The sequence below is a fragment of the Streptomyces sp. NPDC002935 genome, from assembly GCF_040611295.1.
In the GTDB taxonomy this organism is placed as follows: domain Bacteria; phylum Actinomycetota; class Actinomycetes; order Streptomycetales; family Streptomycetaceae; genus Streptomyces.
On record NZ_JBEXNW010000019.1, the window covers coordinates 56,435 to 114,105 of the forward strand.

Below are 57,671 nucleotides of genomic sequence, written 5' to 3' on the forward strand. Positions count from 1 at the left end.
CGAGAACGTCGAGGTGTGCAGATACGGGTCACGGTCGAAGACCGCGAACGCAGCCGGGGTGGCGACCACGGCCGACACCGGGACGATCCCGCCGCTCAGTCCCTTGCCGACGAGCAGCGCGTCCGGGGTGATCCCCTCCATGTCTGCACCCCACCAGGCACCGAGCCGGCCGAGACCGGTCTGCACCTCGTCCAGCACGAAGAAGGCGTCGTGGCGGCGGCACAGCTCCTGCACCCCGGTGAGGTAGCCGTCCGGTGGGATGACCACACCGGCCTCGCCCTGTACGGGCTCGACCACGACACAGCACTCGCCCGGATGCCGCAGAAGTGCCTCCTCCAGGGCCGTGGAGTCGCCGTACGCGACGTGCTCCACGTCCGGCAGCAGCGGGGCGAAGGGGTCGCGGAAGAGGTCACGGCCGGTCAGGCTGAGGGCGCCCATGGTCTTGCCGTGATAGCCGTTCACGGTGGCGACGAGATGCCGTTTGCCCTGGGTGCGGGCCATCTTGATCGCGCACTCGACGGCCTCGGCGCCCGAGCCCGCGAAGTGCACCCGCTCCAGGCCGGGCGGGGCGACCGCCACCAGCGCGTCGGCGGCCAGCGCGGCCTGGGGCTCCAGGAACACCCGGGTCGCGACCGGGTGCCGGTGCAGTTGCTCGGACACGTACCGCACCACCGTGGGGTGCCGGGCGCCCATCAACAGGACTCCGTAGCCACCGCAGTTGAGGAACCCGCGGCCTTCGGAGGTGAACACCCAGGAGCCGCGCGACTCGGTCTCGATGTGCCCGCCGAACATCTCCCCCAGGACGGCCCGGCCCTTGTTGAGGCGGCGCCGGTAGAGCCGGCCCAGTTCCTCCCGGGACAGGGGTGAGCGGGTGCCGGTGCCGACGGCGCCGGTCGGGGAGGCCGCCGGGGGCGTGAGCGGTGCGGAGGCTCCGGGAGCCGCGGGCTCGGTCGGGGCCGGTGACGGTGACGGTGCGGACGTGAAGGAGGCCGAGGAGGTGGTCATCGCCGGCCTCACGCGATCCGCAGCGGCCGGCCGGACATGTGCTCCAGCAGCGGCCCGGCGACGCTCGACCTGGACGGCGGGTGGAACGACAGCCCGTGCGAGGCCGCCGCCAGATAGGCGATGTCCGGCGAGCCGATGAACGCCATCCCGCCGAGCAGTTCGACGGCCTGGTGCACGGACTCCGCCAGGGCGTCCTGCGCCGCGTACCGCGCGATCAGCGACTTGGTGAGCGCCTCGTCGCCGGTCTCCTCCTGTTCGATCATCCGCGCCATGCCCTCCAGCAGCAGCGCCGCGCTCTCCAGCCGGCAAAGGAGCCGCGCCCGCTCAGAGTCGGTGCCCCGGCCGCGCTCCACGACGCGTTCCACCAGGGCGCTCGCCATCCCCAGGTACGAACCGGAGATGAGGAGCTCGAACCAGATGAACCCGACCGTCTGGAGGCTGTCCATGGCCCCCGCCTCGGCCTGCTCGGTCCGCATGAGCTGCTGCTCGCTGATGAACACGTCCTCCAGACGGAGCTCGTCGCTCTCCGCGCCCGCGAGGACGGTGTTCGCCCAGAACGGATGCACCGTCAGGCCCTCGACGCCCTTGGGTACGAGCAGGACGGCCGAGGTGTCCTCGCCGGGCACCGCCACACTCGCGGTGAGCAGGTCCATCGACCGGGACAGACTGCACGGCTTCTTCGCACCGTTGATCCGGTAGCCGCCCTCGACGACGGTGGCCCGCATCGTGGGCGTCAGGATGCCCTGCGCGGTGCGGCCCTCCGCGAAGCCGGAGGCGACCAGCAGATTCTGTTCCGCTATGCCTTCCAGCAGGGCCCACTCCGCACCGCCGGCCTGCAGGCTGTCGGCCAGGGTGAACAGGGTGGCCACGGAGAAGTGGTGCATGGTCGTGGCCACGGCCAGCGACGGGGCCGCCGCGCCCAGGGCCCGGGTGACCTGCAGCGCCTCCCGGGGGCCGGCGCCGGAGCCGGCGTAGGTCTTGGGAATGACCAGTGAGGGTCCCCCGTGACCGCGGAACAGGGCGATGGCGGGAGACTCCGGGGACTCCAGTTCGGTCAGCGGCGACTCGCCGAGTTCGGCGAGCAGCCCGGGCATGAATTTCTCGCACGTCTCGCGCGCGGCATCCAATGGGCGCATGGCAGCTCTCTCGTAGTGCGCGGACGGGGTGTTCAGCACTCTCGCCGGTCCATGGCGCGCCAGGCACCGAAGACCGCGTCCCGGGGACGCGACCCGGTGCTCACGCTGAGCCCCTGGACGTGCGAGGTGCGCAGGATCGGGTAGTTGGCCTCGCCGAAGACACCACCGGTCAGTCCCGTACCGCCGTGCGTCGGCAGATAGGGGAGGAATCCGATGTGTGAGTCGTTCACCTTCAGAATTCCGCCGGTGGTGATCCGGGTGACGAATTCGTCCACGACCGCGCGGTCCGTGGCCCATACGGAATTCCGCAGGCCGTAGGCGTTCGAACGGACGAATTCGATGAAACTGTCGATGAGTTCGGCGTCCGGTGCGGGGTCCGCGACCACGATCGGGATCAGCGGGAAGAAGGTTTCGTCGCGTACCGCGTCGATCTCCCGGGCGTCCGTCAGTCCGCGGACCACCACCACCGTGGGCTCCAGGAAGATGCCCGCCGCGTCGCGGGTCTCGTCGATCTGCATGGCGTGCCCGCCGCAGGCGATTTCGGCGCCGTTCTCCACGGCGTCCCGCAGGCAGGCGAAGAATTTCTCGTTCCTGAGGACCGGCGTCAGGAGGACGTCCTCCTCCCAGGCGTATCCGGGACGGATGTGGCCGACCTGGCGGACGATGTTCGCTATGAGCTCGTCGGCGACATCCGGGTGCACCAGCACCTGATTCGGAATCATGCAGAGCTGTCCGGAGCCGAAGAAGCTCTCCGTGACCGCCTCCGCGGCCAGTTCGAGATCGGCGTCCTTCCACACCACGACGGCGTCGTTTCCGGCCAGTTCCAGAATGGGCTTCTTCCCGGCGGCGATGCATCGTTCCTCGAAGGTGATGCCGTTCTCGCTGCTCCCGAAATACATGATGTCGTTCACCTTCGGGCTCCGCAGCCAGGCGGCGAGCATGGGCGCCGGGTCGCCGCAGACCACGTTCAGGGTGCCGGGCGGGGCACCGAGCTCATCCAGGGCCGGGACGACGATCTCGTGCAGGACGTACATCGCCCCCAGCGGGGCGCTGCGCGGCGCGCGGACCACGAGGGAGTTGCCCGCCATGATCGAGGTGACGCCCAGCAGCGTGCTGGACAGCGGCGCGTTCTGCGGCGGGTTGAGGCACACCACACCGTCCGGGAGCCTGCGCACAGCCAGTTGGCGGTCGCCCTGCCGGAACTCCTGGAGCATCTGCGACCGGTAGAAACTCAGCGACTGCGGCCCGAAGCAGTCGAGCATGCCCGACACCTGCCAGCGGGCCAGCGGCAGCGGATGCCCCTCGTCGACCAGGACGTCCACGATCTCCTGGGCGCGTTCCACGATGCGCCGGTGGATCTGACGGCCCAGCTCGGTGAGCCGCACGTCGAGCGGGAAGGCGGCCCAGCGCGGCGCGGCCTCGGCCGCGGCCTCCACGGCCCGCTGGACGGTGTCGCGGTCGGCCTTGGCCACTTTGCCGACGATGCTGCTGGGCAGTTCCGCGGGCTCCGACAGCCCGCGCTCCAGCTTGCGTTTGAGGCTGAGGCTCGCGAACGCGTCGTCCAGCAACGCGTCGGCGCCGACGACATAGACCCACTCACCGCCGTCCAGGCATTCTCCGTTCACATAAGACCGGTACGTACGCAACCGTCGCGCGGAAATCCCGCCGCGCTGCCGGCCGGCCGGAGCGGACAACTGAACGCTGGTCACCCCAGGTCCCCCGCCTTCTGTAGACCAACTTCGACTTTTCGACGGCAACCTTCGCCAAGACCTCTGAGAAAGCGCTGAGACGGTCCTGAGACGGTTGTTTCAGTCGGCTTCACGGCCCCGCTGAAAGAGTTCCGTGCGTTCCTGCAGATCGTTGAAGGGCGGTGCGGTGAATCGATCACGGATGCGGCGGACGGTGACGCCCATGGCGGAGACGAGCGGCGATGATCTCTCCCAGCTGGTGTCCATCGTGGAGAAGCACGCGGACAACCCGAGCGCGTTTCTCGCGCTCAACGAGGGGAATCAGCACTTCCGCGACGGGGGCGGCGACGGTTTCATCGTCTACCGGCGTTCCGGCCGCTATCTCGTGCAGTTCGGCGGAGTTTTCGCCGCCCCTGGACAACAGGCGTCCCTGCTGCGCGCCTTCCGTTCCTTCGCGCGTGACGAGCGCCGCACGATCGTGGGGATCCAGCTGCAACGCGAGGATCTCGGCCTGTTCCACGAAGAAGGCTTCACCATCAATCAGGTGGGCTCGTCGTATTCCCTGGAACTCGCCGAATTCAGCCTGCGCGGTTCGAAGTTCATGAAACTGCGCAACAAGATCTCCCGCGCCAGGCGCAGCGGTCTGACGGTGACCGAGACGGACTGGGAGGCGTGCGCGCGGGACATCGAACGGATCGACAAGGCGTGGCTGCGTTCCAAGGGCCGGCACGTCAAGGAGATCGAGTTCCTGGTGGGCCAGCTCGGCGGCCCCGCGCAGAAGTACCGCCGGCTCTTCGTCGGCACGTTGGACTCCGCGCCGGTCTCGTACATCTCCTACAGTCCCGCCCACGGCGGCCGACCCGGCTGGCTGCACGACCTCAGCAGGCGGCTTCCGGACTCCCCGCCGGGGGTGATGGAGGCCGTGAATCTGCACGCGGCGGAGACTTTCGTCAAGGAGGGCGCCGACTGGCTGCACTTCGGCTTCACCCCGTTCACCGGTCTCGACCCGGAGCACGAACCGGCCGGGGCGAGCAAGCTGACGGGACGGTTCATGCGGCTGCTCGCCGAACACGGCCAGGCGGTCTACCCGGCCTCGACCCAGCTCGCGTACAAGGAGAAGTGGGGTCCGCAGGTGGTACTGCCGGAGTATCTGGCCTTCGAACGCGGCGCCAGTTTCGGGGCGATCTGGCAGATCCTCCGGGTCACCAAGTCGGTGTGAGGAGGCGGCGTCACGGGCGACCGCCCGACGCGAAATCGTCGTACGGACGCTCGAATTCACGGGGTACGGTGCACCCGCCGGACCAAAGGGTGCGACAAACGGGGGAAGAATGCGTGTGAAGACCGCGCTGCGGCGCGAAGAAAGCGATCCGCACTGTCTGAGTACCACGCAGGCGGAGGTCAGTCTGACGGGGGCGCCCTGGCGGCGCTTCCTGGTGATCGGCGACGAGATCGCCGACGGACGCGGGGAGCCCGCCGAGGGCTACGGCCACGACGGCTGGGCGGACCGGGTGGCCGCGGCGCTGCGCCGGGTCCAGCCCGGCCTCGCCTATCTCAACCTGGGCAGGAAGGGCCGGCTCGCGGCCGAGATCCGGTCCCGACAGCTCGGCCGCGTACTGGAGTTCAAGCCGGATCTGACGGCGCTGATGTGCTGCGGCAGGGAGCTGGCGCGCGAACCGTTCGACGCGGACGCCGTGGAGGCGGAGTTCGACCGGGTCGTGGCACCGCTGCGCGACAGCGGGGGCGATGTGCTGATGGTGAACTGGTTCGACATCACCCGCGGCAATCCCCACAAGGACGAGGCGACCGAGCGCTTCAGGCTCCGGCTGCGCGAACTGGCCGAGCGCAAGCAGGCGGTGGCCCTCAGGCACGGCGCGATCTTCGTGGACCTCACCGCACATCCGGCGGCCTCCGACCGGGACGTGTTCGGCGCCGACGGCTGCGCCCCCACCATGCGGGGCCATGCCGTCGCGGCCGCCTCGGTGATCCGCGGGCTGGGCGCCCATCTCGCGGCCGCCGCCGACGCCTACCGGTGAGCGTCCGGCGACGGGCGGGACACCACTCAGGCGTTGGCGAAGGACGAGAAGAGCTGACGGAACTGGCGCAGGGTGGCCTCGAGCAGTTCGTCGGCGTCGCCGTCGGCGTGGGCCAGGGCGACCGCGCTCTCACAGGCGGCGCCGTGCACCATCGAGGCGACGGCCGCGACGTCCGCGCGGGAACGCTCCTTGCCGAGTACCTGACCGAGGCCGTAGGCGATCATGCGCCGGCAGTCGGAGCGGATCGCCCGCATCTCCGCCCAGCCCAGCGCCCCCGGCGCGTCGATGAGGGTGATCCGCTGGGTGCTCGGCTCCATCGACATGACCAGGAACTCGCGCATGCCTTCGTACAGACCGTCCCAGGGGTCCTCGTGGAGGGTGAACGTCTGCGCGATCGCGCTCGACAGCCGGTTCTCCTCCGCCTCGTAGACGGCGCGGAAGAGATCCCGCTTGTTCTTGAAGTGGTGATAGAGCGCGCCCTTGCTCGCCCCGATCTCCTCGCAGATCGCGTCCAGCGAGGTCGCGGTGTACCCGTCTCTGGCGAAGAGCCCGCGCGCAGCGGCGAGCAGCTCGTTCGTCGTCGTCCGAGAACGTTCTTCCTGCGATCGGCGCACCCGCTGCTGACTGCCCACTTGCCCTCCTGACCCCCCGAAACGCCCCACCGTTCGATCTTAGCGTCTCCCCCTCGTACCGAGAGTTCACCGATCCTGGGTTTCATAGACATACCATCGGTTGGAATGTAACATCACGGCCGCAGGGCGCCAAGCCTGGGACCAGGCCTGCGGCACGCCCCCGTCCCTCTGGCCGTATCCGGCAAGGAGGTCATCAGCCATGCACAGCCCCGCACCTCCCGGCGTACAGGTCCCCGCGGACCGGTGGGAGCTGCTGCTCCCGCACCGGGAGCGCATCCACCGACTCGCGAGGTCCCGTCTCTCGGGGAACCAGGAGGCCGAGGACTGCGCGCAGGAGGCCCTGATACGCGCGGCGACCTTCCGCGACCTCGACGAGAGCAGGGTCGGCCCCTTCCTCACCACGGTGACCCTGCGGCTCTGCACCGACATCCACCGCCGCGACGAACGCGCCCGACGGCTGTTGCGCGGCCCCTGGGCCGAGGTCATGGCGAGCCCGGAGGAACTGATCTGCGCGGCCCAGGAGGAGGCCTGGGCGCTGGAGCAGGTCGACCGGCTCGCCGGCCGGGAACACCAGGTGATCGTCGCCCGCCTCAACGGCATCAGCACCCGCGAGTTCGCCAGTCGGCGCGGGATCTCCCTCAAGGCGGCCGAGAGCGCCTTCACCAAGGCCCGGGCCCGACTGCGCCGCTGGTACGAGGAGGCGTTGACGGGCTGAGACGACGGCTGGAGGCGGATGTGCCGCCGGGCGTCGACCGGAGCGCCGGCATCTCGCGGGCGTGCGGCCGGCCGGACCGCGGCACGTTGGATCACGACACGTGGGGCGGCGGGAGATGGGGAACAGCCCGGGTGACGGACCGGCGGACACCGCACGCTCACGTGGTGGTCAGCTCCAGCGCCGCGTTCAGCAGCTTCGTGACCTCATGGGCGGAGGCCGACTCCAGCCCGGCCATCGCGTCCGCCGTGTCCGCGGTTCCCCCGCTGCCGAGGAACTTCTCGCGCACCAGGGAGGCGGCCGGTGGCCCGCCCACCGCTCCCACCGGAATGTCCACCTTTCGACGGGCCGACCGGCCGTCGCGGAAATCGAGGGTCACCCGCGCTCCCGTGACCTTCCGCGCGGAACGGAAGTCCTCGCTCGGCGCCTCCAGTTCGCCCACCAGATCGACCAGCCACTGCCCGTCGTCCTTCCACCGCGCGCCGAAGGGCCGCAGCCACTCGGCGGCCCGCGGGCCGGCCTGCCGAAGCGCCTCCCCGAAGGGAACCTCGCTGTGGAACAGGTCGTGGGTCATCCGCTCGTCGAGGCGCGTACGCACCAGCTCCGCGAGCCGCCACCGCTCCTCGTCCGCGACCCCCGGCGCGGAGAAGTCCTCGGTGGTCAGCTCACCGGTGAGCAGGACGGTCGCGAGCAGGTACGGCAACGCGAACACCAGCGCGCTGACCGGCGAGTCGGGCCCGCGCAGGTACACGCCCGCCTGGGCGTTCACCAGCGCCGTGTACAGCGAGGTGTCCACGGTGATCGCGGTGACGTCCCCCGCCCGTACCGGCCCCAGCTCCCGGTGGAGTTCGAGTCCGCAGTCGACCGCCGCGTCCATGCCCGGCCCGCCGGGGTGCACCTTGAACGACGTCGTGTGGGTGTGCCAGCGCTGCCCGAGCCCGGCGGTCACCGCCCCGGGCAGCGGCACGGTGGAGAACCGGGACAGGAAGCCCTCCGGATGCTCCAGGATCTCCGCGCTGCCCGCGAAGCCCGCCGCGGCGGCGTCGCACGCGTCCAGCCCGACGGAGACGGGTGTCGAGGCGCTGAAGACCTTGGCGTCACCGCCGAGGAACCCGATCGGCACGGTGCGCGGCGGCAGCCCGAGGCCGAGGCCGATCGCGTCGACCCAGCGCCGCGCGGGCGCGGTCTCCCCCCGCAGCCGCCCGGCGACGGCGCCGATGACATGAGTGAACGTGGCGCTCTGCCCGCGGAAGGGCCCCAGCGTGGCCGACGCGGTGACGCGCGCGGCGCACTCGTTGGCCACGATCACCGAGGTCAGCAGCGCACGCCCGTCCAGCTCCTGACTCTGCGCGTAGGCCATGGGTACGGCCACGGTCGAGTTGGACAGATGCCCGGCGAACGCGGTGTCGTCGAAGTGCAGCCACGAACCGAGCCCGGCGAGCACGAAGGCCGCCCGGCGCGGATCCGGCTGCAACGGCGGCCCGAAGGCCCCGGTCAGCTTCCGGCCCAGCGGATGCGTCGCGCCGATACGCATGGCCGCGCACTGGGACAGGATCTGCAGTTTGGCGATCTCCACGACATCCGGCGGTATCTCCTCGAACCGCAGAGCGTGGGCCCATTCCGCGAGTTCTTCGGTGAGGGTCATCGGTCTCCTTCACGACTGCCGTATCACGAAGCGGCACCTACGACGGTCTCCATACGCCGCCCTGCTTCTTCCTGGTTACGCCGCGAGAGCCGCGAACCCTCGCAACCAACGGAAATTCCCGGGCTCGGGAAACGGAACGCGCACTTACTCAGGGGCGTACCGCAGTGGGCGCGTAAGACAGTCGACAAGCACACGGCCGTCACCCATCGGCCTCTTACCGCGACCGCCACGGGCCGAATTCCCGGAAAGGAACCACCATGCTGACTCCGCAACAGCCCACCCGAATGCAATCGGGGCTGCCCAGCGACACCGCGTATCTCACCGCGCGCGCCCGCGCCGCCGACGCGGTCGTCGAACCCGGGCGCCGCCTGCTCGACGACCGCTTCGCCTCGCTGTTCGTCAGCGAGCCCCCGCCGCCCCGGACCTCCCAGGAGGCGATCGCGCGGCTGACCGCGCTGGACTCCGCGCACGGCGGTTTCATCGCCGAGATCCTGCTGCGCCAGCGGTTCTTCGAGGACCAGCTGATACGCGCGGTCGCCACCGGCATCCGCCAGGTGGTGCTGCTCGGCGCGGGCTACGACACCACGGCGCTGCGGATGCCCGGGTACGACCGGCTCCGCTACTTCGAGGTCGACCACCCCGCCACCCAGCGCGCCAAGCTCGAAACGCTGGTGGAGGCGGCGATCGACGCCCCGTCGGTGACCTACGTACCCGTGGACTTCGAGGCGGGGGACTCCCTCGCCAAGGCCCTCGTCGACGCCGGCTTCCAGACCGGCCGGCCGTGCGTGGTGGGCTGGCTGGGCGTCACCTACTTCCTGCGCCGCGACGCCTTCGAGCGCACCCTGCACCAGCTCACGGACCTGTGCGCACCCGGCAGCGGCCTCGTCTTCGACTACATGGACGAGAGCGTCATCGACGGCACCACCCCCTACGAGGGCGCCCTCGCGATGGCCCGCAAGGTGGGCGCCCAGGGCGAGCCGTACGTCACCGGCATGACCCCGGACACCGCGTCGGAGGCCGTACGCGAGGCGGGCTTCTGGCCCACCGAGGAGGTACGGGTCCCCGAGCTCGTACGGCGCTACGCCGGCGCCGATCCCTACTGCAAGGACGACGACTTCATGGGCCTGATCGCGGCCGAGCGTGCCGCGCGGGAGAACGGAGAAGCAGTATGACCACGACCGAAGGACCCACCACCGAGGACGCCGACCCGCACGTCCTCTCCCCCGGGGACGCCGACCGGTTGCTGAACAAGGCCCCCTGGACACGCTTCGCGGTCATCGGGGACAGCCTCGCCGAAGGGCTCGGGGAGTCCTCCCCCGGCTACACGGACCTGCCCTGGGCGGAGCGGGTCCTGGAGGCGCTGCGCCGGGGCAATCCCGGCTTGGAGTACCTGAATCTGGGCGTACGCCATCTCAAGGCGGCCGAGGTGCGGACGGGACAGCTTCAGCAGGCGCTGGACTTCCGTCCCGACCTCGCCTCGGTGGTGTGCGGCGGCAACGACATGCTCGCCCGCGACTTCTCGGCGGGCTCCGTGGAGGCCGAACTCGACGCGATGGTCCGGCCGTTGCGCGAGAGCGGCGCCGATGTCTTCGTCTTCACCATCCAGGACATCACCAAGGTCTTCCCCGAGCAGCTCGGCGGCGGAGGCCTGAGCGGCCGCATCCAGATCTTCAACGACCAGGTGCGCAAGGTGGCCGAGCGGCACGGCGCCCTCGTCATCGACATGTGGTCCCACCCCACCAGCAACTCCCGCACCGTCTTCAGCGCGGACATGCTGCACGCCTCGATGCGCGGTCACGCCGTGCTGGCATCAGCGGTGTTCGCCGAGCTCGGCGCGCATCTGGCGGCGCTCCACAGCCGCTGAGAGGGCCGTGTCAGGGAGATCTCAGAACGCCCTGGCACCTTGGAGATGTGCACCGAACCGCAAGCCTTCGAGGCAAGCGCTTCGGTGTACGAGGAGAGATTCCCGTAGCGGCCCAACGGGGACCGGGAAACATCCCGGGTCGGGGCTTCAACGCCCTCGCAGGTTCGAATCCTGCTCTCTCCGCCGCTCCGTCGTCATGTCCGGTCCTCTGCCCGTCGAGATCCGAGGAGAGCAGGCATGCAGTCAGACCGGTGGGCGGACTCCGGTGTCCTGATCACCAACCCGCTCGCCGGGGCGGGACGCGCCGACCTCGTCGACGCCGGCACCCTGACCCGGTGGTGCGCGGAACTGGTCGGGGACCTCACGGTGGTCGAGACCCGGTACCGCGGTCACGCCGAGGAGATCGCCACCAAGGCCGCCGGCTCCGGCGCCGACCTGGTGATCGTGGCCGGCGGCGACGGCACCACCCGCGAGGTGGCCTCCGGACTCGTCCGCGCCGCCGATGAGCGGCCCGAGGCGGCCCTGCCCGCGGTGTTCTGCGTGCCGGTCGGGACCGCGAACTCCTTCTACCGCGAGATCTGGTCCGACCGTCCCTGGCAGCGGACGCTGACCGAGGCCCTGTCCGGGCCCGCCCGCCAGGTGCGCCACGTCGATGTGGCACACCTGCGGGAGAGCGGCACACACGCCCTGCTCGGCACGGGAACCGGCGTCGTCGCCGATGTCCTCGCCGCCGCGAACCGCCTCACCGGCCTGGCCGGCCGTGACCGCTACCGGCAGGCGGTGGCCGACGTCGTGGCGGCGCACAGGCCGTATCCCGCGCGGATCACCGTGGACGGCGAGGTGGTGCACGAAGGCGCCGTCCACCTGACCAACATCGGCGGCGGCCGGTACCGCGCCGGGCAGTTCAGGCTGATGCCGCACTCCGTCCTCGACGACGGGCTGCTGGACCTGTGCGCCTTCGACGGCACCTGCGACCTGCTCGAACTACTGAACCTGACCCGTGAGGGACGGCACGTCGAGCGCCCCGGGGTGATCTACACCCGGGGCCGGCACTTCGTCGTGGAGCGCACCGACGGCGCGCCCCTGTCCCTGGAGTACGACGGCGAGATGGCGGACGGGGAGCGGTCCCGCTGCACAGTGGGTCTCCTCGCCGGTGTCCTGCCGTTTCTCGCACCGCCGCACCAGGCGTGAGCCGGGGAAGAGCGGCGGGACCCGGATACGGAGGAGAACATCATGCACGGTGCCGAGCGCACCTCCGACGAGCGGTGGGTGCTGCCCACGGCAGGCGACACCTACTTCACCTGGAAGTACGACGAGGGCCGTGACCGGCTGCTGAACCTGTACCAGAAGGGCAAGGACAAGCAGTGGGACAGTTCGGCGCGCATCGCGTGGGAGACCGAGGTCGACCCGTACGACGCGCTCGGCACCCCGGAGAACACGCTCGCCCTGTACGGCTCCCGGCAGTACGCGAAACTGAACGAACGCGAGCGGCAGGAAATGCGCCGCCACATGGCGTCCTGGGAATTCAGCCAGTTTCTGCACGGTGAACAGGGGGCGATGATCTGCTCGGCGCGGATCGTCGAATCGGTGCCCGATCTCGATTCGAAGTTCTATGCCTCGACCCAGGTGATGGACGAGGCACGGCACGCCGAGATCTTCTCCCGTTTCCTCAAGGAGAAGATCGGTATGGAATACCCGATCAACTCCCACTTGAAGAGCCTGCTCGGAGACTCCCTCTCGGATTCGCGCTGGGACATGCCGTATCTCGGAATGCAGGTGCTGATCGAGGGCCTGGCGCTGGCGGCCTTCGGCATTCTCCGGGACAAGACGAACAAGCCGCTGCCGAAACAGATCCTCGCCTACGTCATGCAGGACGAGGCCCGGCACGTCGCCTTCGGACGGCTCGCGCTTCGGGACTACTACGCGCAGCTGACCTCCAAGGAGAGGGCCGAGCGCGAGGAGTTCGTCGTGGAGGGCTGCTATCTCATGCGGGACCGCTTCCGGATGCAGGAGGTCTGGGAGAACCTCGGCTTCGACATGGCGGAGTGCATGGAGTACATGGACAAGGGCCCTCGCATGCAGGCGTTCCGTTCACGTCTCTTCACCCGGATCGTCCCGTGCGTGAAGGACATCGGGCTGTGGGGACCCGCCGTCAAAGCGGCGTACGAGGACATGGGTGTCCTCGACATGGCCAACAGCGACCTGCTCGCCCTGATGGCCTCGGACGAGGCGCAGGCCGAACGGCTGGACCGGGAGCGTCGCGAGGAGCGCGAGCGCGAGGACCGCGAACTGGCGGTCCGTGTCGCCGAGGTGGACGCGGCGATCGCGGCGGGGGCCGGCGATACGGCGGAAACGGGCGGTGCGGCGCAGACCGGCAGTACGACGTGAGGTGAAGCGCGTTCCCTGAGTCGAGACCCTCCAACCACCCCTCGGGCCCGCGCTCCAGGGGGCCGAGGCCGTCCCGTCCGCCCCTCGGGTTCGTCCCAGCTCGCCGCCCGTCCGGCCTCCGCGAGGACCCCCGCTCCCGGCTCGTCGGCCCGGGAGCGCAGACGACCCGGTCGGCTCCGCTGCGTGACAACCCGATTGACGCCCGAGCACTCACACAGATACATTCCAACCATCGGTATGTTGGAGGTGTTAAGCGATGAGCGCTGGGCCCGCTGAAGCGGCGGCCAAGCGGGGGTACATGCCCCTGCTGCTCCTCGCGTCGAGTGCGACCTTCTTGGCTGTACTGGACGTGACGATCGTCAATCTGGCCATCCCCGATCTGCACCAGGACTTCGAGGACTCCGCCGTGGCGGACCTGTCCTGGGTGATCACCGTCTACGCCACTGTGTTCGCCGCCCTGCTGGCGCCCGCGGGCCGGCTCGCGGACGTGATCGGCCGGCGTTCCCTGTTCACCGCGGGCATCGCCACCTTCACGGCGATGTCCCTCGCGTGCGCGCTGGCTCCGAACATCCCCGTCCTGCTGACCGCCCGGGCGCTGCAGGGTGCCGGAGCGGCGGCGATGATCCCGGCGTCCCTCGCCATCGTCCTCATGGACACCCCGCCCGAGCAGCGTCGCGCCGCGATCGGCAAGTGGAGCGCGGCGTCCGCGTTCGCCGCCGCGGTGGGCCCGTCGATCGGCGGCGTCCTGGTCGACGCCTTCGGGTGGCGCTCGCTGTTCCTGATCAATGTGCCGTTCGGTGTGCTGCTCCTGTTCCGCGCGCACATCATTCCCCGGACGGCCCGCCCCGAGGGCAGCAAACTGCCGGACCTGATCGGCACGATCCTGCTCGGGCTCGGCATCGGCCTGCTCAGTCTGGGCATCTCCAAGGGCCAGGACTGGGGCTGGGGCGACGCCGTGACGGTGGGCTGCCTGGCCATGGGTGCCGTCGCCATGGCGGTCACCCTGCTGCGCTCCCGGACCCACTCGGCGCCCGCCGTGGAGACCAGCCTGTGGCGCAGCCGGACCTTCGCCCTGGCGAACCTGTCCGTGTTCTTCTACGGGGCCTGCCTCTTCGCCTGGCTCCTGGTCGGCGTCCTCTACGTCACCTCGGTGTGGCACTGGTCGGAGCTGAAGGCGGGCCTGGCGGTGACCCCGGGCGCCTTCGCGGCGACGCTGGTGGCGCTGTACTCGGGCAAGATCCAGACGAAGTACGGTCCACGGACCGTCGTGGTGGCGGGGGCGATCGTCCTCGCGGGCACCGGCTTCTTCCTCGCCTTCACCCTGCCCGATGAGCCCCACTTCCTCGACTACTGGCTGCCCACCGGCATCCTGGCCGGCGCGGGCATGGGCGCGATCACGACGGGAACGTCGACCGCCGCCGCCCTCTCGGTCTCCCCGCTGCGCTTCGCGGCGGCGACCGGGCTCAACCAGACGGCCCGCCAGGTCGGCGGCGCCTTCGGTATCGCGACGCTGGCCACCCTGCTCAGCAGCGCGAGCACCGACGCCGCCGACTACGGGCATGTGCTGCTGTTCTGCTCCATCGCCACTGTCCTGTCCGGCCTGGCGGGCCTCGGGCTCGTCATCAAGGCGGCGCCCGCCGCGGCACAGGGGCAGTCCGCCCAGGGTGCCGCGTCCGGGACCGCGCAAACGGCCGAGGCGAAACCGACCACCCGCTGACCCTCGGGGGGCGGCGCGCACCGGAATGCCGCCCGCACGGGTTGCCGTCCATCCGATCCAGGCACATTCAAAACCGACGGAAGGTACGCACGAGATGCCCATCAAGCCCAGCGAAGCCCTCTACACCGGAGTCGCCACCGCCGAGGGCGGCCGAGAGGGCCGCGTCTCCACCGAGGACGGCAAGCTCGACATCGTCGTCAGCCAGCCCAAGGAACTGGGCGGCACGGGTGCCGGCACCAACCCCGAGCAGCTCTTCGCCGCCTGCTACAGCGCGTGTTTCCACGCCTCGATCGGGATCATCGCGGGGATGCAGAAGATCGACATCACCGGTTCCAGCGTGACGGCCCGTGTCGGCATCGGCCGCAACGACGCCGGCTTCGGCATCGTCGCCGAACTCACCGCCCACATCCCGGGTGTCGACGAGGCCACGGCCAAGGAGCTCGTGGAGAAGGCGGACCAGATCTGCCCCTACTCCAAGGTGACCCGAGGAGACATCGAGGTCACGATCAAGACGGCCTGACCCACCGCGACGAAGACCCCGTCGCCCGGCAGAACCGCGAGCGACGGGGTCTTCGTGCACGGTTTACCAACCACATCAGAGTCAGGCCCTCTTGAGCGAAAAGACCTGAGACGGGTAGGCATTGCGGAGCCCCCTCACCGGTCGAGAGGGGGCTCCATCAGCGCTCGGTCAGCGGGACGCAGGCGGGATGCTCTGGTCGTACTGGAAGACGTTGTGCGGGTCGTACTTCGCCTTGATCTCGCGCAGGCGGTCGAAGTTGTCCCTCCAGTAGGCGGTTTCCCAGTCCTGCATGCCGACGTTCGGCACGTTGACGTAGGCGCCGTCCACGTAGGGGCGCAAGGCCTGGCTGAACTCGGCGATCCAGGCTTGAGCCTGCGGGGTCAGGGGGTCGCAGATGCCCGGCTGGTCGGAACGGGTCCCCCAGCCGGCACCGGGCTCGGAGTAGAAGAGGGCGTCGCGATGTGGAAACGCCGTGCCGCCGCGGGGACTCCTTCTGACCGCCCCACCGAACGCCTGAGTGAAGAAGTTGCTGTCGTCCGTGGGCGCGTCCCGCATGAACGAGGAGATCACGTCAATCGCTCTGCCCGGGAACGGCTTTCTAGTGAACTGGGAGTAGAACTTCCAGTTCGCGGGTTCGTTCTCGGTAGGAATCTGGAATCCCGAATACACCTCGCCCCAGTTGCCAACTTGCACCGACACCTGGGGTCTACCGACCGACAGGATCGGGGCCAGCAGCTTCTTGGCCTCCGCAGGCGTTCCCTCCGCGAGGACCGCGAACAACAAGGTCTGATTGCGGTGAATTTCGACCTGCGTGCCAAGGCGGTCATCGGCGTGCAGCGCGGTGCGCTGCCAGGCATCGAAGACCCTACGCAGGTCACCGATGCCATCCCACGTGGCCTGCACATAGGTAACGCTCTTCAGCGGAGCCACTTTGTAGGTGAGTGAGGTGACGATCCCGAAGTTGCCGTTGCCCGCACCGCGCAGCGCCCACAACAAGTCCGAGTGATGAGTCAGGTCGGCCTTGATCACCTTTGCGCAGTCGCCACCTTCGGCCACGACGACCTCGGCGCCGATCAGGCTGTCGCACGCCATCCCCAGCCAGCGCGTCAGGAAGCCGAAGCCACCACCGAGCGTCGCGCCGGCCAGGCCCACCGTGCCTTCGGTGCCTGTCGTCACCGCGAAGTTCCGCTTCGCGAGCGTGGTCACCGCTTCCAGTTGGTTGAGTCCGGCGCCGACCGTCGCGACACGAGCAGCACTGTCGAGATGAACCGACTTCAGTTCGCTGATATCGATCACGAGGCCGCTGTCGACGTTCGACCAGCCCTCCAGGCTGTGGCGGCCGCTCCGGATCCGCAGCGCGACATCATTCTGTCGCGCCCAGGTCAGGGCGTTGACCACGTCCTGGGTGTTCTGAGCAAAGACGATGACCAGCGGATAGTGAGAGAAGAGCTGGTCCCAGCCGAGGCGCGCGTCCGTGTACCCAGGGTCGTGGGGACGGACGATGCGGCCGGTCAGCTTCGCCGTCGAGCACTGCGCCCCGTACCCCTCATTTACGGAAGTCTCCGTCACGACACTCGCACCAGGGGTCGCGGCTGCCGCGACGCCCGGCACGACGACTGCGCCGGCGCCGGCGACCGCCGAAGTCTTCAGCAGTCGGCGACGGGAAAAGTCGTTCATGGTCCGTTTCCTCTCGACCACCCGTGGGCGCGAATCGGTCATCTATGGATTATTTTGGCGAAGTGGACGGTAGCAAGGGTGATCACAGAGGTCCCCTGCGACACGCTCAGCACCACCGCCAAGGCGCCTGACACCGCAGCTCCCAGCGTCGTGCATCGACTTCGCCGACCCCTCTGCGTCCAGGTCTTGCAGGGCTTCGCGTGCGATCTCTCGGTTCGTCTTGATGTCCTTCGCGATCGTTGCGGCGAGCCAGGATTCGCCGGGGTGTGGCCGCGCCCGGCGTAGGTCCAGTGGGCGAGCACCAGCGCGGAGCCCTCCGAGTCGTCGAGATCCTCGGACAGGCCTCGTTCACGGCGTTCCTGGCGGGCGCGGTAGTCGGCGCGGACCTGGCGCAGCGCGCCGAGGGTGGTGGAATAGCGGCGGGACTTGGTGGAGAAGTGCCCGCGGAAGCCGAGCATGTGGGACCAGTGCGCGAGCATCCGTTCCGGGTAGGCGTCATCGAGGTCCCAGCAGGCTTCGATGAGGCGCCGGGTGTGGTCGGGCAGCGGCAGCTTGTCGAGTTCCGAGAGCTCCCCGACCCGGCGGTCGACATTGCCGGTTGTCTCGGCCGCTTTGGTGGCGTACTTGGCCACGTAGGAGGCGACCGCCTGTTCTGTCAGCTCCTCGTGGCCGAGGGCGCCGATGGGCTGCACGTCGACCTGCGAGCCCCACCGCAGCACCCAGGCGGGGAAGTTCCCGGCAGCGGCCAGTGGCACGGAGACGCGGTCGGCGGCGGCGCGGATCGCGTCGTCCAGGAGGGCGACGGTGGCCCAGGCCGGCGGGGAGGTGTCGGGCCCGTCCGGACCGTCCATGCGCACGACCGCGTGGAAGTGCACGGCGCCTCGCTTTTGGAACTCGGCGACCTTGCCGAAGGAGACCTGGCACACCTCCTTCAGGGCGGCTTGCGCCAGACCCGCACGGGCGGCGATGTCACGGCGCAGGTAGATGGTGAACCGGCGCCACAGGTCCCCGGCGTGGTTGTTCCACAGCACCCCGCCCGCGTAGTCGTAGCGCTCCGGGTCGAGCGCCGTACCGAGCACGGGATCGTCCTCCGCGTGCTGGACACCGCAGCGGCAGCGGCCGGACGCGAGCCGGTTGTGCACGGGCCCGAACGAGGGCGCGGTGAGCGTGGCGGTTGGGTCGCTCACCGGCAGTGGCCATGCCGGTCATCATCCCGGCCGTTCGGGGGATAACGGGCGGCCTCGGAGACGTATCCCACCCCGCGGGGGCATCCCTTGCTGGGACGAAAGGGAGACATGGTGCCGCTCTATCTATCGAGGTTCAGCTACACGCCGGAGACCTGGGCGAGACTGATCGGCCACCCCGAGGACCGCGCAAAGGCCGCTCAGACGTACATCGAGTCCGTCGGCGGCAAGCTCCACGGCTTCTGGTACGCGTTCGGCACCCGCGACGGCTACAACCTGTGGGAGGCCCCCGACAACGTCTCCATGGCCGCGGTCGCCCTGGCGATCAGCGGAGGCGGTGCACTCAGCTCGTTCGAGACGACCGTTCTCCTGACCGTCGACGAAACCATGGATGCCCTGCGCAAAGCCGGGCAAGTCCAGTACCGGGCTCCCGGCGCGTAGCGGTCCAGACGGCTGGCAGCTGCTGGGTTCAGGCATAGCGCGGCTGGCTGTTCCGGGATGTGGGTACTTACTGCTGTTTGCAGCCTTGCGGCCCGGACAGAACTCGCAGGGACAGTTCGAGTGCGTACTCATGGACAGCAGGACGCGCCGCGGCCAGCTGGCAGTAGGCGGTCACGGCTTCCTCGATGGCCGTCAGCGCGTCCTCACGCCGTCCCAGACCTCCCAGCAGGACGGAGTGGTTGCTCAGACTGCAGGCGAGGTGGACAGGAAGGCGTCGGGACGCGCTGCCACGAGCCGGCGAGGAGTTGTGGGTCCGCGTCGGGATTCGTGTGTCCAGGTCAGCGGCGTACAGCGCGATCCCTGTGAAGGAGCGGCCGAATCAGCTCCCGCTCTCGGCGTCGAGCTCCGCCTCGATCTCCGCCTCGGCCACGGCGATCGCGATGCCGAGTGCCGAGGCGATGTTGCCGGCCGCCGTCATGACCCGGGCCGTACCCACGATGGGGGCGATGGCCACCAGGACGTCCTGCACCTCGGCGATGGTCAGATCGGCCTTGAGGGCGGGGTCGATGTGCGCGAGGTAGGAGATGGGAGGCGCGTCCGAGGCCGCGAGCGCGGCGATGCGGGTGAGGATGAGCATGTCCGGGGGCAGTCCGCACCGCTCCAGGGAGTCGACGGTCATGGCGGCGAGAGTGTCCAGGACAGGGGTTGGGGATGCTGTGGTCATGGCGGCCGGCCTCCTGATGCGCTGACGGGGGCGCTGGAGGCGGAATAGGTCGCTGTCCGCGGGCGCCACTCTGTGCGTCAACCGTAGGTGCATTTCGGGCAGGGCGCGCGCGGAGCCCGTGGGGTCCGGCGGCGCCCGTCCTGACCGTGGGCGGCACACCTGTCGGGTCGCCACCTGTGGTCAGGACGGGCGCTGTTCGGCGTCCGCTGTCTCTCCCCGCCCAGTCGGACGGGTCGTCCGTCCGTGGCCGACGGTCGGGTGGGACGAGTTCCGGCCGGGCCGAGAACTCGTCCCCCTGTCCGCGAGGGTCTCGATCAAGCGCCGACGTACGCCGAGAGGTGTTCGCCGGTGAGGGTGGAACGGGCGGCGACGAGGTCGGCCGGGGTGCCCTCGAAGACGAGCCGGCCGCCGTCGTGACCGGCTCCGGGGCCGAGGTCGATGATCCAGTCGGCGTGTGCCATGACCGCCTGGTGGTGCTCGACGACGATGACCGACTTGCCCGAGTCGACGATCCGGTCGAGCAGACCGAGCAACTGCTCGACGTCGGCGAGGTGCAGGCCGGTGGTCGGCTCGTCGAGGACGTAGACGCCGCCCTTGTCGGCCATGTGCGTGGCCAGCTTGAGCCGCTGCCGCTCGCCGCCGGACAGCGTGGTGAGGGGTTGTCCGAGGGTGAGGTAGCCGAGCCCGACGTCGGCGAGCCGCCCGAGGACGCGCTGCGCGGCCGGTGTGTGGGCCTCGCCCGCGCCGAAGAACTCCTCGGCCTCGTCCACCGACATCGCCAGCACCTCGCTGATGTCACGACCGCCGAGGTGGTACTCCAGCACCGACGCGTCGAACCGCTTGCCTTCGCAGTCCTCGCAGGTGGTGGAGACGCCGGCCATCATCGCCAGGTCCATGTAGATGACGCCCGCGCCGTTGCAGGTGGGGCAGGCGCCCTCGGAGTTGGCGCTGAACAAGGCCGGCTTCACGTCGTTGGCCTTGGCGAACGCCTTGCGGATCGGGTCCAGCAGACCGGTGTACGTCGCCGGGTTGCTCCGCCGCGAACCGCGGATCGGAGTCTGGTCGATCGACACCACCCCCTCGCCGGCCGGGATGGACCCGTGCACGAGCGAGCTCTTGCCGGAGCCCGCGACGCCGGTGACGACGACCAGCACCCCGAGCGGGACGTCGACGTCGACATCGCGCAGGTTGTTCGCCGACGCGCCGCGGATCTCCAGCGTGCCGGTGGGCTTCCGCAGCGTCTCCTTGACGGAGGCCCGGTCGTCGAAATGGCGGCCGGTGACGGTGTCACCGACCCGCAGTTCCTCGACCGTGCCCTCGAAGCAGACGGAGCCGCCCCCCGTACCGGCGCCGGGGCCGAGGTCGACGACGTGGTCGGCGATCGCGATCGTCTCCGGCTTGTGCTCCACGACGAGCACCGTGTTGCCCTTGTCCCGCAGCCGAAGCAACAGGTCGTTCATGCGCTGGATGTCGTGGGGGTGCAGGCCCGCCGTGGGCTCGTCGAAGACATAGGTGACGTCGGTGAGCGAGGAGCCGAGGTGGCGGATCATCTTGACGCGCTGTGCCTCGCCGCCGGACAGCGTGCCCGACGTCCGGTCGAGGGCGAGGTAGCCGAGACCGATCTCGACGAACGAGTCGAGGGTCTGCTGGAGCGCGGAGAGCAGCGGGGCCACCGACGGCTCGTCGAGACCGCGGATCCATTCGGCCAGGTCACTGATCTGCATGGCGCAGGCGTCGGCGATGCTGATCCGCTTGATCTTCGACGACCTGGCGCCCTCGCTGAGCCGGCTGCCCTCGCACTCGGGGCAGGTGGTGAAGGTGACCGCACGGTCCACGAACGCCCGGATGTGCGGCTGCATCGCCTCCTTGTCCTTCGAGAGCATCGACTTCTGGACCCGCGGGATCAGCCCCTCGTAGGTCATGTTGATGCCCGCGATCTTCATCCGGGTCGGCTCGTGGTGGAGGAAGTCCTGCAGCTCCTTCTTGGTGTACTTGCGGATCGGCTTGTCCGGGTCGACGAAGCCCGACTCTTTGTAGAGCCGCATGTTCCAGCCGTCCGAGCCGTAGCCGGGGATGGTGATCGCGCCGTCGTTGAGCGACTTGGAGTCGTCGTAGAGCTGCGTGAGGTCGATGTCGGAGACCGTGCCCCGGCCCTCGCAGCGACCGCACATGCCGCCGGTACGGTTGAAGGTCGCCTTCACCGTCTTCTTGGCACCGCGCTCCACGGTGATGGCGCCGCTCGCCTTGACCGAGGGGACGTTGAAGGCGTACGCGCTGGGCGGGCCGATGTGCGGCTTCCCGAGCCGGCTGAAGAGGATCCGCAGCATCGCGTTGGCGTCGGTGGCGGTGCCGACCGTGGAGCGGGGGTCGGAGCCCATCCGCTGCTGGTCGACGATGATCGCGGTGGTCAGCCCCTCCAGGACGTCGACCTCGGGCCGCGCGAGAGTGGGCATGAATCCCTGCACGAAGGAGCTGTAGGTCTCGTTGATCAGCCGCTGCGACTCTGCGGCGATGGTGTTGAACACCAGCGAGCTCTTGCCCGAGCCGGACACCCCGGTGAACACCGTCAGCCGGCGCTTCGGGATCTCGATGCTGACGTCCTTGAGATTGTTCTCCCGCGCGCCGAGCACGCGGATCAGATCGTGGCTGTCGGCACCGTGCGGCGCAGGCGACTGCGTGTCCGTCCTCGTGGCCTTGCTCATCGTGTCTCCATCTGTCGGGCGGGGCCGCCTTCGCGGCCTCCGCCGGCATCGCCTGGCTCGATCCAATCAGCTGCGCGCGGACCGCCGGGTGCTCCTTGGCCGGTTCCGTCCCCGCGGTCAGAGCCACCGTCCGCGGCACACCGCACCGGAGGTGCCGGCCGACGCGCTGCGACGATGTCCCTGCGGACACGCTAGGGGAGGCCCGTCCGCCCACGCTTCTCGAATTCTGATCCGTCCGGTCACCACCATCGACAACAGACCCAAACCGTCACGATCCGCCTGGTCCACCGCCTCTTCGCTCCCCGTTCCGGCCCCCGATTCTCGCTCGCGCGGGCGAGGGCGACATCGGATCCATCCGGTCGGGAGCGAGAATCGGAGGGTGACCATGCCATCCGAGACATCGCCCATGTCAGGCCAGAGTCAGTGCGGCACGGAGCCCCGCAGCCCGCTGCGCGCGTTTCTGCGGACGGAGACCGGCAGCGCCACCGTGCTGCTCGCCGCCACCCTGATGGCGCTGGCCTGGGCCAACATCGGTGCTGACTCGTACGCGACGGTGTGGAGTACCGAGCTGTCGATCCACGTCGGGTCGAGCGGGGTGTCGATGGACCTGCGCGAGTGGGTGAACAGCGGCCTGATGACCCTGTTCTTCTTCGTCGTCGGCCTGGAGGCGCGCCGCGAGTTCGATCTCGGCGAGCTGCGTGAACGCCGCCGGGCCATGCTGCCGTTGCTGGCCGGCCTCAGTGGCATGATCGTCCCCGTCGTCGTCTATCTGGCGATCACCTCGGGCCATGGCTCCGCGGCGCACGGCTGGGGTGCCGCCATGTCGACGGACACGGCCTTCGCTCTGGGCATGCTCGCCATCTTCGGGTCGCGGCTGCCCACCAACCTTCGGGTCTTCATCCTCACCGTCGCCGTCGTGGACGACTTCCTGGCGCTGGGCGTCATCGTCGTCGCCTACAGCGATGCCATCTCGCTGCCCGCGCTGCTGACGGCGCTCGGCCTGTTCGTGGTCGTCCTGCTGCTGCGGCGCACCATCGGCGCGCGGATCCCCTCCCTGTACGGCGTGCTGGGCGTGGCGATCTGGGTGGCGCTCCTGAAGTCGGGCGTCGACCCGGTGGTGACCGGTCTCGCGATGGGCATGCTGACCTACGCGTACGCGGCGGACCGCGGCGATCTGGAACACGCCAGCCGTCTGTTCCGGCGGTTTCGCGAGCAGCCGACACCGGAACTCGAACGCACGGTGCGACGCGGCCTCGCCTCGACGCTCTCCCCCAACGAGCGGCTCCAGCAGATGTTCCATCCCTGGACCAGTTACGTGATCGTGCCGCTCTTCGCCCTCGCCAACGCCGGCATCACCCTCAGCGGCGGTCAGCTCGCCGACGCCTTCACCTCGCCGATCACCCTCGGCATCCTCTTCGGCTACCTGCTCGGCAAGCCCGTCGGCATCATCGGCGGCACGTGGCTCACGACGCGGGCCGGCCGAGGACGCCTTCACCCGCCCGTCGGATGGGGCGCCATCACCGCGGGGGGCACGCTGGCCGGTGTGGGTTTCACCGTGGCCCTGCTGATCGCGTCGCTGGCCTTCGACGGCAGCCGTCTGGAGCAGGCGAAGATCGGCATTCTGGCCGCGGGTGCGGGCTCGTTCCTCCTCACCTGGGTCGTCGTCCTGGTGATCGGCGCCCTCACCGGACGTTCCCGCGCGCGGGCCCTCCTCGGCACCGGCCAGGCCATCATCGACCTCAGCGAACCCGTGGACGTGGAGCACGACCATGTGCGCGGGCCACTCGACGCGCCCGTGACCCTCGTCGAGTACGGCGACTTCGAGTGTCCCTACTGCGGCCTGGCCGAGTCCGTGGTGCGCGAACTGCTCGCCGACTTCGGTGACGTCCGCTATGTATGGCGCCATCTTCCGCTCACCGATGTGCACCCCAACGCCCAACTCGCCGCGGAGGCCTCCGAGGCCGCGGCTCACCAGGACCGCTATTGGGAGATGCACGATTTCCTCATGGGCCACCAGGGCGACCTGGGGCCGAAGGATCTGTTCCGGTACGCCGCTCGCATCGGCCTCGACCGCGAGCGCTTCCGCGAGGACCTCCGGGCCGGCACGGCCTCTGCCCGGGTGGCCATGGATGTCGAGTCGGCAGATCTCAGCGGTGTCTCGGGCACACCGACGTTCTTCGTCAACGGCCGCCGTCATTACGGCGCCTACGACATCGCCTCGCTGACGGCGGCCGTACGCGCCGCGCGCCAGCGGGCCACGCTCACGGGAGCGGGTCAGGACACCTGAGGCCCGCGAGGGGCGGGCCCGGTGGCGGTTCAGGTCGCGCGGGCCCGCAGGCGGCGCAGCATGCGGGCGTCTTCGAAGCCCACCGCGCGGGCCGCGGCATCGACGGTGGCGCCGTGGCTGATGAGGTGCTCGGCGCGCTCCAGTCGCAGGGCCTGCTGATAGCGCAGCGGTGTGAGGCCGCCGGTCGCGCGGGTGAAGAGGCGGGTGAGGGTGCGTTCGCTGACGCCCACGGCCGCGGCGAGGTCGGGCAGGGGTACCGGCCGGTCGAAGCGGGTGTCGAGTACGTCCTGTGCGCGGTGCACGGTGTCGTCCAGGTGGGACCGGTACCGGAGCATCGCGCTGGCCTGCGGTTCGTGGCCGTTGCGGCGTGCGTAGACCACCATGACCCGGGCCACCTGAGCGCCGACGGCCGGTCCGTGCCGGGTGGCGATCAGATGCAGGGCGAGATCGATCCCACTGGCGATACCGGCCGAGGTGACGACCCGGTCGTCCGCCGTGTACAGGACGTCGCGGACCACGGCCGCCCGGGGGTAGCGGCGGGCGAGATCGTCCTGGACGTCGTGGTGCGTGGTGCAGCGACGGCCGTCGAGCAGCCCGGCCCGGCCGAGTGCGTCGGCTCCCGCGCAGACACTGGCGACGGTGCCGCCCCTGGCGTGGTGGTCCCGGAGGACCCGCAGACTGGCCTCGCCGATGGCGGGGCCGTCGGCCAGGGTCGACGTCCGCCAGCCGGGCACGACGATCAGGTCCTCGGGACCGAGCTCGGGCCAGTCGAGCCCGGCCACCAGCGGCAGGCCTTGAGCGGTGGGGACCTGCGGCTGCTCGGCGACGTAGTCGAGGGTGTAGGGGTGCCCGAAGTCGGCGACCGTGGAGAAGACCTGCGCGGGGCCGGCCAGATCCAGCAGATGGACTCCGGGCACCAGGAAGAAGACGATGTGGCTCACGATCCGGTCATCATGCCCGAGACACGGCCGACGTCTCCAGCTCATCGACCGTGGCGATGGTGGCGAAGCGACCGGCCAGGGCGTACTCGGTGCGCCGGATGACCTCCTCGGCACTCAGGGTGCGGGGGTCCGCCAGCAGTTCCGCCACGCTCTGGTCGGCCGGGGCGTCACGGTGCGGGATGGGGTCGGTCGCGGTGGCGTCGGTGACGAACGTGACCGCGTAGCCGAGGTCGCTCGCGAGACGGGTGGTGGTCTCCACGCACTGCTCGGTGCGGATGCCGCAGACGGTGAGCTCGCGGACGCCGCGCTCGGTGAGGAGTTGCTGGAGGTTGGTGGTGGTGAAGGCGTTGTGCGAGGTCTTGTGGATCAGCGGTTCGCCGTCCTCGCGCCGGAGCTCCTCCATCAGCCGGACATGGCCGAGGGCGGGGTCGAACACGTCGCCGCTGCCGGGCGCCGAGTGCAGCACCCACACCACCGTGTCGCCGGCCTGGCGGGCCAGCCGGACCAGCCGGTCCACCTGGTGGGCGATCTTCGGGTTGGAGATGGCCTCCCACAGCGGGCGGGCGCGGAAGGATTCCTGGACATCGATGACGATCAGTGCTCGGGTCATGCCCCCACTCTGACCGGCGCGCGCACCCTCGGGACAGACCTCATCGAGTCCGGGTGCGGACCGATCCGGTCACCCGGCAAGCCGTCCGACGGGCACGCCGGAATCACGACGTACCCGTCCGATCACGATCCCGCAGGCAAGTCGTCCTAGAGCGCCGCGAGTTCGCCCAGCACCCGGGCGGCGGGCGCCGGGGCGATCAGCCACTTCAGGTGGCTGCCCTCAAGGGTGCGGACGGCGTACGGGTTGTCCGGCGTCAGCGCGTTGCCCTCGCGGATCAGCCGGTCCTGAAGGGCGAGCGGCAGGCTGGCGTCGTCGGTCAGCCGGACGAAGGCCTTCGGGACGCGGCCCCAGGTCGCGGCCTGCGCCCGGTCGGCGGAGGTGCCGACGTCCAGGTTCTCGTCGGGCTGGAAGGTGTTCAGGAAGGCCAGGAACTCGTCGTCGGTGCCGTCGGCGAGGAAGGCCGCTTTGAGCGCCGCGAGGGCGTCGGGGTCCGCGGTGCGGAAGTTGGTGCGGAGCAGGCCGAGTTCGGCAGGGTTCCCGGCCATCGCCGGCGCCAGTGAGGCTACGTCGACCGTGGCCATCTCCGGCTCGGCGTAATAGTCGCTGACATCGAGGTCGACCGGGCACCAGGCCGAGACATAGACGATGCGGTCGATCAGCTCCGGCCGCGCGTTGGCAGCGGCCGTGGCCGTGATGCCGCCGCGGCTGTGCGAGACAAGGACCACGGGGCCGTTGCGCTTGGCCCGCTCCAGGACCCCTGTCAGGTGCGCGACGTTGTCCGCGAGCGTGACGCCCTTGATCGAGCCGGGCGCGGTGGCGAGCCCTTCGAGATCCTGCGGCGCCTGATAGGCGCGCGGGTAGGTCGCCCCGAATCCGTGGCCGGGCAGGTCGACGGCCACCGATCGGTGCCCGAGGAGCCCGAGTTCGGCCTGGAGCGGTGCGAAGGAGAAGGAGTTCGCGAAGGCTCCGTGGACCAGTACGAACGTCGGCTGCATCTGTCTACTCACTTTCCGACCTCCGCGGCGTCGACGGCGCGCGCGTCGCCGGTCCTGACGCCGCGACAACCTCGCGGTCGAGGAGGAGCCGTCGTCCCGCCGCGCGCCGTCCCCGCCGCGGGGACGTCTTCGTTCATGGCAAGCGCCACGCGGCCAGGCGTGGAGTCTTGAGGGCAGCGTGCGGACATTTGTTCGCTATCCGACGGTTCACCCTACGCAGCGAAAGATCATCCACGCCACCCGGACGAGCAATTCCGCGCGGGTTGCGAACCCGCGTGGAACACATCCAGCCATAGTCGGCCATGGTGGTCGCAGACATGAAACGCCTCCCCCCAACTCCCCCGAGTTAATTGGTTGTTGGGGTTCAAGCACTATGCAAGGAGGGTCGCGATGCCGATCATTCTTGTCATGAACCTGCAGCCCGATGGGCGGGTCGCAGCCTCATGGAGGTGTGGGATGCACCGAAGACTCGCCACCGGCCTTGCTGCCTCGGCCATGGCCCTGGCAACCATCACGGCGACCGCTACAGCCGCTAGCGCCGCCCCCGCGGACAAGCCCCAGGTCCTGTCCAGTTGGACTCAGACCAGCGCGTCGAGCTACAGCACGTGGGTCGCCGCCCGCGCGAACCAGGCTGCCTGGTCAGCGTATTCGTTCGACTGGTCCACCGACTACTGCTCCACATCGCCGGACAACCCGTTCGGCTTCCCCTTCGCCACTTCATGTGCCCGCCACGACTTCGGCTACCGCAACTACAAGGCCGCCGGCGCCTTCGATGCCAACAAGGCACGTCTCGACAGCGCCCTCTACGCGGACCTCCAGCGGGTCTGCGACGCCTACAGTGGCGCGACGAAGGCCTCTTGCAACAGCACGGCCTGGACCTACTACCAGGCGGTCAAGGCCTTCGGCTGACCCGTCGCCCACCACCAGGCGGCGGCGAACAGAACACAGGCGCACCTGACATGTGTGTCGCCCATGTGCCTGGTGTCATTTGAGCCAACTGTGGTCGGCCGACATCTCGGTGATGGGCCGTGAGCCGTGAGTCCATCACGCCGGGCGCTGCCTCCCGGTCCACAGCCAGCCTCTGCCACCCGCCCCACACCCACATCCGCGCCCTCCTCTACATTGTCCGGTGAACCGGAGGGGAGCACATCATGGGTGTGGGGGTACGGGGCGGGTGGCGCGGGCCGGCATGCGCGGCTCTGCTGACTGTCGTGGCGACGGGCTGCTCGGGCACCGCGGAGGAGAGTCCGAAGGCCGCGGCGAGCACAACGTCCACGTCCACGCGCGGGGCTTCCGGTTCCACCGGGACAGTGGCCGAGCGCGGCGGCACACTCGGTCCCGCGGGCTCGGCCTGCGAACTGCCGGTCACCTTCGCCACGGCCGAGGACTGGAAGGCGCAGTCCGTCGACGCGGCGCCGCAGGACACGACCGGATCGGACGGGTCCGGGTCCGGCTCCGGCGCGACAGAGGACGGCCTGGCCGGGGAGGTCACGGATGCCCTGCTGCGGCAGGGACCGGTCACCCTTGCCTGCGAAATCGACGCCAAGCCCGCCGGGAACATCGGCTACCTCCGGGTCTGGACCGGGAAGCCGGGCGCCGATGACGCCAGCACCGTACTCAAGGCCTTCGTGGCCGCCGAGGACGGAGCGAGCAAGGCGACCTACCGCACCTTCCAGGTGGGCGGCCTGTCCGGTGCCGAGGTGGAGTACGTCTACACCAGCGAGTTGCTCGACGAGCCGAAGCAGGAGCGCGCCCTCGCCGTCACCACCGCTGACGGCCCGGTCGTTCTGCACCTCGGCGGGTTGGACACCGCGGAACACACCGAGATGCTTCCCGCGTACCGACTCGCCCGGCAGACCCTGCGCACCACCTGACCTCCGCGAGCCGGACCGGCGACGAGCCACCACCCGCCCGCCCCCGCGCGTCAGCCAGTACGCGCCGATGACAGTCGTGAGGTCTTGGCGGCATTGCCGGTTCCGACGGCTGCGCCCGTGGCATGGCAACCACCCGCGAGGCTGCGTCGTCCGTGAGGCGGTTTCGACCGGGCGGACTCAGAATGATGGAGGCGGCCACGTACCCGGCCGTCGAGCCGTCTTGGGGCGGTCGGATCGGGACCGTTGTCCCCGCGGGCTCCGACCCGACTCCTGAGACCTGAGTCTTGCGAGCGCGCGGGTGGTTGAGCGATGAAGACGGATGAGCCGGCGTCCACGGCCGACGGGAGCAGCGCACCGCGAGGAACCAGCCGCGCTCCTGCTCCGCCTGCGGGCCCTCCTCCCCCGGCGGCCCCGGCTGCTGAGAAGGGCACCCGCCAGGACGAGGCGGTCGCCCTCCTTCGTCTGGCCGCGCGGCTGAAGACCGCGTACCCCTCCATCGACCCGTCCGTCGTGGACCAGGCGGTCGCGACGGCCCGCGGTCCGTTCCAGCTGGCCAAGGTCAGGACCTACGTCCCGATTCTGGTCGAACGCCGGGTCCGGGTGCTGCTCGGCGCCATCGACCGTGAGGAAGCCTCTCGCTCGCCCGCCGCCGTCGGCGACTCGTCCGCCGCACGGCGGACGACGGCCGGGACGACGGCCGAGCAGCCTGCCGGGAGCCCGTCGCGTTCTCCCCTGCGCGTCCGCTGGATACCCGCCATGCTCCGGCCCGCTCCCGCGTCCGACGTGGGCCGGGTCGGTGAGCGCTCATGACCGCGCGGCACGCACCGTGACAGGAGAAGCGTGACAGGAGAAGAGGGCGGGTCGTCATGACGGATGCCAGGGCCGAACGCGTCGCGAAGCTCATCGAGCCGCTGCGGGTCGAGCCGGGATCGCGGGTGAATCTGAGCGAGGACTTCGATCCCCGGTACAAGGCCGGCCTGAAGAAGAGGCGCGGTGTGGAACTGCTGAAGACGGGCGTGTCCCTGCTCGCCGAGTACCAGGAACGTCTGGCCGCCCAGGACACGTACGGAGTACTGCTCTGCCTTCAGGCGCTCGACGCCGGAGGCAAGGACGGCACGATCCGCCATGTCATGAGCGGGGTGAACCCGCAGGGTGTCAAGGTGAGCAGCTTCAAGCAGCCCTCCGCCGAAGAGCTCGACCACGACTACCTGTGGAGGTACGCCGCCAAGCTGCCCGCCCGTGGCGACATCGCGATCTTCAACCGTTCGCACTACGAGGAGGTGCTCGTCGTCCGGGTGCACCCGGAGGTCCTCGACCGGCAGCGGCTGCCTGCGGATGTGCGCGGGCCGGACATCTGGGATCGCCGCTACCGGGCCATCAACCACTGGGAGCGCTACCTGACCGACAACGGGTTCAAGGTCGTGAAGATCTTCTTGAACCTCTCCAAGGAAGAGCAGCGCACCCGCTTCATGAAGCGGCTCGACCTGCCCGAGAGGAACTGGAAGTTCTCCGCCGCCGATGTCCGCGAGCGCCGGCGGTGGGACGAGTACCAGCACGCGTTCTCCGAGATGCTCTCGCAGACCAGTACTCCGTGGGCGCCCTGGTACGTCGTCCCCGCCGACCGGAAGTGGTTCGCGCGCATCTGCACCGCCGCGATCCTGGCCCACACGCTCATGGACATCGACCCCAGGTACCCCGTGGTCGGCAAGGAGGCGCGCAAGGAGCTCCGGGCCGCCCGGCGGGAGCTGGAGGCCGACGCTCCCGAGGGCGCGCCGGCCGATCCGTACGCGGCCACGCATCCGGTCCCCGAGGAGGGTGGCGGAGAGCACCGCAGCGACCGTACGGCGAAGGGGAAGCAGGCTTCCGCCGCGGCAGGCCGGACGGGGAAGGCCAAGCGGAAGTAGGCCCCTGGGGGACACGGACGGCGGACCGGATCCAGATCGGAGAGCTGAGATGGGGATGCAGTCGAGCGGCCCGACGGCTCCGGAGCGCGTTGCTCCGGAGCTCTGGTACGCGCGTTCTCCGCAGGACGTCGCGTCGGCCTTCGGTGTCGATCCCGCGTCCGGACTCAGCGCGGCACGGGTCGCCGAACTGCTCGCCGAGAACGGGCCGAACACGCTGCCGGAGGAGAAGCCGAAGCCGGCGTGGCGGCGGTTCGTCGAGCAGTACCGCAGCTATATGCAGGTCGTCCTCCTGGTGGCCGCGGTCGTCTCGCTGGCGATCGCCGAGTGGACCACCGCGATCCTGCTCGTCCTGCTGACCCTGCTGAACGCGGTCGTGGGTCTGCGGCAGGAGGGGAAGGCCGAGAGCGCGATGAACGCGCTCCAGTCCATGCTGACGGCGACGGCCCGGGTCAGACGTGACGGAACCGAGTCGGAGATCCCGGCGGAGCAGTTGGTCGTGGGCGATGTCGTGCACATCACCGCCGGCGATCAGGTTCCAGCGGACGGGCGGATCGTCGAAGCCCACGCGTTGCAGATCGACGAGTCGGCGCTCACCGGCGAGAGCGTTCCCGCCTCGAAGGACGCCGCGACACTTCCGGCCGTCCTCATGGGCCCGGGGGATCAGTCGAACATGGCGTTCATGCACACCCCGGTCACCCACGGCAGCGGTGTCGTGGTCGTCACCGGGACGGGTGAGGGCACCGAGCTCGGAAAGATCTCGGAGATGCTGTCGGCGACCGAGAGGGAGGAGGCGCCGCTCACCAAGGAACTCGACACGCTGACGCTGTGGATCACGGCCGCCGCGGGCCTGACCATGATCGTGATGTTCGCGCTCGGGTACCGCCGCGACCAGGCGTGGGACGCCCTGTTCGTCAGCGCGGTCTCGCTGGCCATCGCCGCCATTCCCGAGGCCCTGCCCACGGTGACCCAGGCGATCCTGTCCGTCGGCAGTCTCAATCTGGCGAAGCGCAACGCGATCGTGAAGGAGCTGCCGTCCGTCGAGACCCTGGCGTTCACGTCGGCGATCAACTCGGACAAGACCGGCACCCTGACCATGAACCAGATGACGGCCGTGGAGGTCGTGACCCCCACGGACCGGTACACCGTCTCGGGCACGGGCTACGGCCTCGACGGGAGGATCCGGCATGCCGCGGGCTCCTCCGCGAGCATCGAGGACGTGATCCTTCCGTACCTCGTCGCGAACGACGCCAAGCTGGTGGACGGCGAGGTCGTGGGCGATCCCACGGAGGGCGCGTTCCTGGTACTGGCCCACAAGGCGGGGCTGGACATCGATGCCACGCGCGAGCGGCTGCCGCGTCTCGCCACCCTGCCCTTCGACCCTGGTTACAAGCTGATGGCCAGCTTCAACTCCACGGTCGACTCCTCCGGCCGGCCGGTGGTGCGCTGTTTCGTCAAGGGAGCGGCTCCGGCGGTGACGGCCCGCGCGGCCACCGCGCTCTCGGGCGGCGCGACCGTCCCGTGGGACGCGGAGCTCAGCCGACGCGCCGATGAACAGGCCGAACGCATGGGCGGTGAGGGACGCCGGGTGATGGCGGCGGCCACCCGGGATCTGGACCCGGACGACTTCGATCCCGGCGGAGATCTGCTCGGCTATGTCACCGGCCTGCGGATGACCAGCCTGGTCGGGATGGTCGACCCGCCCCGCGAGGAGTCCCGGGCCGCCGTGGCCAACGCTCAGGCCGCCCACATCCGGGTCCGCATGGTGACCGGGGACGACGTCACGACGGGTGCCGCCATCGCCCGGCAGCTCGGAATCCCCGGCGAGGCGGTCCTCGGCGCGGACTTCGCCGCGCTGCCGGAGCACGAGCAACTGGCCCGCATCGACGACATCGGGGTGGTGGGTCGGGTCGCGCCGGAGCACAAGGTGCTGCTGGCGGCCACGCTCAAGAAGAAGGGCGATGTCGTCGCGATGACCGGCGACGGCGTCAACGACGCTCCCGCCATCAAGTCCGCCGACATCGGTATCGCCATGGGCAGCGGTACGGACGTGGCGAAGAACGCGGCGCGGATGATCCTGTCCGACGACAACTTCGCGACGATCGTCTACGCCGTGGAGCAGGGCCGCAATCTCTACGACAACCTCACGAAGTACATCCGCTTCGTGCTCCTGCTGCTGGTCACCTTCGTCCTGACCTTCCTCGGGGCGACCATCTTCAACATCGCGGCCGGTGAACCCTTCACCCCGCCGCAGGTGTTGTGGATCCACTTCGTGGTCAACGCCTCCTTCGGCTTCGCGCTCGGCTTCGACAAGGAGAGCGCGGGACTCATGCGGCGCAGGCCGCGTCCTCGGGGGGAGTCGGTGCTGACCCGGCCCGTGATGGTGACGGTCTCCCTCAGTGGGCTGGCGATCACGCTCATCCTGCTCGGGTTGATCAAGCTGGGCGAATCCCGCTTCGACAGCGTCCACATCGGCAGTTCGATGGCGTTCACCGCGTTCGCGCTCTGCCTGATCGTGGCCGCGTTCGAATGCCGCAGCGAGACGGATTCCGTGCTGACGACGAGCACGTTCGACAGCAAGCAGATGAACTGGACGGCACTGGCCCAGTTCGTCCTCGCGGTCCTGGTGACCCAGATGGACGGGTTCCGTCGCATCCTCGGCACCACCCAGATCGATCTGCGGCAGTTCGGCTGGGCCCTGCTGTCCGCCGTGGCGTTCCTGGTCCTGTGGGAGGTGGGTAAACTCCTGGCCCGCAGGGCGCAGCGCACCTAGTGAGTGCGCGGGCCCATGTCCGCGCCCCGTGCGGCTCGGACCGACCCGAAGGACACCCGTGTCGAAGGACCCCGGCACTCCAGGCGGAGGGTGGCGTCGTGCTGTGCCGGGGGTGCCCGGCCTCGCGGTGCTCAGGGGCTACCGGCGCAGCTGGCTGCGCGGGGACCTGCTGGCCGGGGTCACGGTCGCGGCCTATCTGGTGCCGCAGGTCATGGCGTACGCCAGTGTCGCGGGACTGCCGCCCGTCGTGGGCCTGTGGGCCATCCTCCCCGCCATCGTGCTGTACGCGCTCCTGGGCTCGTCGCGGCTTCTGTCGGTGGGCCCCGAGTCGACGACGGCGCTGATGACCGCGACCGTCGTGGGGCCGCTCGCCGGCGGCGATCCCGCGCGGTACGCGGTCCTGGCCTCCGCGCTCGCCTTCGCGGTGGGTCTGATGTGTCTCGTGGCGTGGGCGGCACGGCTGGGATTCGTGGCCGATCTGCTCTCCCGGCCCGTGCTGATCGGGTATCTGGCGGGCGTGGCGCTGATCATGATGGTGGATCAGCTCACCAAGCTCACCGGCGTGCCGACGGAGGGTTCGGGGTTCTTCCCGAAGCTGGCCTCCTTCTTCGGGAACCTGGACGAGATCGATCCCACGACGGTGATCTTCAGCGCCGTGACGCTGGTCTTCCTGTACCTGGCCACGCGCTTCCGCTGGAGGATTCCGGGGCCGCTGCTTGCCCTGGTCCTCGGTACGGTCGTGGTCACGGTGTTCGACCTCCAGGACCACGGCCTCGCGGTGATCGGGGAGATTCCGGCCGGGCTGCCTCACCCGGAACTGCCCGATCTCGGCAACCTGTCCGAACTGCTGCTGCCCGCCGTCGGTGTCCTGCTCGTGGGCTATACCGATTTCATCCTGACCGCGCGTGCCTTCACGACCGACGACGGCGGCAAGGCGCTGGACGCGAACCAGGAGTTGCTGGCCCTGGGCGCCGTGAACCTCGGCGCCGGAACTCTTCAGGGGTTCCCGGTGAGCAGCAGCGCCAGCCGTACGGCACTCGCGCAGTCCACGGGCGCGCACACCCAGGCGTACGGGCTCACCGCGGGGGTCTCCGTCCTGGCGGTGCTTCTCTTCCTGAGCCCCCTGCTCACCAACACCCCGAAGGCGGTCCTCGGCGCGCTGGTCGTCTACGCCGCGATCCGGATGATCGACCTGGCCGGCTTCCGTCGGCTGGCGTCCTTCCGGGCCCGGGAACTCCTGTTGGCTCTCGGCTGCCTCGTCGGAGTCCTCGCCCTCGACATCCTGTACGGGGTGCTCGTGGCCGTGGGCCTGTCGGTCGCGGAGCTTCTGAGCAGGGTGGCGCGGCCCCACGACGCGATCCAGGGGCTGGTGCCGGGCATGGCGGGCATGCACGACGTCGACGACTTCCCCGAGGCCCGGGTGATCCCGGGTCTGGTGGTCTACCGCTACGACTCCCCGCTGTTCTTCGCCAATGCGGAGGACTTCCGGCGCAGTGCCCTGGGCGCGGTGGACGAACAGGAGGTCCCGGTCCGGTGGTTCGTCCTGAACGCGGAGGCCAATGTCGAGGTGGACATCACCGCGCTGGACTCGCTGGACGAGTTGCGACAGGAACTCAACAGGCGCGGGATCGAGTTCGCGATGGCCCGGGTCAAGCAGGATCTGCGTGACGACCTGGACGCCTATGGGCTGAGCGCGTCCGTCGGCGAGGACCGGATCTTCCCCACGCTGCCCACCGCTGTCGCCGCGTACCGTTCCTGGTGCGCCGGCCACGACGGCGATCCCGGCCCGGCGGATCGACCGGAGGCAGGCCGCGCTTGAGAGGGGCGCCTCTTGCGGGTCCGGGCCTCGGTGGTCTGGCGTGCTACGGGATCTCCTGTTCGGCCCAGATGACCTTTCCTTCGGCCGTGTGACGAGCGCCCCAGCGATGGGAGAGCTGGGCCACCAGGAAAAGGCCACGGCCGCCTTCGTCCGTGCTCCGGGCGTGTCTGAGCCGCGGGGCGGTGCTGCTGGCGTCGGCGACCTCGCAGGTCAGCCGGGAGTCACGGAGCAGCCGCAGCCGGATGGGCGGTTCGGCGTAGCGAATCGCGTTGGTGACCAGTTCGCTCACGATCAGCTCCGTCGTCATGGTCAGTTCCCCGAGCCCCCATGCCTCGATGAGGCGCGTGGCCCGGGCCCGCATCTCGGAGACGGCGGCCGGGTCCACCGGCACCTCCCACGAGACGACATGGTCGTCTCCCAGGGTGTGCGTGCGTGCCAGGAGCAGGGCGATGTCATCGGGCTGAGGTACGGGCACGAGCTGCCGTACCACGTCCGAGCACAGCGCTTCGAGGTCCGGGTCCGACCGGGCGAGCAGTTCCCCGAGCTGCGCCATGCCGAGCTCCATGTCGTAGTGCGCTCCCTCGACGAGGCCGTCGGTGTAGAGACCGAGCAGGCTGTTCTCGGCGAGCTCGATCTCATGGGTCTCGAACGCCATGCCGCCGAGCCCGAGGGGAGGCCCGGCGGGCAGCTCCGGAAAGGAGACGTGCCCGTCCGGGGAGACGACGACGGGCGGTGGATGTCCGGCCCGGGCCATCGCGCAGCGCCGGGTGACGGGATCGTAGACGGCGTACAGGCAGGTCGCTCCGAGGAAGGATTCGCTCGTGCTCTGGTTGGCGTCCTGCTCGTGGGTCCTCTCCTCGCTCAGCCGCAGCACGAGGTCGTCGAGGTGCGCCAGCAGTTCGTCGGGAGGCATCTCCATGTCGGCGAGGGTCTGGACCGCGGTGCGCAGCCGACCCATCGTGGCCGCGGCGGTGATGCCATGGCCGACCACATCACCGACAACCAGCCCAACGCGGGCGCCGGACAGCGGGATGACGTCGAACCAGTCGCCGCCGACCCCGCCGGTCGGATCCGCCGGCAGGTAGGAGGAGGCCACCTCCAGCGCTGTCCCACCCGTCAGGGCGTGCGGGAGCAGACTGCGCTGAAGGGTGACGGCCGCCGTGTGTTCCCGGGTGTAGCGGCGGGCGTTGTCGACACACAGCGCCGCGCGTGCCACCACCTCGCGCGCCAGCAGGACGTCGTCGGGCTGGAACGAGACCGGATTGAGGGATCGTACGAACGTGGTGAGGCCGAGGGCGGTGTTGCGTGCCCGCATCGGAACGGAGATGAGGGTGTGCAGCCCGAACTGGCGGATGCTGGCCGCTCTCGCGGGCTCTTCGGCGATCCACTGGTCGTCGTCCGGGTCGAGGACCTGGATGAGGACCGGCTCTCCGTTGGTGAGCAGGTGCACGTCGTGCGGCGGAGGGAGGAAGTCCGCCCGGTCCCCGACCTGTGCCACGGCCTCCGGGCAGCCTTCCCGCACCGAGCTCATTCCGGCGCGCCGCATCAAAGGCTTGGCGGGTGCCGGTCCCGCGTCCGACAGCCACGCTCCGTGTCCCTCGCTGCTGAGGACGGATTCCAGGAGGTCGACTATGACGAAGTCCGCGAAGCGGGGAACGGCGAAGTCCGCGAGTTCCTGTGCCGTCCGCATGACGTCGAGGGTCCTGCCGATGGTGGTCCCGGCTTCGTTGACCAGCGACAGGAGCTGCCGGGCGTTCCATCGCTCGGTGATGTCCAGGACCATGTAACACACGCCGGTGTAGGAGTTGTCGATGCCGAGCAGCGGGAAGAAGGAGGTGGAGTAGGCGTGTTGGCGGTGCGGGTCGGCCCAACTCCATCCCAGGTACTCGTAGTCGATCACCGGTTCGCCGGTCGCCAGGACCTTGCGCATCAGTCCCTCGATGGTCTCCGCCTGCAGCCCCGGCAGCAGCTCGGTCAGCCGACGCCCGAGCCGTTGCCGACGGGGCACGCCGCCGAGGTGTTCCAGAGTGTCGTTCATCCAGACGTAGCGCAGTTGCAGATCCAGCACCGCCATGCCGACCGGCGAGCGGGTGAGGAACCCGTCGAGGAAGGACGGGCCCACCGTCCACTGCCGTCTCCGATCCCGTGCGGAGATCAGAAAGCACTCGCTCTCGCCGATCCGGAAGGACGCGGACACGCGCAGGTCCACGTCGATGCGGCGCCCGTCGCGGTGCCGTACGGGGATGAGGCCGCTCCAGCCCATTCCGGAGCGGCAACGCTCCACGATCCCTTTCACCCGCAGCGGGTCCCTGGGCAGCGCGAGCAGCGGCGCGGCGGGGGCACCGACCATCTCGGCCGCCGGGTACCCGAGGAGCGATTCGGCAGCCCGGGTCCAGCCCACCACCAGCCCGTCACCGGACAGCACGATCGCCGCGTCGGCGGACGCGTCGAAGGGATCGCCCGGTCCCTCGGACACGGACGCATCGGGATCTTCTCGCGCAGAATCCATGAAGTTCATCCTTTACAGGACCATGTTCCTGCTTGTCCGCCCGATGTGCACGGCCCGGCGGATGAACACCGGACACGGGCAGGCCGCACCGCCCCCGTGGCGTCGACGCGAATGCGTCAGCACCTCCCGCGGAACGGCTGAGCGCCGCGCTGCCGACCCGGTCGGCAGCGCGCGAGCAGCACCGCACAGCACCCTTCCGCTGGCCCGGAACATGCCAACGCACTGCTCTGGAGTGGGCAAGGCCGGGGGCAGGGCGCAGCATGGAAGGGCCGGGGTCGGCTCACAGGTGCGCGGCTACGGCGACGGAGCCCGGCACACCGCGCCGGCCGGTGGAGGAGGGCCAGGGATGAAAGCCGATTCCTTGCAGTCCGACAGCGAGGGCTATGAGCCCGGACCGTCCCGGCCGAACGGTCTGCTGGACGTGCTCAGTGTGGGCGCGATGGTCCTGGACGCCGACGGGCGCATCGTGTTCTGGACCCCACAGGCCGAGGAGCTCATCGGCTACTCGGCGGAGGAGGCTCTCGGCAAGTACGCGGCGCGCCTGATCATCCACCCCGAACACATGCAGTCCGTCACGAAGCTGTTCGCCGACGTGCTGGAGACGGGACGCAGTTGGGCCGGTGCCTTTCCCATCCGGCACAAAGACGGCAGCACCCGTCTGATGGAGTTCCGCAACATGCGGCTCCTGGACGACCTCGGAGACGTCTACGCCCTCGGCATCGCGGCCGACCACACCCTGCTGCAGCGCGTGGAGACCGATCTGGCCCTGTGCGAACAGCTGATCAACCAGTCCCCGATCGGTCTCGCCCTGATGGACCCCGACCTGCGCTATCTCATGGTCAATCCGGCGCTGGAACGGATCGACGGCATCCCCGCCGAGGATCACATCGGCCGTCATCTGCGGGAGACGCTGCCCTTCCCCGACGTGGACACCGTCGAGTCCGCGCTGCGTCAGGTGCTCACCACGGGTACACCGCTGCTCGACCAGTACCACGTGGGCCGCCCGCCGGTCGATCCCGAGCACGAGCACGCCTGGTCCCTGTCCTTCTACCGGCTGGAGGACGCGGGCGGGCGGGTCCTGGGCGCGGCCGCCTCGGTCGTCGACGTCACCGAACGCCATCGCGCGGCCGCCGAGGCCGACCGGGCCCGGCGTCGCCTCGCGCTCATCGCCAGCGCCTCCACGCGCGTCGGCACGACGCTGGAGGTGGAGCAGACCGCCCGCGAACTGGCCGAGATCGCCGCCCCCGAGCTGGCCGACGTGGTCGCCGTGGACGTCCTCGACTCCGTCCTTGCCTGTCGGCGCAAGCGCCGGCCGGACAACGGGCCGGAGCTCTTCCGCGCTCTCGCGCTCAAGGCGTCCCATCCCACTGTGGCGCTGCGCGCCGCCGACCCTCCCGGTGACCTCGCGGCGTACGAGGGTGACCGCATGGTGACCCTGTGCGTCCACACCGGCAGGCCGGTGCTGGTGCGGCACGTCGGCGAGCGCGATCTGCCGCGCATCGCCCGCGACGCCGAGGGCACCGCCCTGCTGGCACGGGCCGGTGTCCACTCGTATCTCGCCGTTCCGCTGATCGCGCACGGCGAGGTGCTGGGCGCCCTGGACCTCAAGCGCACCCGCAACCCGCTCCCCTTCGACGACGACGATGTCGTCCTGGCCACCGAGCTGGCCACCCGCGCCGCCGTCGCCATCGACAACGCGCGGTGGTTCCAGAGTGTGCGCAACACGGCCGTCACCCTCCAGCGCAGCCTGCTGCCCGAGCATCCACCGCACCTCACCGGCCTGGAGGTCGCTTCCCGCTACCAGCCCGCCCAGGCAACCAGCGAGGTCGGCGGCGACTGGTACGACGTCATCCCGCTGACCGACGACCGGACCGCCCTGGTCGTCGGCGACGTGATGGGCAACGGCATCGACGCCGCCGCCACCATGGGCAGGCTGCGCACCGCCACCTGCGCCTACGCCGACCTCGACCTCGATCCCGGCGACGTGCTCCAGCACCTCGACAAGATCACCTGCGACCTGGAGCACTACATCGTCACCTGTCTCTACGCCGTGTACGACCCCCACACGAACCAGTGCCGGATCGCCAACGCCGGACACATGCCGCCCGCCCTGGCCCGTCCCGGCGTCGCCCCCGTCCTGCTGGACCTTCCCCCGGGAGCCCCGCTCGGCGTGGGCGGAATCCCCTTCGAGACGACCACGATCGAACTCAACCCCGGTGACCTGCTCGTCCTCTACACGGACGGCCTGGTCGAGACCCGGCTGCAGCCCATCGACGACCGCCTGGACGTCCTCCTCAGCTACCTCGACGAACCCCTCCGGCCGCTTGAGGAGATCTGCGACCTTCTGCTGTACGGGCTGCGCAACTCCGACGACCACGACGACGTCGCCCTCCTGGTCGCCCGCGCGAAGTAGCCGTACGACGGCCGCCCCCCGGGCCGCTCCCTTCTACGGCTTCTTCGGGTCCTTGGAGCGACGGTGGGAGACCTGCTCGCGTGTGGTGCGCCACCGCGACCGGGTCTGTTCGACCACGCTGTCCCACTGGCGGCGGACCTCGTCGTCGGAGGCGCGGTCGCCCGCACGGATCCGGGTGAGTTCGTCGTGCATCTCGCGCCCCAGGGCCGCCGACGCGACGATGACGAACATCGCGGCGAAGAGCGCCGAGATCATCGCGAAGACGGCACCGACCGCTCCGTAGCGTGATGCGTAGGAGTTGAAGAGCCGCGGGAGGTAGACGGTCGCGCCCACCGAATAGAGCGCGGTCAGGACGGCCCCCGTGATGCCGAACGGCAGCAGGTCGCGCCAGGGGATCCGCTTCGCGGACAGGTCCCAGCCGCTCCAGACGAGGAAGGCGACCGTCACCGGAACCTCGCACACCGAAGCCACCAGCCCGAACTTGCTCCCCCCGAGGACCGCGTGGAGCCATCCGGTGACCGCCGCGTAGCCGCCGAGCCCGAGGATCCACCACAGGCCGTTCTTCGTGTTGCGGACGCTGAGCGGGGTCAGTTCCCATGTCTGTTCGAACAGTCGCTGCGTGGCGCGGGCGAAACTCAGCACGGAGATGATGAGGAACAGGCTTCCGAAGACACCCACACTCGCGCTGGTGCCCTCGGCGGGGGCGAGGAGTGACCTGACCGCCTCGGCGCCCTGTCCGGATAGGCCGTAGCGCTGGATGATCCGCTCGGCGGCGTCGTAGTCCGAGAAGCTGCTCAGCACGGCGCCGCAGAGAATCGTGAGCGGGATCAGTGCGGTGAGCGCGCTCGATGCCAGGGCCATCGAGCGGTCGAAGCCCACGATCTTCTGGAACCGGTTGATGACCCGCAACGCGAAGGCGGGACGCAGCCAGAACGTCAGCGTTCTGACGAGGCGCTCGCGATTGATCCCCGCCGTCCTGTCCTCCGTGTATTCGGGCCCGGTGTGGCGCTGCGAGCGTAACGGACGGTCCTCCGGGCAGCGAAGGACGACACGGGGCGGCTGACGCCGACCGGGCGGGCGCTTCTGATCCCGTCGCCCGGTCGGCCGTTTCCACGGGTAGCCGGCAGCGTTCCACGGCTTCCCGCACGCGCCGCCGGCCGCGCTCAACTGTCTTGGGACAGGGCGACTTCCGCCCATATCGTCTTCCCGCGGGCCTCCGGCCGGGTCCCCCACCGTCGGCTGACCTGCCACGTGAGGTAGAGGCCGCGGCCGCCCTCATCGACCTCTTCGGCGTGCCGAAGGTGCGGCGCGGTGCTGCTGTCGTCGGTCACCTCGCAGACGATGACGGGGCCTTCCAGGATGAGACGCACTTCGATGGGGCCCTCCGAGTACCGGACGGCGTTGGTGACGAGTTCACTGATCACCAGGGTGACGGTGAAGGCGTGCTGCTCCAGGCCCCAGGCGGCCAGTGCGCGCTCGGCTCGGCCGCGCGCCTCGGCAACGGCCGTGGGGTGGTTGGGCAGCGTCCACGAGGCGACCCGATCCGGTCCCAGGGCGCGGGTACGGGCCAGCAACAGGACGGCGTCGTTCTCCGCGTGTTCCGGCGTCAGGCGGTAGAGCACCTCGTCACAGATCTCCTGCAGGGGCCTGTCGGCAGGCAGCAACGCACCCCGGATACGGACCAACTGCTCGTACGGGTCCTCCGAGACGGCACGCAGCATGGCGGTGTTGGACATCAGGAGGATGCTGTCCTCGGCGAGCTCGAACTCGGCCGTGCCGTACTTCGCCAGACCGCGGCCGAGCGCCGGCCCGGTGGGCACCACGGCGTACTCGACGGTCCCGTCGGGCAGGGCCACCACCGGAGGCGGATGCCCGGCACTCGCGACGGCGCAGCGACGGGTGATGGGGCTGTAGACGAGGTAGAGGCAGGTGGTGTCCTGGAGCGAGTCCTCAGCCGCGTCGTCAGGCAGCTCAGGCCGTTCTCCGCTGAGGCGGGTCACCAGGGCGTGCAGCCGTTCCAGGACCTCGTCGGGTGCCATGTCGAGGACCGCCAGCGCGCTGATGGCGGCCCTCACCTCGCCCATGGTGGCGGCGGCCCGCAGTCCCCGGCCCGCCGTGTCGCCCGTCACCAGGGCCACCCGAGCTCCGGACAGCGGGATGACGTCGAACCAGTCTCCGCCGGCGCCCAGCGGGCAGTAGCTGTAGGCGGTCTCCACCGCGGTGTGGCCGACGACCCGGGCCGGTCGCAGACTGAGCTGGAGGATGCGGGCGGCTGATCGCTCCCTGCTGTACAGCCGGGCGTTGTCCAGGCACAGGGCCACGCGATCGGCGAGTTCGGCCGCCAGAGCGAGTTCGCCGTCGTCGAAGGCCTGCGGGGTGCGATTCCGGTAGCAGTGCGCCACCCCGACCACGGAGCCGCGGGCCTCCAGCGGCAGCACGAGCAGCGAATGCGCCCCCGCTTCGATCATGCGGCGCCCGCGCACCGGTTCCCGCGCCAGCCAGCCGGCGTCCGCGCTCAAGTGCGGGACGATGCGCGGCCGAAGGTCGGACAGACACTGGGCGAAGGGAGTCGCCGAGGACAGGCCGATCACTTCGCCGATGGAGGGAAGGGTCCGCTCAGCCTCCGGGTCGACGGAACGACGGCCCGTGCACCGCAGAGCCCCGTACTCCATGACGGTGCCCTGCGGGGAGACCTCTCCCCGCAGGACGGAGTCCAGAACTTCGACCACCACCGTGTCGGCCAACGCGGGCACGGTCTCGTCGGCGAACTCCTGCGCCGTACGGAAGATGTCCAGCGTCGTGCCGATGCGCCCGCTCGCTCGCTCCAGCAGGGCCAGGCGTGTCCGCGCCCGTTGCCGCTCGGTGATGTCCACGACCGCGGTCGCCAGCCCCAGAACGCCGCCGGCCGCGTCCTCCAGCCGGAAGCAGGAGACGGACAGCACGAGCTCCGGCGCGTCGGGACTCAGATGGCCCCGCACCTCCACATCCAGAGCCGGCACACCGGTCTCCAGCACGTCGAGCATCGTCGCCTCGTAGGCCCCGGTGTAGAAATCACCGGCCCACTCCCTCGGGTGACGGCCTAGTGCCTCCTCCAGGGCGAAGGCCCGGACAAAGCGGGCCGCCGTGTTGAACCGAACCAGTCGCAGCTGTGGGTCCAGGACGTGGAGGCCTACGGGCGACTCGGAGAAGAGCGCCCCGAGCACGGCGTCGTCCAGCTCCGACCTCGGTCGGCCATGTCCGCCCAGCGATGCATCCATGCCACTTCCGTAGACCGTTACCGCCCATACAATCCGACTTGCCCGGGTTCCACCATATTCGCTCATCGGCACCGCGCGACCGGAGTACCGGCCGCACAGGCGTTCCCCCGCGTCTACGGCTGCGCTTGAGCCGGCGCCGGGACGCTCCAGTAGGGCGTCAGCGTCAGGCGGAGGGGCGCTTGAAGCGGCGCTGTGCCGACCGCCCGGTGGGGGCCGAGGGCCGGACCAGCGGCGGGGGGCGGAGGGTCAGCCGAGCGTCCACTTCTGGTTGGCCGATCCGCCGCAGGTCCAGATCTGCAGACGGGTGCCGTCGGCCGAGGAGTTGTCCTTGGCGTCGAGACACTTGTCCGCGCCGGTGTTCGTCAGATCGCCGGCGGAGGTGAGGGTCCACTGCTGCGCCTTCGTGCCGTTGCAGCCGTAGAGCTGGACCGGGGCCCGTTCTCGGTGGAGGCGGCGCTTACGTCGAGGCACTTGTCCAGGGCTCGTACGGTGCCGTCGCCGCCCACGGTCCACTTCTGGGCGTCGGCCCCGCTGCAGCCGTGGAGCTGGATCGGCGTCTCGTCGGCACCGGACGCGCCTGCCACGTCGACGCACATGCCGCCGATGCCCTTGATGGCGCCGGTCCCGGTGGTGGGCCGGGCGGAGTCCGCGGCGGAGACACGCACGTAGTCGACGGTCATGCTCTGCGGGAAGGAGGTGCCGGAATCCGGGCTGCCGGGCCAGTCACCGCCGACCGCGAGGTTCAGGACGACGAAGAACGGGTGGTCGTAGACCCACTTGTTGCCGTTCACGTCGGACGGTGTGCGGGGCTTAAGAAGGAGCGCTCCGCTTTCGGAGTGCGGTCCGCCCGGTCTGTAGTGGATCCGTCCGATCCGCCACCGCCACCGGGTTCAGCTCCCGTTCGGCAGCCGATCGCCGCCTTCCGCCCCGGACCAGCGGTACACGAACGTCGGGAAGTCCTCCCCCGTCGCTCGCCTCCAGGCCGGTACGACCGTGTCGCGGTGCTCCGCGCGGGCATGGGCGAAGGCGGCGACACAGCGGGCGTGGACGGACGTCTGGTCGGTGCGGCGGGTGAGAGCCAGCAGGGAGCACAACGCGGCGACCGCGGCGTCGGAACGACCCTCGGTCAGATGGGCGCCGGCGGCCTCGTCGAGCGCGAGGGCGAGGCCGGAACGAGTGGCGGCGAGGGCTGAGGTCTGGTGGTTCGCTCCGGGACCCGTCGACTCGCCGTCCAGGATGGACTCCGACTCCTCGTAACAGGCGACAGCCGCCGCGTGGTCGCCGCTGCGGCGAAGGGCCCGGCCCAGCACACGGAGCCGGCGCGCCGTCAGGGCGTGGTAGGTCTGCCAATCGGACTCGGCCAGGTGCCGCGTGAGGGCGACCGCTTCCCGGGCGTCCCTGACCGCACCGTCGAGGTCTCCGTCACCCTGTCGAAACAGGCTCAGGTCGGACAGCGCGCGGGCGAGTTCCGGCTCGTGCACGGCGGGGTCGAGGCCCCCGGCACGCCGGTACGCGGCCACGGCGCGCTCCCTCGCCCCCACGGCCGCGCGACGGTCACCCGTCGCCTCATGGCAGTCGGCCAACCGCTCAAGGCCGGCGGCGAGGAGAGGGTCGTGGACATCCGGTCGCTCGGCGGCGAGGGCGGCGCGCAGGTCCGCCACTTCCCGGCGCGCGGTCAACTCCGCCGCATGTTCCTCCAGTTCACCGAGCTGGTCGCCGAGGCATTCGAGCGTCACGACCAGCCACGGCTCCCCCGCCGCCCGGTCCCGGCCTGTCAGGGCCCGGGCCTCGGCGACGGCTTCCTCCGCGGCCGTCCGCGCCGCGGGCAGATCGCCGGTGACCGCCAGGCAACCGGCCAGATCCGCGAAAAGTCGTACGCGCAAGGGCCGTACGTAGTCCGGCAAGGCCCACACCATGATCGGGTCGACAGCGTCCCGCGCCTCCCGGCCGACGGACAGCGCCTCTGCATACCGGCCCAACGACCGCAATCCGGCGACCAGTTCACTCAGGACGCGCGCCCGCACCAGCGTCACGCGCCCCAACTCCCGTACCGACATGGCCCGCAGCAGTCCGGCGCACTCCTCGTAGACGGCCACGGACTCCTCCGTGCGATCCAGGGCCTGCAGCACCAGCGCGTACGTGCGCAACGCGCCCGGCAATCCGCCGAGAGCCCGCTCCCTGCGCGTGGGGAGGAGACGACGGTACGCGGCCACACACTCCCCCGTCGAGCCCAGCGCTTCGTCCAGCCGCGCCAGATCGAACTGCGCCTGCGCCCGAAGGTGCAGGAGGTGCGCCCGCTGCGCCGGCGACCACCGCGCGCCCGGTACGGCGAGTGACGCGTCCATCGACGTGCACGCCTGATCGGAGCGGCCGACGAGGAGCAGCGCCGAGGCGTGCTGGGTCAAGTTGCGGGCCAGAAGGTCCCGGTCCCGGGGACGCACATCCCCTGCCTCGACCAGCGCCCGGTACACGGCCACCGCCTCCTCGGCCCAGGCCAGTCGGTGGGTCGGCGATGCCGGCCGCAACAGCACCCAGTCGGGGGCGAGGCAGCGCGTCAGCGCGGCGCCGTGCAGCCGCCGCCCCGGACGAGGACTCAGCCGGGCCGCCGCCCGCGACAACGGCAGCAGTGCGCGCACCAGCCCCATCAGCGCCTCCCCTCCGGGATCGTCAACCAGAGGACGATCGAGCGCCCTTGGTGGTTGCGCGGCATCTCGGACGCGGACTCGGGGCGCGTGCGCTCGGCTGCTCCCCGCACGCCCTTGCCTCGGCCCCGCCTTGGCCTTCCGTCCGGACGAATACGTACGGACGCTGTCGCCCCATCGGTCGCCGGGAGTGGGCGACGCGATAACTCGGGGCGACAGCCTCCGTGTCCGGACTACCTTTCCGGACTTCGTGTCGGGGCTACCTGTCCGGACTACGTGTCGGCGCTACTTCAGGCCGTAGGCGCGGATCACCTCCTGGGTGATGCGGTTGCCCGGGTCGTCCCAGCCCTCGGCCATCAGCGACACATAACCGTGGTGCGGGGCGTCATAACAGGCGCTCCAGGAACGGGACTTGCCGCTCGTCCGGGCCGGAGTCCAGGTCGCACCGTCGTCGTACGACACCGACAGCGGCGAGGAGGTACGTAGGAGGTCACGGGGCGCTTTCTATCCGCCGTGACCTGCGGAAGGAACAGCGGACGGTGGCACGAAAACGCCAGTCTCACATGCGCCAGAACAACGAACTCCCCATAAAAGCAGGGGAGTTGCCATATCAACACCATCTGCGGCGCCTCGCGATACGGCGCCCCGAAGGCCCCTATGGCGTGACATCACGAACATCCGGCACACATGGCCGCACACATGGCCGCCCCGTGGCCGCACACATGGGGGATCACGAACCCGTAGGAGCGGCGCTCGGCCCCGAGGCCGCGGGAGTCGTGCTCACCGTGCCGGCCGGGCCGGGCTGCGGGGTCTCCGCGGAGCTGCTGTCGGGCGAGAACCACGCCACGCCCACGAGCACCGCCAGGAGAAAGACCAACGCACCGGCGGCCGCGCCCACCGCTCTCGGCCGATCGGTCAGGAGCTCGCCGACTCCCGGACGCCGACGGCGGCGCGACCGGTGGCCACCGGAGGTGTCCCGCACCACCGACGGCAGGGCGTACGTGGTCGCGGGGCCGGCGGCTCTCAGGTCCTGCCGATGGCGCCCCGGCTCCGGCACCGCGGCCGGGAGCGGCTCGGGACGCCCCTGCCAGGCGCCCGTTCCGTACCAGGCGGCTGCCTGAGGTGCGGTCGGCCTGTCGTCGGGCTGCTTCGCCAGAAGGCCGAGCAGGTAGTTCTCGAAGGCGGGCGGCAGGTCGACGCCGAGCTCCCGGGGCGGCGTGGGGGCGGTGTCCAGGTGGTGGTGGAGGACCGCGACGGGGCTGCCGGCCTGGAACGGCGGTCGGCCGGTGAGGAGTTGGTAGAGGACGCAGCCGAGGGAGTACATGTCGGACGGCGGCCCGGCGGTCTTGCCCAGGGCCCGCTCGGGAGCCAGATACAGGCTTGTGCCGACGATCTGCCCGGTCGCGGTGAGGCCACCCGCCGGATCGTCCAGGAAGCGGGCGATCCCGAAGTCACCGATCTTGAGGCTTCCTTCGGCGTCCAGGAGCAGGTTTCCCGGCTTGATGTCCCGGTGCACGATGCCTTGCTGATGAGCGGCGGCGAGTCCCGCGGCGGCCTGAGCCGCGATCCGTGCGACCCGCTCGGCGGAGAGCGTCCCGGCGGTGGCCAGGACATGGGCGAGACTGTCGCCGTCGACAAGCTCCATCACGAGGAAGAGCCGGTTCTCGTACGCCCCGAAGTCCAGGACGCCCACCACGTGGGGATGGTTCAGCAGGCCCGCGGTCTGCGCCTCCAGGCGGAACCGGGCGGCGGCGGTCGGGTCGGCGTCCTGGGAGAGGAGCAGCTTGACGGCCACGGACCGGCCGATCATCTCGTCGTACGCCCGCCACACCTCCCCCATCGCGCCCCGCCCGAGAGTGGTCTGCAGCCGATACCGCCCCGCTATCAGCACTTGTGCTTCATCCTCACGCCGTTGAGATTCGTCGATCGCCACGGGTCAATGCCCTACCGAGCAGGAGTGATCATCGGGGCGCCGCAGCAGGTTGAGCCTACTGCCAACACGACGGTGATCAGACGCTGTTCACCCTCGGCCTCAAGATCACGGAGAACCGGTCGGAGTGCCACCGGACATTGACCGAAAGTGACACCGAAGGTCCGTCCCGGACTCTCCGACGAGGGCGTACGGAAGCGGACAGGATGGAGGTTCGCGGGCCGCCGCCGCGACTCCAGCGAAGCGGGCTCCCGATCCATTCCGAACCGGCCTCCGGGGCGATTCCGAAAGAACCTCCGCGCCCCCGGACGCAGGCCGAGAGAGCGGCCACGCATTGGTATGGACCTGACAACGGTCACCCACTACCCTCGTTCACGCACCTCTGAGAGCGCTCTCTCCTGCCCTTCGCCCCACTCACCGACCATCGGATCGACGAAAGGCAACTCCCTTGAGACGCACCACAGTTCTGCGTGCCGCCGTGTCCGCCGGCCTGCTCATCAGCGTCGCGACCCTCGGACTCACCCAGGCCGCGGCCGACGAAGCCCCCCTCTCCCCCGCCTCGGCATCCCGGGAACCCGCCTCCTCGGCGCTGATCACGGCCATGCAGCACGACCTCGGACTCACCAAGCAGCAGGCGACCGTCAGGCTCGCCGACGAGACAGCGGCACGCGGCGTCGAGCGCACCGCCCGGCGCGCGGCCGGTACCTCGTACGGGGGCTCCTGGTTCGACGCGAAGAGCGGCCGAATCGTCGTGGCCCTCACCGGGGCCGGATCGCGCGAAGCCGTGGAGGCGACCGGCGCCCGGGTCACCCGCGTCAAGCACAGCCAGCGGCAGCTCGACGCCACCATGGCACGCATCGACGCGCTCGACGCACCGGCCGGCGTGGGCAGTTGGCACGTCGACCCCAAGTCCAGCTCGGTCGTCATCAACGTGGTCTCCACGCACAGGAATGACAACGATGTCCGGGACTTCGTGACCCGGGCCCGCGCATCCGGTCCCGTCAGCCTGCAGCAAACGGACAAGGCGCCCAGCACCTTGGCGGCGGGCACGGTGGGCGGCGACCCCTACTACACCGGCAACGTCCGCTGCTCCATAGGCTTCTCCGTGTACGGCGGCTTCGTCACGGCGGGCCACTGCGGTCGGCCGAGCGCCGGCGTCAGCGGCTGGGACGGCAGCTACATCGGCAACTTCCAGGGCTCGTCGTTCCCGGACAACGACTACGCCTGGGTCAACGTGGGCAGCGGCTGGTGGACGGTTCCCGTCGTCCTCGGCTGGGGCACCGTCTCCGACCAGCTCGTCCGGGGATCGGGCGAGGCCCCCATCGGAGCGTCGATCTGCCGCTCCGGCTCGACCTCCCACTGGCACTGCGGCAACGTCCTCGCGAAGAACGAGACCGTCAACTACAGCCAGGGCGCGGTGCACCAGATGACCAAGACGAGCGTCTGCGCCGAACCCGGCGACTCGGGCGGCTCGTTCATCAGCGGCGACCAGGCCCAGGGCGTCACCTCCGGGGGCTGGGGCAACTGCAGCAGCGGAGGCGAGACCTGGTACCAGCCGGTGAACGAGATCCTCAACCGCTACGGGCTCACACTCCACACCGCGTGACCCGACGGCACCGGCCCGCCGGCCAAGAGGAACGGTGCGGCGGCGAGGTGCCCGAGGACCGGGCAAGACGAAGGCCCGCCACCGGGGGTGGCGGGCCTTCGCACGGACCAGCCGCCGTGGTGGAGTGCCCGCCGGGAGCACCCTGTCCACGGGGGCGCGCCCGCGTCGCCGGGGCGGCGGCCGCCGTGCACGATGGGAACGTACCCTCCGCAGATTCGGAAAGGCTCCCCCGTGATCAGCATCCCGGCCCACACGGCCAACGACGGTACGAAGATCCCGGCCGTCGGCCTGGGCACCTGGCCGATGGACGACGCACAGGCCGAGGAAGCCGTGAGCCAGGCCCTCGGCATCGGCTACCGGCTCATCGACACGGCGACCAACTACCGCAACGAGACAGGCACCGGACGAGGTGTCGCGCGCGCCGGCGTGCCGCGCGAGGAGCTCGTCGTCACCACCAAACTGCCGGGCAGGCATCACGGTTACGACGAGACCCTGGCCTCCTTCGAGGAGTCCCGCAGCCGTCTCGGACTCTCCTACGTCGACCTCTACCTCATCCACTGGCCCCTGCCGCGTGTGGACAAGTACGTGGACTCCTGGAAGGCGATGATCAAGCTCCGTGACGACGGCCTGGTGCGTTCGATCGGCGTCTCGAACTTCACCGCCGACCATCTAACCCGGCTGGAGGCGGAGACCGGAGTCCTGCCTTCGGTGAACCAGATCGAGCTCCATCCCTACTTTCCCCAGGACGAGTTGCGCGCCTTCCACGCCGACAAGGGCGTCATCACGGAGAGCTGGAGTCCCCTGGGCCGTGGCAGCAGCCTCCTGGGCGATCCGGCGCTCGGGAAGATCGCCGAGACGCACGGCGTGACGCCCGGCCAGATCGTGCTGCGCTGGCACACCCAGCTCGGCGCGGTCCCCATCCCCAAGTCCGCCGACGCCAGGCGGCAGCGCGAGAACCTCGACCTCTTCGGATTCGAGCTGACTCCCGCCGAGATGGCCGCCGTCCGCGACCGTCCGCGGCGGCGCCTCGGCGGTGACCCGACCACGCACGAGGAGTTCTGAGGGGTCGAGGCGGGCGCGTCAGGCCTCCGCGCCGGAACACCGGCGCGGAGGTGTCCTTCCGGTCCCTCGACAGCCCGCCTGCGACATCGCTCTCACGGCGTCGCTTCAGGTTCCCGCCCCCAGCGGCACCGTCGCCGTTCACCGCGCGTGGGCACCCATCCGGCATGCGATGCCCACGCTTTCCCGCCGTCGTCCAGCGTCGTACGGCACCCGCTCGCACGCCTCGCGCACCCGGCGCCGTGTTCGCCGTCCATCTGGAGCTGGTCACTCTCCTCGAAGACCGCGCCGTGATCACCTGGCACACCGGGACACCGACCGCCGAGGGGCGCGGTCCGCTGCTCCCGGCCGTGACCGAGGGCGAAGTCCTCTACGGGACCCATCCCGCCCGGCTGAACCGCACCGCCTCCGAAGGCCGCCACACCGCCCACCACACGGTGGAGTTGACCGATCTGGAACCCGGCCAGACCTACTACTACCGAGCACACTCACGGGGTTCGGCGGCCACGCCCACGCCGCTGCCCCTGGTGCGCGGCAACGCGGTGGGGACCTCCCCGCACGGAACCGGCTCGCGCGGCGGCCCCTACTGCTTCACCACGCCTGAACCGCCACCGGGCCGCCATCTGGTGTCGATCGCGCTCTGCAACGACCTGCACCTCGGGGAGACCACCGCCGGTCTGGTGGCCGGAGTGCCACTGCTGCGCGGCGTCTCACAGGAGCACGGCCTCGCCCCGTATCCGAAGATCATGGCCCGGGCCCTGGTCGACGAGGCACGTCGGCGCGGCGCCGACCATCTGCTGGCCGCGGGGGACATATCCGCCGGTGGCGCACCTCGCGATCTGCTGGAGGCCAAACGGATCCTCGACCGCTTCGGCACCCATGGACAGGACTACTTCGTCGTACGGGGAAACCACGACCGGCCCGGGGACCGTCACCCCGGAGAGTCCGGCGGCGACAGTTTCCGGCACGGCTTCTTCGGCGCCGACCGTCCCGCGTACTTCACCCACGATCTCGGCGGGCTGCGGATCGTCGGTCTCGACACCTATGACAAGCGTGGGCACGGCGGTGACGCCGGAGCGCTCTCGCCCGAGCAACTGGACTGGTTCCGGGCCCGGTTGAAGGAAGACAGGGAGCGGCCCACCGTGATCTTCGGGCATCATCCGCTGACGGTTCGCCACTCGGCCTTTCCGGTGACGAGCGGGCAGCGTCTCAACCGTCGCCAGGCCCGGAGCATCCTCGACGCCTACGCCATGGCACCCGGCGTCTTCCTCCACCACGCGGGGCACACCCACCGCAACAAGCACACCGTCCTTCCTCAGGCCCGGCATGTCACCCTGCAGGAGGTCGGCGCCGCGAAGGACTACCCGGGCGGCTTCGTTCTGCTGCGCGTCCACACGGGGGGTTACGCACTGAACTACTACCGGAGCAACAGCGAGCCGGCCAGGGAATGGAGTGAGCGGGGCAGACGGGTGGCGGCGGGCCTGTGGCCGCAGTACGCCTTCGGCCGGTCGGTCCGCGACCGCAACTGCGTCGCGGTGCGCGACCTGTCCGGTATCACCCCGCGCCTCCCGGCCGGCGCCGTCCGCGGCGCCGCCCCTGGCGCCGTCCAGGAGTAGCCCGTCGTACGCCGCCCCCCGCGTAGTCGTACGCCGCGTCCGGCAGGACGCGGTGGTGCGGTCCGCTCATTGCATGACTTCGGGTACCCATCGCGCTCCGCCCGGGTGCGGCGGGCCGCGCGGCGGGTCATCGTGGAGGGGCCTTGCGACCGATGGGGGAACTGCCATGCCGATGCTGCTGATCAAAGGCTCGTACAGGATCGTCGGGGCCAGCCCCGACGGCGACTCGGTCCGCTTCGTCCCGGACGATCCCGCGGAGTGGGACCTGCTGCACGGACGGAAGGTGCGCCGCAACCGGGCCGGCGGGGCCCAGCTCCGGCTGGACGGGATCGACACCCTGGAGACCCACTACCGCCCGCCGCACGGGCCGGAACTCCATCAGCCGGCCCCGTACGCCGGTCAGGCGGCGGACGCGCTGCTCGGCTGGCTGGGTTTCGAGGAGGTGGAGCGCGGCACCAATGGAATCGTCAAGCGGAGCGCGCCCGAATCCGTACCCGGCCACATCCTGACCCGCAGTGCGGACGTCCACGGACGCTGTGTGGCTCTCGCGGGCCGCGGGACGGACGCCCCGGGTGCAAGTGGCGGGCTCGTCACCGTCACCACCGAGCATCTCCGGCAGACCGCCAACCACCACCAGCTCACCGAAGGCCTGGCGTACCCCACCTTCTACCGCAACCTCTTCGTCGACCTCCGTCAGGAGCTGTCCGGTGCGGCCCGGCAGGCGCGTGAGGACGGGCGGGGGCTCTGGCCCGCCGACCAGACCCGGAGCGGGGCGAAGGTGGAGGGACGGTCCACGCTGACCGACTCCGCGGTGCTGTTGCCCAAGCTCTTCCGACGGCTGGCGGACTACCTCCAGCTCAACGACGGCGACCCGTCCCTGGACGGCTTCCGCGCCTATCTGGAGCAGCGCGAGGACCGGCTGCTGGTCCTCTCCGCCGGGCAGTGGACCGGCTTCGACACGGTCGTGGAGGTCACGAACGGCAACACCGTGCGGCTCAACCGTCCTTCGGAGGACCTCGTCTTCGACGAGAAGTAGGGGCTCGTACGGTCGCGCGGTCCCGTGTGCCCGTCCCACGCGCCGACCGGAGGCCCGGGACCGGACCTCATGGGTCCGGGTGCGGTCGGCGCGCGGGCAGGCGACGGTCTACGAGGGGTCGTGCACCGTGCCGGTGAACTCCGGCCCGTCGTGCGACTCACCGGTCCCGTCGTAGACGGTCAGACGCAGCCGTACCGTCTCCTCCGGCTCGGTCGCGGTGTCCGTGACGGTGGGGATGGTGATCTCGGCGCCCGTTTCGCCGGCCGGCACATTGACGAAGAGGCTGAGTCCCCTCAGCTGGGACAGTGGCCGTGACGGCAGGGGTCCCTCGCCGGAGTTCTCCCGCAGCCACTGGGGATCGACGTCGGTGGTGGACAGTTCGGCGCCGCCGGTGACCCGCAGGGCCTCGATGCCGGCCTGGACGTCCGCGTCGGACACCGCGGAGAGGGACACCCGCCAGGTCAGCGCCTGGCCCTCGGCGGCCCGGGCGGCGGCCGGGGTCACCGTGGTGGTGGGCGCCGGATCGTCGTTCTGCGCGAGGACACCACCACGGTGGGCACCGATCACCGCACCGTGGACCGCCTTCACGAAGACGTCGTGCGACAGGTCGTAGCCGAAGCGCGTGTTGCCCCGGACCTCGACCTTCACGTCGGGGCTGTGGCCGGGCCGCACGGTTATCTCGCGCGAGGTGGCCCGGCCCGTCTCCGGATCGGCGACGAACAGCCGGACCTTGCCGCTCCCGTGCCCGGAGACATTCACCGGCACGTGGTAGGTCCGGACGCCCGAGTCGCCCTCCTTGACGGTCAGTCGGCCGATGTCGACGCGCGGCAGGGCCGCGGCCCGGACGGCGGGGGTTCCGGCACGCCATCCCCACGAGTCGATGAGCCACGCCCGCCCGGAGCGGGTGCGCGGGACGAGTCCCAGGGCCGTCACGTGGTGCAGGTCGACCCTCGCGCGGGTGGCGGCGGTCAGGGGCACCCTGACCTCCTGGCCCCAGTGGGAGGCGGTGCGGTCGGTTCCGGGCAGCCCGTCGAGGTGGACCCGCCCCAGGGTCGCCCGGTGGCCGGACGTGTCGGTCAGGGTGACGTCGAGCTGGGTGTCCCTGGTGTTCGGCGGAACGATCAGGCGCAGCGCGAGGGCCTCGGCTCCGGCGACCGAGACCGGCCTCGCCGAGCGCACCCGGACCGTCGAGCCGGCGGCCGTCCACCTCAGTGCCACGGCGCGCCGGCCCGGCTCCTTCGATGCCTCCCAGTGGGCGAAGTGCGGCGAGACGCCGTGCGCGGCGGAGTTGAGGCAGGCCGCGGACTCGTCGTCGTCCACCTCCTGGCAGAGTCGGCCGCCGTCGACGGACACCGGTCCGTCGGGCAGGAACGCCGGAGTGCGGCGAGCGCCGACGGCGTGGGTGAGAACCCGCGCGGGGTCGGCGGAGGGCGCGCGGCGCCCCGAACCGTCGAGCAGCGGTCGTACGCGGTCGTCACCGGCGACGAACAGCCGCGCCGCGGCGGCGATGTAGGTCGCGCCGGCGGCCTGCTGCTGACGAGCCGTCAGCCTGGTCGCGGTACCCGGCGAGCAGACCCGGTCCCGCTCGTCCCCGGTCCAGAAGTCGTCGTCCGCCGGCGCCTTGGCCTGGCCCGGCGTCCACTCGGTGTTGAAGAAGTTGTGGTTGGCGCCGACCACGTAGACGGCGCTGTGCAGGGCGGCGCCGCGGCTGACACCGCGTGTCGCGTCCGCGTACATCTCGCCCTGGAGGTCGGACACGTCGCCGTCGCAGCCGGGCAGGATCGTCGCGGACGGTACGTCGGGCGTCGGGTTCTGCCCGAAGATGGTGGGTCCGATCAGTACGGTGCCCCGGATGTGCCAGCGCACCGGCCCTCGGTAGCCGTCCTGGTCGGCGGGGGCGCGGTACAGGCTGTCCATGGCTGCCCGGTTAACGCCCTCGCCGCCGCGGGAGTGGCCGACGAGCAGGACGCGCGACAGGTCGGCGGGCGACGCGCGTCGTACGATCGCGGGTGCGGAGGCCGGGTGCGCCACCCAGTCCGCCCAGCGGGCCAAGTGCTGCCGCACCAGGGACGATCGGGCCTGCGCGCCGCCGTCCTCCGCGGCGTAGTCCTGTCCGTTGACGCCGTTGGCGGAGATGGACACGGTGACGTATCCCTGCGAGGCCAGCAGCTTCTGGGCGCCGAGGTAGCCCTTGTGGCTCGGGATCGGTTTCGAGCCCGCGGGGCAGGGCCATTCGCCGCCGACCTCGTCGCCGTGGCCGGTGTAGCAGGTGGCGTGGCGGCCGTGCAGGAACAGTGCCAGCGGACGGTGTCCCGGGGCGTTCATGGGCGCGACCACCACCGCGCGCATCTCCACGGGCTGGGAGAAGCCGGGCAGGCGCACCGAGTTGAGCGCGTAGTCGCCGGTGGCCGTGCGATAGGTGCCCGGCTTCCCGGGGTCGACCGGGTTGGCGGGAAGCCGGGTCGAGGGCTGGGCCGCGAGTCCGGGCCCTTGCCCGGCGGGCCGGTCCTGTTCGGCGCCCGCCGCGTCCAGGCGCCGTCCGCCGACCCGTACTTGGAGGTCCGACGGATTCCCGAGCCGTGCCGCGCTCAGCGCGAGCCGGAAGGAGCGGCCGTCCTGGGTTCCGACGGGCCGGCCCAGGAAGCGGTCCCCGGCATAGAACGCGACGCCGGAATCGCTGATGGGCACCGGCCCGTCCGAGCGCCAGACCAGTTGTCGCGCCGCTCCCTCGCCGGTGACGCTCCACCCGGCGGGAAGCCCGCCGTCGGTGTCCGCGGCCGCTGCGAGCCCCGCGGATCTCGCGGAGCCGGCTGCGGCCTCCGGTATCTGGGCCGCTCCTGGCGATCCCGCTACCGCGGCGAGCAACACCGCGGCCACGACCCCTATGCGCCGGACACGAAACAAGGTTGTTCTCCTCCTGGTCGGCATACACCCCCGTCGCCCCGTCGGTCCCGAAGCGCACTCCCCGTCCCACGAGGACGGACTGCGAAGCCGAAGGGTTGCCTCATGTCACCGACGTATCACTGCCTCAACTCCCTTGCATCGAAGCGGAGTCGGGCCGTCCGGCGAGGCGAGGAGGTACACCGGCGAGAGGGGCGAAGTGGGGGGCCGACCTGGGTCACGCGTCCGGGCCGCCGTGCCCGGACGCGTGATCCGGGGCCGATCTCAGTCGTCCTCCGGACAGAAGAAGCTCCCGGAAGGTCCCCAGCGCGTCACCGCGGCCGCCTTCGCGGACACCGCTCCGCACGTCAGGTCGGTGATTTTGGTGCCGTCCTCGGTGATCTCCCGGATGTCGACCTCTTTGTACACCGGGTACTTGTGGCCCTTGCCGATGGTCATGATCCCCGACTCTCCGACGTAGTCGGTGACTCCGGTCGACTGGAGGAAGGTGACGACGGCGCTGGGGGTGAAGTGCGGGTCGGTGACCGAGATTTGGTTCATCACCTTGAAGAAGACCTTCACCGCGTCGTAGCCGGCGGCGGCGTCACTGTCGGAGGAGACGTCGAAGGATGTGCGGAAGTTCCTGACGAAGGGTCCGTCGGCGTCGGGCAGGCTGAACTGACTGTAGAAGAGGCTGAGCGAGCCGTACTCCTGCGGCATCATCTCCGGGTGCAGCACCAGATTGGGAGCGGCGCTCTCGGCGAGCACGGCGACGCGGCCCTGGTGCGTACGGCATTGCTTGTCGTCCTGGAGGTAGTAGAACAGGTCGTGCATGACGCTGGATCGGCCCGCGTAGAGGATGAAGCCGTCCGTCCTGCGGATCAGCGCGCAGATGCCGGCCGCCACGGAGGGTGTCTGACTGTTGTTGGAGGATTCGCCGTACGGCACCGGGTAGACCGGCCCCGCCGAACGGTAGGCGGCGGTGAACCGTGTCTTGAGGTCCGTGCTGAAGTACGCGTCGTGGGGGTCGAAGACCACGACGGCGGCGGGCGCGGTATGCCCCGGACCGATCTTCGTCAGGGCCGCCAGCCGGGGCGAGTGCCGGGCGAAGGAGGCCATGATGCGCGCCACACGTGCGTCCGGCGCCGAGAGCTGGAAGTACGACACCGGGGAGTCGCCCTCGACCATGGGCTGGCCCGAGACGCCGGTGCCGAGGACCGTGACGCCCTGGGCATCGAGTTCGATGGCTGCCTGAAGGGACTCCGGACGGCTCTGTGTGAGACCGATGACGCCGGCGATGTGGTCCCGGTGGATCCGGTCGACGATCATGCGGGCCACGTCCACACCACTGTGGTTCGTCGTGTTGAGTCCCCCGTGCGATCCGAACGCGAAGTACTCCCCCGCGTTGGCGACGAGCAGCCGGATCGGCATCTGGGACTTGAGGTTCAGGTCGTT

At 70.2% G+C, this 57,671-nt stretch carries 41 protein-coding genes, 1 tRNA gene and 2 pseudogenes (2 of these 44 running past the window's edge); 23 read left to right on the forward strand and 21 right to left on the reverse strand.

Annotation, left to right across the window (positions count from 1 at the left end; translation table 11 throughout):
* The 3 genes in view from ABZX90_RS25085 to ABZX90_RS25095 are tightly spaced (at most 32 nt apart) and all read right to left on the reverse strand, a layout consistent with a single transcriptional unit that may run on beyond the window.
* Nucleotides 1-1,005, reverse strand: partial view of an aminotransferase class III-fold pyridoxal phosphate-dependent enzyme gene (locus ABZX90_RS25085; protein WP_355208231.1) — the 5' portion only. Its footprint begins 405 nt before the window's first position; only the first 1,005 of its 1,410 coding nucleotides appear in the window; the start codon lies at nt 1,003-1,005; its stop codon lies off the left edge, out of view.
* Between the two features lie 8 nt (nt 1,006-1,013).
* Entirely contained in the window at nt 1,014-2,141 is a 1,128-nt protein-coding gene (locus ABZX90_RS25090) for an acyl-CoA dehydrogenase family protein (protein WP_351129670.1), read from the reverse strand.
* 32 nt (nt 2,142-2,173) lie between these two features.
* Nucleotides 2,174-3,766 carry an aldehyde dehydrogenase gene (locus tag ABZX90_RS25095; RefSeq protein WP_351129668.1) on the reverse strand — a complete coding sequence of 531 codons (1,593 nt, stop codon included), beginning with the start codon at nt 3,764-3,766 and terminating at the stop codon, nt 2,174-2,176.
* A gap of 286 nt (nt 3,767-4,052) precedes the next feature.
* Here ABZX90_RS25095 and ABZX90_RS25100 point away from each other — a divergent pair, with 286 nt between their 5' ends.
* Nucleotides 4,053-5,048, forward strand: a complete 996-nt coding sequence (locus ABZX90_RS25100) for a DUF2156 domain-containing protein (RefSeq protein ID WP_351129665.1) — start codon at nt 4,053-4,055, stop codon at nt 5,046-5,048.
* Between the two features lie 109 nt (nt 5,049-5,157).
* A complete protein-coding gene (locus ABZX90_RS25105) occupies nt 5,158-5,862 on the forward strand; it encodes an SGNH/GDSL hydrolase family protein (protein WP_351129663.1) in 705 nt (234 codons plus the stop codon).
* Between the two features lie 26 nt (nt 5,863-5,888).
* Here ABZX90_RS25105 and ABZX90_RS25110 read toward each other — a convergent pair whose 3' ends face one another.
* Nucleotides 5,889-6,494 carry a helix-turn-helix domain-containing protein gene (locus ABZX90_RS25110; RefSeq protein ID WP_351129661.1) on the reverse strand — a complete coding sequence of 202 codons (606 nt, stop codon included), beginning with the start codon at nt 6,492-6,494 and terminating at the stop codon, nt 5,889-5,891.
* Between the two features lie 199 nt (nt 6,495-6,693).
* Here ABZX90_RS25110 and ABZX90_RS25115 point away from each other — a divergent pair, with 199 nt between their 5' ends.
* Entirely contained in the window at nt 6,694-7,209 is a 516-nt protein-coding gene (locus tag ABZX90_RS25115) for a sigma-70 family RNA polymerase sigma factor (RefSeq protein WP_351129659.1), read from the forward strand.
* A gap of 157 nt (nt 7,210-7,366) precedes the next feature.
* On the opposite strand, the gene ABZX90_RS25120 is transcribed toward ABZX90_RS25115, so the two are convergent.
* Entirely contained in the window at nt 7,367-8,851 is a 1,485-nt protein-coding gene (locus tag ABZX90_RS25120; RefSeq protein WP_355208237.1) for an MmgE/PrpD family protein, read from the reverse strand.
* A 257-nt stretch (nt 8,852-9,108) separates the two neighbouring features.
* Between ABZX90_RS25120 and ABZX90_RS25125 the strand changes: the two genes are divergently transcribed.
* From ABZX90_RS25125 to ABZX90_RS25155, 7 genes are all read left to right on the forward strand, one after another.
* Nucleotides 9,109-10,023 carry an SAM-dependent methyltransferase gene (locus tag ABZX90_RS25125; RefSeq protein WP_351129655.1) on the forward strand — a complete coding sequence of 305 codons (915 nt, stop codon included), beginning with the start codon at nt 9,109-9,111 and terminating at the stop codon, nt 10,021-10,023.
* Nucleotides 10,020-10,715 carry an SGNH/GDSL hydrolase family protein gene (locus tag ABZX90_RS25130; protein ID WP_355208240.1) on the forward strand — a complete coding sequence of 232 codons (696 nt, stop codon included), beginning with the start codon at nt 10,020-10,022 and terminating at the stop codon, nt 10,713-10,715. The genes ABZX90_RS25125 and ABZX90_RS25130 overlap by 4 nt, the downstream gene beginning before the upstream one ends.
* 92 nt (nt 10,716-10,807) lie before the next feature.
* Nucleotides 10,808-10,898 (forward strand) — tRNA-OTHER (locus ABZX90_RS25135).
* 54 nt (nt 10,899-10,952) lie between these two features.
* Nucleotides 10,953-11,906: a diacylglycerol kinase family protein gene (locus tag ABZX90_RS25140; protein WP_351129650.1), complete on the forward strand. Its 954-nt coding sequence runs from the start codon at nt 10,953-10,955 to the stop codon at nt 11,904-11,906.
* Nucleotides 11,907-11,948: 42 nt separating this feature from the next.
* Nucleotides 11,949-13,103, forward strand: coding sequence for a diiron oxygenase (locus ABZX90_RS25145; protein WP_351129648.1), 1,155 nt, complete (start codon nt 11,949-11,951; stop codon nt 13,101-13,103).
* A 256-nt stretch (nt 13,104-13,359) separates the two neighbouring features.
* On the forward strand, nt 13,360-14,820 hold the full coding sequence (locus tag ABZX90_RS25150; protein WP_351129645.1) for a DHA2 family efflux MFS transporter permease subunit: 1,461 nt from the start codon (nt 13,360-13,362) through the stop codon (nt 14,818-14,820).
* A 94-nt stretch (nt 14,821-14,914) separates the two neighbouring features.
* Nucleotides 14,915-15,340 (forward strand): organic hydroperoxide resistance protein, encoded by a 426-nt coding sequence (locus ABZX90_RS25155; protein ID WP_351129642.1) that lies wholly within the window; start codon nt 14,915-14,917, stop codon nt 15,338-15,340.
* A 168-nt stretch (nt 15,341-15,508) separates the two neighbouring features.
* Here the strand turns inward: ABZX90_RS25155 and ABZX90_RS25160 are convergent, their stop codons facing one another.
* A complete protein-coding gene (locus ABZX90_RS25160) occupies nt 15,509-17,017 on the reverse strand; it encodes an FAD-binding oxidoreductase (protein ID WP_355208245.1) in 1,509 nt (502 codons plus the stop codon).
* Nucleotides 17,018-17,179: 162 nt separating this feature from the next.
* Nucleotides 17,180-18,189: pseudogene (locus ABZX90_RS25165) on the reverse strand (replication initiator); the annotation flags it as partial.
* Nucleotides 18,190-18,315: 126 nt separating this feature from the next.
* Here ABZX90_RS25165 and ABZX90_RS25170 point away from each other — a divergent pair.
* On the forward strand, nt 18,316-18,642 hold the full coding sequence (locus ABZX90_RS25170; protein WP_123765056.1) for a GYD domain-containing protein: 327 nt from the start codon (nt 18,316-18,318) through the stop codon (nt 18,640-18,642).
* A gap of 379 nt (nt 18,643-19,021) precedes the next feature.
* On the opposite strand, the gene ABZX90_RS25175 is transcribed toward ABZX90_RS25170, so the two are convergent.
* Both ABZX90_RS25175 and ABZX90_RS25180 read right to left on the reverse strand, forming a co-directional pair.
* Nucleotides 19,022-19,366 (reverse strand): carboxymuconolactone decarboxylase family protein, encoded by a 345-nt coding sequence (locus ABZX90_RS25175; RefSeq protein WP_351129636.1) that lies wholly within the window; start codon nt 19,364-19,366, stop codon nt 19,022-19,024.
* A 314-nt stretch (nt 19,367-19,680) separates the two neighbouring features.
* On the reverse strand, nt 19,681-22,068 hold the full coding sequence (locus ABZX90_RS25180; protein WP_355208249.1) for an excinuclease ABC subunit UvrA: 2,388 nt from the start codon (nt 22,066-22,068) through the stop codon (nt 19,681-19,683).
* Nucleotides 22,069-22,474: 406 nt separating this feature from the next.
* Here ABZX90_RS25180 and nhaA point away from each other — a divergent pair, with 406 nt between their 5' ends.
* The gene (gene nhaA, locus ABZX90_RS25185) at nt 22,475-24,355 is read left to right on the forward strand and encodes a Na+/H+ antiporter NhaA (protein ID WP_351129632.1); all 1,881 of its coding nucleotides are present in this window, start codon (nt 22,475-22,477) and stop codon (nt 24,353-24,355) included.
* A 29-nt stretch (nt 24,356-24,384) separates the two neighbouring features.
* On the opposite strand, the gene ABZX90_RS25190 is transcribed toward nhaA, so the two are convergent.
* The 3 genes from ABZX90_RS25190 to ABZX90_RS25200 all read right to left on the reverse strand — a co-directional run bounded on the left by ABZX90_RS25190 (nt 24,385) and on the right by ABZX90_RS25200 (nt 26,901).
* Nucleotides 24,385-25,296 (reverse strand): DJ-1/PfpI family protein, encoded by a 912-nt coding sequence (locus tag ABZX90_RS25190; protein WP_351129630.1) that lies wholly within the window; start codon nt 25,294-25,296, stop codon nt 24,385-24,387.
* Between the two features lie 10 nt (nt 25,297-25,306).
* Nucleotides 25,307-25,906, reverse strand: a complete 600-nt coding sequence (locus tag ABZX90_RS25195; protein WP_351129628.1) for an isochorismatase family protein — start codon at nt 25,904-25,906, stop codon at nt 25,307-25,309.
* 146 nt (nt 25,907-26,052) lie between these two features.
* A complete protein-coding gene (locus ABZX90_RS25200; protein WP_351129700.1) occupies nt 26,053-26,901 on the reverse strand; it encodes an alpha/beta fold hydrolase in 849 nt (282 codons plus the stop codon).
* Nucleotides 26,902-27,357: 456 nt separating this feature from the next.
* On the opposite strand from ABZX90_RS25200, the gene ABZX90_RS25205 reads away from it, so the two are divergent.
* The 6 genes from ABZX90_RS25205 (at nt 27,358) to sulP (ending at nt 35,268) form a co-directional block, all read left to right on the forward strand.
* On the forward strand, nt 27,358-27,810 hold the full coding sequence (locus ABZX90_RS25205) for a phospholipase (protein WP_351129625.1): 453 nt from the start codon (nt 27,358-27,360) through the stop codon (nt 27,808-27,810).
* Nucleotides 27,811-28,052: 242 nt separating this feature from the next.
* On the forward strand, nt 28,053-28,775 hold the full coding sequence (locus ABZX90_RS25210; protein WP_355208254.1) for a lipoprotein: 723 nt from the start codon (nt 28,053-28,055) through the stop codon (nt 28,773-28,775).
* A gap of 309 nt (nt 28,776-29,084) precedes the next feature.
* On the forward strand, nt 29,085-29,585 hold the full coding sequence (locus ABZX90_RS25215; RefSeq protein WP_355208257.1) for a three-helix bundle dimerization domain-containing protein: 501 nt from the start codon (nt 29,085-29,087) through the stop codon (nt 29,583-29,585).
* A 56-nt stretch (nt 29,586-29,641) separates the two neighbouring features.
* Nucleotides 29,642-30,679, forward strand: a complete 1,038-nt coding sequence (locus tag ABZX90_RS25220) for a polyphosphate kinase 2 family protein (RefSeq protein WP_351129618.1) — start codon at nt 29,642-29,644, stop codon at nt 30,677-30,679.
* 49 nt (nt 30,680-30,728) lie between these two features.
* Nucleotides 30,729-33,449: an HAD-IC family P-type ATPase gene (locus ABZX90_RS25225; RefSeq protein WP_355208261.1), complete on the forward strand. Its 2,721-nt coding sequence runs from the start codon at nt 30,729-30,731 to the stop codon at nt 33,447-33,449.
* 103 nt (nt 33,450-33,552) lie between these two features.
* Nucleotides 33,553-35,268 (forward strand): sulfate permease, encoded by a 1,716-nt coding sequence (gene sulP / locus ABZX90_RS25230; RefSeq protein WP_351129613.1) that lies wholly within the window; start codon nt 33,553-33,555, stop codon nt 35,266-35,268.
* A gap of 43 nt (nt 35,269-35,311) precedes the next feature.
* On the opposite strand, the gene ABZX90_RS25235 is transcribed toward sulP, so the two are convergent.
* On the reverse strand, nt 35,312-37,777 hold the full coding sequence (locus ABZX90_RS25235) for a SpoIIE family protein phosphatase (RefSeq protein WP_351129610.1): 2,466 nt from the start codon (nt 37,775-37,777) through the stop codon (nt 35,312-35,314).
* A 346-nt stretch (nt 37,778-38,123) separates the two neighbouring features.
* Here ABZX90_RS25235 and ABZX90_RS25240 point away from each other — a divergent pair, with 346 nt between their 5' ends.
* A complete protein-coding gene (locus tag ABZX90_RS25240) occupies nt 38,124-40,190 on the forward strand; it encodes a SpoIIE family protein phosphatase (RefSeq protein ID WP_351129607.1) in 2,067 nt (688 codons plus the stop codon).
* Nucleotides 40,191-40,223: 33 nt separating this feature from the next.
* Here the strand turns inward: ABZX90_RS25240 and ABZX90_RS25245 are convergent, their stop codons facing one another.
* From ABZX90_RS25245 to ABZX90_RS25270, 6 genes and pseudogenes are all read right to left on the reverse strand, one after another.
* The gene (locus ABZX90_RS25245; protein ID WP_351129605.1) at nt 40,224-41,099 is read right to left on the reverse strand and encodes a YhjD/YihY/BrkB family envelope integrity protein; all 876 of its coding nucleotides are present in this window, start codon (nt 41,097-41,099) and stop codon (nt 40,224-40,226) included.
* Between the two features lie 254 nt (nt 41,100-41,353).
* A complete protein-coding gene (locus tag ABZX90_RS25250; RefSeq protein WP_351129603.1) occupies nt 41,354-43,447 on the reverse strand; it encodes a SpoIIE family protein phosphatase in 2,094 nt (697 codons plus the stop codon).
* A 246-nt stretch (nt 43,448-43,693) separates the two neighbouring features.
* Nucleotides 43,694-44,253: pseudogene (locus ABZX90_RS25255) on the reverse strand (ricin-type beta-trefoil lectin domain protein); the annotation flags it as partial.
* A gap of 84 nt (nt 44,254-44,337) precedes the next feature.
* The gene (locus ABZX90_RS25260) at nt 44,338-46,092 is read right to left on the reverse strand and encodes a tetratricopeptide repeat protein (RefSeq protein WP_355208267.1); all 1,755 of its coding nucleotides are present in this window, start codon (nt 46,090-46,092) and stop codon (nt 44,338-44,340) included.
* Nucleotides 46,093-46,374: 282 nt separating this feature from the next.
* Nucleotides 46,375-46,551, reverse strand: a complete 177-nt coding sequence (locus ABZX90_RS25265) for a hypothetical protein (protein ID WP_355208270.1) — start codon at nt 46,549-46,551, stop codon at nt 46,375-46,377.
* A 268-nt stretch (nt 46,552-46,819) separates the two neighbouring features.
* Nucleotides 46,820-47,980: a serine/threonine-protein kinase gene (locus tag ABZX90_RS25270; protein WP_355208273.1), complete on the reverse strand. Its 1,161-nt coding sequence runs from the start codon at nt 47,978-47,980 to the stop codon at nt 46,820-46,822.
* A 487-nt stretch (nt 47,981-48,467) separates the two neighbouring features.
* Here ABZX90_RS25270 and ABZX90_RS25275 point away from each other — a divergent pair, with 487 nt between their 5' ends.
* The 4 genes from ABZX90_RS25275 to ABZX90_RS25290 all read left to right on the forward strand — a co-directional run bounded on the left by ABZX90_RS25275 (nt 48,468) and on the right by ABZX90_RS25290 (nt 53,336).
* Nucleotides 48,468-49,625: a S1 family peptidase gene (locus ABZX90_RS25275; protein WP_355208276.1), complete on the forward strand. Its 1,158-nt coding sequence runs from the start codon at nt 48,468-48,470 to the stop codon at nt 49,623-49,625.
* A gap of 231 nt (nt 49,626-49,856) precedes the next feature.
* Nucleotides 49,857-50,687, forward strand: a complete 831-nt coding sequence (locus ABZX90_RS25280) for an aldo/keto reductase (protein ID WP_355208279.1) — start codon at nt 49,857-49,859, stop codon at nt 50,685-50,687.
* Nucleotides 50,688-50,851: 164 nt separating this feature from the next.
* Nucleotides 50,852-52,300 carry a metallophosphoesterase family protein gene (locus ABZX90_RS25285; protein ID WP_355208282.1) on the forward strand — a complete coding sequence of 483 codons (1,449 nt, stop codon included), beginning with the start codon at nt 50,852-50,854 and terminating at the stop codon, nt 52,298-52,300.
* A 166-nt stretch (nt 52,301-52,466) separates the two neighbouring features.
* The gene (locus ABZX90_RS25290) at nt 52,467-53,336 is read left to right on the forward strand and encodes a nuclease (protein WP_355208285.1); all 870 of its coding nucleotides are present in this window, start codon (nt 52,467-52,469) and stop codon (nt 53,334-53,336) included.
* 108 nt (nt 53,337-53,444) lie between these two features.
* Here the strand turns inward: ABZX90_RS25290 and ABZX90_RS25295 are convergent, their stop codons facing one another.
* A complete protein-coding gene (locus tag ABZX90_RS25295; protein ID WP_355208288.1) occupies nt 53,445-56,240 on the reverse strand; it encodes a hypothetical protein in 2,796 nt (931 codons plus the stop codon).
* 261 nt (nt 56,241-56,501) lie between these two features.
* Nucleotides 56,502-57,671 carry the end of a hypothetical protein gene (locus tag ABZX90_RS25300; RefSeq protein ID WP_355208291.1) on the reverse strand. Its footprint extends 1,785 nt past the window's final position, so only the last 1,170 of its 2,955 coding nucleotides appear in the window; the start codon falls outside the window, past its right edge; the stop codon is at nt 56,502-56,504.

What these genes read in the sequence shown, in the direction of transcription:
- ABZX90_RS25260 (WP_355208267.1), bottom strand. Translation starts at nt 46,092, where the DNA reads ATGGGGCTGGTGCGCGCACTGCTGCCGTTGTCGCGGGCGGCGGCCCGG.
- ABZX90_RS25215 (WP_355208257.1), top strand. Translation starts at nt 29,085, where the DNA reads ATGAAGACGGATGAGCCGGCGTCCACGGCCGACGGGAGCAGCGCACCG.
- ABZX90_RS25125 (WP_351129655.1), top strand. Translation starts at nt 9,109, where the DNA reads ATGCTGACTCCGCAACAGCCCACCCGAATGCAATCGGGGCTGCCCAGC.
- ABZX90_RS25160 (WP_355208245.1), bottom strand. Translation starts at nt 17,017, where the DNA reads ATGAACGACTTTTCCCGTCGCCGACTGCTGAAGACTTCGGCGGTCGCC.
- ABZX90_RS25130 (WP_355208240.1), top strand. Translation starts at nt 10,020, where the DNA reads ATGACCACGACCGAAGGACCCACCACCGAGGACGCCGACCCGCACGTC.
- ABZX90_RS25290 (WP_355208285.1), top strand. Translation starts at nt 52,467, where the DNA reads ATGCCGATGCTGCTGATCAAAGGCTCGTACAGGATCGTCGGGGCCAGC.
- ABZX90_RS25105 (WP_351129663.1), top strand. Translation starts at nt 5,158, where the DNA reads ATGCGTGTGAAGACCGCGCTGCGGCGCGAAGAAAGCGATCCGCACTGT.
- ABZX90_RS25145 (WP_351129648.1), top strand. Translation starts at nt 11,949, where the DNA reads ATGCACGGTGCCGAGCGCACCTCCGACGAGCGGTGGGTGCTGCCCACG.
- ABZX90_RS25205 (WP_351129625.1), top strand. Translation starts at nt 27,358, where the DNA reads ATGCACCGAAGACTCGCCACCGGCCTTGCTGCCTCGGCCATGGCCCTG.
- ABZX90_RS25090 (WP_351129670.1), bottom strand. Translation starts at nt 2,141, where the DNA reads ATGCGCCCATTGGATGCCGCGCGCGAGACGTGCGAGAAATTCATGCCC.
- ABZX90_RS25140 (WP_351129650.1), top strand. Translation starts at nt 10,953, where the DNA reads ATGCAGTCAGACCGGTGGGCGGACTCCGGTGTCCTGATCACCAACCCG.
- ABZX90_RS25180 (WP_355208249.1), bottom strand. Translation starts at nt 22,068, where the DNA reads ATGAGCAAGGCCACGAGGACGGACACGCAGTCGCCTGCGCCGCACGGT.
- ABZX90_RS25115 (WP_351129659.1), top strand. Translation starts at nt 6,694, where the DNA reads ATGCACAGCCCCGCACCTCCCGGCGTACAGGTCCCCGCGGACCGGTGG.
- ABZX90_RS25240 (WP_351129607.1), top strand. Translation starts at nt 38,124, where the DNA reads ATGAAAGCCGATTCCTTGCAGTCCGACAGCGAGGGCTATGAGCCCGGA.
- ABZX90_RS25285 (WP_355208282.1), top strand. Translation starts at nt 50,852, where the DNA reads ATGCGATGCCCACGCTTTCCCGCCGTCGTCCAGCGTCGTACGGCACCC.
- ABZX90_RS25175 (WP_351129636.1), bottom strand. Translation starts at nt 19,366, where the DNA reads ATGACCACAGCATCCCCAACCCCTGTCCTGGACACTCTCGCCGCCATG.
- ABZX90_RS25220 (WP_351129618.1), top strand. Translation starts at nt 29,642, where the DNA reads ATGACGGATGCCAGGGCCGAACGCGTCGCGAAGCTCATCGAGCCGCTG.
- ABZX90_RS25200 (WP_351129700.1), bottom strand. Translation starts at nt 26,901, where the DNA reads ATGCAGCCGACGTTCGTACTGGTCCACGGAGCCTTCGCGAACTCCTTC.
- ABZX90_RS25250 (WP_351129603.1), bottom strand. Translation starts at nt 43,447, where the DNA reads ATGGATGCATCGCTGGGCGGACATGGCCGACCGAGGTCGGAGCTGGAC.
- ABZX90_RS25150 (WP_351129645.1), top strand. Translation starts at nt 13,360, where the DNA reads ATGAGCGCTGGGCCCGCTGAAGCGGCGGCCAAGCGGGGGTACATGCCC.
- ABZX90_RS25225 (WP_355208261.1), top strand. Translation starts at nt 30,729, where the DNA reads ATGGGGATGCAGTCGAGCGGCCCGACGGCTCCGGAGCGCGTTGCTCCG.
- nhaA (WP_351129632.1), top strand. Translation starts at nt 22,475, where the DNA reads ATGTCAGGCCAGAGTCAGTGCGGCACGGAGCCCCGCAGCCCGCTGCGC.
- ABZX90_RS25195 (WP_351129628.1), bottom strand. Translation starts at nt 25,906, where the DNA reads ATGACCCGAGCACTGATCGTCATCGATGTCCAGGAATCCTTCCGCGCC.
- ABZX90_RS25100 (WP_351129665.1), top strand. Translation starts at nt 4,053, where the DNA reads ATGGCGGAGACGAGCGGCGATGATCTCTCCCAGCTGGTGTCCATCGTG.
- ABZX90_RS25120 (WP_355208237.1), bottom strand. Translation starts at nt 8,851, where the DNA reads ATGACCCTCACCGAAGAACTCGCGGAATGGGCCCACGCTCTGCGGTTC.
- ABZX90_RS25210 (WP_355208254.1), top strand. Translation starts at nt 28,053, where the DNA reads ATGGGTGTGGGGGTACGGGGCGGGTGGCGCGGGCCGGCATGCGCGGCT.
- ABZX90_RS25235 (WP_351129610.1), bottom strand. Translation starts at nt 37,777, where the DNA reads ATGGATTCTGCGCGAGAAGATCCCGATGCGTCCGTGTCCGAGGGACCG.
- ABZX90_RS25155 (WP_351129642.1), top strand. Translation starts at nt 14,915, where the DNA reads ATGCCCATCAAGCCCAGCGAAGCCCTCTACACCGGAGTCGCCACCGCC.